Annotated in this window: 54 protein-coding genes and 1 other annotated feature (1 of these 55 running past the window's edge); of the genes, 3 read left to right on the top strand and 51 right to left on the bottom strand. The window is 39.1% G+C overall.

Going from position 1 to position 57,671, the window contains the following annotated elements:
• A protein-coding gene (smc, locus tag AC1FXP_RS07420) for a chromosome segregation protein SMC (RefSeq protein WP_480059906.1) crosses the window boundary here: on the bottom strand, positions 1 to 1,891 show its 5' portion. It extends 1,679 nt beyond the left edge of the window; the window shows 1,891 of its 3,570 coding nt (coding positions 1–1,891); it begins with the start codon at positions 1,889 to 1,891; its stop codon lies off the left edge, out of view.
• Positions 1,892 to 2,025: 134 nt separating this feature from the next.
• On the opposite strand from smc, the gene AC1FXP_RS07415 reads away from it, so the two are divergent.
• Positions 2,026 to 2,247 (top strand): DUF1128 domain-containing protein, encoded by a 222-nt coding sequence (locus AC1FXP_RS07415; RefSeq protein WP_034629709.1) that lies wholly within the window; start codon positions 2,026 to 2,028, stop codon positions 2,245 to 2,247.
• 80 nt (positions 2,248 to 2,327) lie between these two features.
• Here the strand turns inward: AC1FXP_RS07415 and rnc are convergent, their stop codons facing one another.
• From rnc to AC1FXP_RS07355, 12 genes are all read right to left on the bottom strand, one after another.
• Positions 2,328 to 3,050, bottom strand: a complete 723-nt coding sequence (gene rnc, locus AC1FXP_RS07410; RefSeq protein ID WP_480060238.1) for a ribonuclease III — start codon at positions 3,048 to 3,050, stop codon at positions 2,328 to 2,330.
• 192 nt (positions 3,051 to 3,242) lie between these two features.
• Positions 3,243 to 3,476: an acyl carrier protein gene (gene acpP / locus AC1FXP_RS07405; protein WP_034629715.1), complete on the bottom strand. Its 234-nt coding sequence runs from the start codon at positions 3,474 to 3,476 to the stop codon at positions 3,243 to 3,245.
• 253 nt (positions 3,477 to 3,729) lie between these two features.
• The gene (gene fabG, locus AC1FXP_RS07400) at positions 3,730 to 4,470 is read right to left on the bottom strand and encodes a 3-oxoacyl-[acyl-carrier-protein] reductase (protein ID WP_480060236.1); all 741 of its coding nucleotides are present in this window, start codon (positions 4,468 to 4,470) and stop codon (positions 3,730 to 3,732) included.
• Complete coding sequence (gene fabD, locus AC1FXP_RS07395; protein WP_480059904.1) at positions 4,470 to 5,420, bottom strand: ACP S-malonyltransferase; 951 nt, start codon at positions 5,418 to 5,420, stop codon at positions 4,470 to 4,472. Before fabD ends, fabG begins: the two co-directional genes overlap by 1 nt.
• 14 nt (positions 5,421 to 5,434) lie before the next feature.
• Positions 5,435 to 6,430, bottom strand: a complete 996-nt coding sequence (plsX, locus tag AC1FXP_RS07390; RefSeq protein ID WP_480059902.1) for a phosphate acyltransferase PlsX — start codon at positions 6,428 to 6,430, stop codon at positions 5,435 to 5,437.
• Positions 6,430 to 7,008, bottom strand: coding sequence for a transcription factor FapR (gene fapR, locus AC1FXP_RS07385; RefSeq protein ID WP_480059900.1), 579 nt, complete (start codon positions 7,006 to 7,008; stop codon positions 6,430 to 6,432). Before fapR ends, plsX begins: the two co-directional genes overlap by 1 nt.
• A gap of 84 nt (positions 7,009 to 7,092) precedes the next feature.
• A complete protein-coding gene (gene recG, locus AC1FXP_RS07380; RefSeq protein ID WP_480059898.1) occupies positions 7,093 to 9,141 on the bottom strand; it encodes an ATP-dependent DNA helicase RecG in 2,049 nt (682 codons plus the stop codon).
• Positions 9,138 to 10,025 (bottom strand): L-serine ammonia-lyase, iron-sulfur-dependent, subunit alpha, encoded by an 888-nt coding sequence (gene sdaAA / locus AC1FXP_RS07375; protein WP_480059896.1) that lies wholly within the window; start codon positions 10,023 to 10,025, stop codon positions 9,138 to 9,140. Before sdaAA ends, recG begins: the two co-directional genes overlap by 4 nt.
• Before the next feature lie 41 nt (positions 10,026 to 10,066).
• Positions 10,067 to 10,729, bottom strand: a complete 663-nt coding sequence (gene sdaAB, locus AC1FXP_RS07370; protein ID WP_480059894.1) for an L-serine ammonia-lyase, iron-sulfur-dependent subunit beta — start codon at positions 10,727 to 10,729, stop codon at positions 10,067 to 10,069.
• 169 nt (positions 10,730 to 10,898) lie between these two features.
• Positions 10,899 to 11,753, bottom strand: a complete 855-nt coding sequence (locus AC1FXP_RS07365) for a DegV family protein (protein ID WP_480059892.1) — start codon at positions 11,751 to 11,753, stop codon at positions 10,899 to 10,901.
• A 24-nt stretch (positions 11,754 to 11,777) separates the two neighbouring features.
• The gene (locus AC1FXP_RS07360) at positions 11,778 to 13,433 is read right to left on the bottom strand and encodes a DAK2 domain-containing protein (protein WP_480060234.1); all 1,656 of its coding nucleotides are present in this window, start codon (positions 13,431 to 13,433) and stop codon (positions 11,778 to 11,780) included.
• Positions 13,434 to 13,494: 61 nt separating this feature from the next.
• On the bottom strand, positions 13,495 to 13,857 hold the full coding sequence (locus AC1FXP_RS07355; protein WP_480059890.1) for an Asp23/Gls24 family envelope stress response protein: 363 nt from the start codon (positions 13,855 to 13,857) through the stop codon (positions 13,495 to 13,497).
• Positions 13,858 to 14,077: 220 nt separating this feature from the next.
• Here AC1FXP_RS07355 and rpmB point away from each other — a divergent pair, with 220 nt between their 5' ends.
• Complete coding sequence (gene rpmB, locus AC1FXP_RS07350; protein WP_250095351.1) at positions 14,078 to 14,266, top strand: 50S ribosomal protein L28; 189 nt, start codon at positions 14,078 to 14,080, stop codon at positions 14,264 to 14,266.
• 59 nt (positions 14,267 to 14,325) lie between these two features.
• Here rpmB and spoVM read toward each other — a convergent pair whose 3' ends face one another.
• From spoVM to AC1FXP_RS07275, 15 genes are all read right to left on the bottom strand, one after another.
• Positions 14,326 to 14,406 (bottom strand): stage V sporulation protein SpoVM, encoded by an 81-nt coding sequence (gene spoVM, locus AC1FXP_RS07345; RefSeq protein WP_034629734.1) that lies wholly within the window; start codon positions 14,404 to 14,406, stop codon positions 14,326 to 14,328.
• Between the two features lie 524 nt (positions 14,407 to 14,930).
• The gene (gene rpe, locus AC1FXP_RS07340) at positions 14,931 to 15,575 is read right to left on the bottom strand and encodes a ribulose-phosphate 3-epimerase (protein WP_480059888.1); all 645 of its coding nucleotides are present in this window, start codon (positions 15,573 to 15,575) and stop codon (positions 14,931 to 14,933) included.
• Positions 15,575 to 16,459, bottom strand: a complete 885-nt coding sequence (rsgA, locus tag AC1FXP_RS07335; RefSeq protein ID WP_480059886.1) for a ribosome small subunit-dependent GTPase A — start codon at positions 16,457 to 16,459, stop codon at positions 15,575 to 15,577. Before rsgA ends, rpe begins: the two co-directional genes overlap by 1 nt.
• Before the next feature lie 70 nt (positions 16,460 to 16,529).
• Positions 16,530 to 18,530, bottom strand: a complete 2,001-nt coding sequence (gene pknB / locus AC1FXP_RS07330) for a Stk1 family PASTA domain-containing Ser/Thr kinase (protein WP_480059884.1) — start codon at positions 18,528 to 18,530, stop codon at positions 16,530 to 16,532.
• Positions 18,527 to 19,285, bottom strand: a complete 759-nt coding sequence (locus tag AC1FXP_RS07325; RefSeq protein ID WP_480059882.1) for a Stp1/IreP family PP2C-type Ser/Thr phosphatase — start codon at positions 19,283 to 19,285, stop codon at positions 18,527 to 18,529. The genes pknB and AC1FXP_RS07325 overlap by 4 nt, the downstream gene beginning before the upstream one ends.
• 9 nt (positions 19,286 to 19,294) lie before the next feature.
• On the bottom strand, positions 19,295 to 20,383 hold the full coding sequence (gene rlmN / locus AC1FXP_RS07320; protein WP_480059880.1) for a dual-specificity RNA methyltransferase RlmN: 1,089 nt from the start codon (positions 20,381 to 20,383) through the stop codon (positions 19,295 to 19,297).
• A 24-nt stretch (positions 20,384 to 20,407) separates the two neighbouring features.
• Positions 20,408 to 21,745, bottom strand: coding sequence for a 16S rRNA (cytosine(967)-C(5))-methyltransferase RsmB (gene rsmB, locus AC1FXP_RS07315; protein ID WP_480059878.1), 1,338 nt, complete (start codon positions 21,743 to 21,745; stop codon positions 20,408 to 20,410).
• Complete coding sequence (fmt, locus tag AC1FXP_RS07310) at positions 21,738 to 22,688, bottom strand: methionyl-tRNA formyltransferase (protein ID WP_480059876.1); 951 nt, start codon at positions 22,686 to 22,688, stop codon at positions 21,738 to 21,740. The genes rsmB and fmt overlap by 8 nt, the downstream gene beginning before the upstream one ends.
• Before the next feature lie 256 nt (positions 22,689 to 22,944).
• Positions 22,945 to 25,341 carry a primosomal protein N' gene (priA, locus tag AC1FXP_RS07305; RefSeq protein ID WP_480059874.1) on the bottom strand — a complete coding sequence of 799 codons (2,397 nt, stop codon included), beginning with the start codon at positions 25,339 to 25,341 and terminating at the stop codon, positions 22,945 to 22,947.
• Positions 25,338 to 26,549, bottom strand: a complete 1,212-nt coding sequence (coaBC, locus tag AC1FXP_RS07300) for a bifunctional phosphopantothenoylcysteine decarboxylase/phosphopantothenate--cysteine ligase CoaBC (RefSeq protein ID WP_480060232.1) — start codon at positions 26,547 to 26,549, stop codon at positions 25,338 to 25,340. The genes priA and coaBC overlap by 4 nt, the downstream gene beginning before the upstream one ends.
• 136 nt (positions 26,550 to 26,685) lie before the next feature.
• A complete protein-coding gene (rpoZ, locus tag AC1FXP_RS07295; protein ID WP_480059872.1) occupies positions 26,686 to 26,907 on the bottom strand; it encodes a DNA-directed RNA polymerase subunit omega in 222 nt (73 codons plus the stop codon).
• Positions 26,907 to 27,521, bottom strand: coding sequence for a guanylate kinase (gene gmk / locus AC1FXP_RS07290; protein ID WP_480059870.1), 615 nt, complete (start codon positions 27,519 to 27,521; stop codon positions 26,907 to 26,909). The genes rpoZ and gmk overlap by 1 nt, the downstream gene beginning before the upstream one ends.
• 56 nt (positions 27,522 to 27,577) lie before the next feature.
• Entirely contained in the window at positions 27,578 to 27,838 is a 261-nt protein-coding gene (gene remA, locus AC1FXP_RS07285; protein WP_034629754.1) for an extracellular matrix/biofilm regulator RemA, read from the bottom strand.
• Between the two features lie 96 nt (positions 27,839 to 27,934).
• A complete protein-coding gene (locus AC1FXP_RS07280) occupies positions 27,935 to 28,816 on the bottom strand; it encodes a YicC/YloC family endoribonuclease (RefSeq protein ID WP_480059868.1) in 882 nt (293 codons plus the stop codon).
• A 127-nt stretch (positions 28,817 to 28,943) separates the two neighbouring features.
• On the bottom strand, positions 28,944 to 31,649 hold the full coding sequence (locus AC1FXP_RS07275) for a calcium-translocating P-type ATPase, SERCA-type (RefSeq protein ID WP_480059866.1): 2,706 nt from the start codon (positions 31,647 to 31,649) through the stop codon (positions 28,944 to 28,946).
• A 201-nt stretch (positions 31,650 to 31,850) separates the two neighbouring features.
• On the opposite strand from AC1FXP_RS07275, the gene AC1FXP_RS07270 reads away from it, so the two are divergent.
• Positions 31,851 to 33,563 (top strand): Rqc2 family fibronectin-binding protein, encoded by a 1,713-nt coding sequence (locus AC1FXP_RS07270; protein WP_480059864.1) that lies wholly within the window; start codon positions 31,851 to 31,853, stop codon positions 33,561 to 33,563.
• A gap of 77 nt (positions 33,564 to 33,640) precedes the next feature.
• On the opposite strand, the gene AC1FXP_RS07265 is transcribed toward AC1FXP_RS07270, so the two are convergent.
• From AC1FXP_RS07265 to sigG, 23 genes are all read right to left on the bottom strand, one after another.
• A complete protein-coding gene (locus AC1FXP_RS07265; protein ID WP_480059862.1) occupies positions 33,641 to 34,291 on the bottom strand; it encodes a class I SAM-dependent methyltransferase in 651 nt (216 codons plus the stop codon).
• Between the two features lie 350 nt (positions 34,292 to 34,641).
• Complete coding sequence (gene pyrE / locus AC1FXP_RS07260; protein WP_480059860.1) at positions 34,642 to 35,271, bottom strand: orotate phosphoribosyltransferase; 630 nt, start codon at positions 35,269 to 35,271, stop codon at positions 34,642 to 34,644.
• Positions 35,272 to 35,273: 2 nt separating this feature from the next.
• A complete protein-coding gene (pyrF, locus tag AC1FXP_RS07255) occupies positions 35,274 to 35,981 on the bottom strand; it encodes an orotidine-5'-phosphate decarboxylase (protein ID WP_480059858.1) in 708 nt (235 codons plus the stop codon).
• Positions 35,963 to 36,892, bottom strand: coding sequence for a dihydroorotate dehydrogenase (locus AC1FXP_RS07250; protein WP_480059856.1), 930 nt, complete (start codon positions 36,890 to 36,892; stop codon positions 35,963 to 35,965). The genes pyrF and AC1FXP_RS07250 overlap by 19 nt, the downstream gene beginning before the upstream one ends.
• Positions 36,889 to 37,668 carry a dihydroorotate dehydrogenase electron transfer subunit gene (locus tag AC1FXP_RS07245; protein ID WP_480059854.1) on the bottom strand — a complete coding sequence of 260 codons (780 nt, stop codon included), beginning with the start codon at positions 37,666 to 37,668 and terminating at the stop codon, positions 36,889 to 36,891. Before AC1FXP_RS07245 ends, AC1FXP_RS07250 begins: the two co-directional genes overlap by 4 nt.
• 15 nt (positions 37,669 to 37,683) lie before the next feature.
• Entirely contained in the window at positions 37,684 to 40,875 is a 3,192-nt protein-coding gene (carB, locus tag AC1FXP_RS07240) for a carbamoyl-phosphate synthase large subunit (protein WP_480059852.1), read from the bottom strand.
• 18 nt (positions 40,876 to 40,893) lie between these two features.
• Positions 40,894 to 41,982 carry a carbamoyl phosphate synthase small subunit gene (locus AC1FXP_RS07235; protein WP_480059850.1) on the bottom strand — a complete coding sequence of 363 codons (1,089 nt, stop codon included), beginning with the start codon at positions 41,980 to 41,982 and terminating at the stop codon, positions 40,894 to 40,896.
• Positions 41,979 to 43,259, bottom strand: a complete 1,281-nt coding sequence (locus tag AC1FXP_RS07230) for a dihydroorotase (protein ID WP_480059848.1) — start codon at positions 43,257 to 43,259, stop codon at positions 41,979 to 41,981. Before AC1FXP_RS07230 ends, AC1FXP_RS07235 begins: the two co-directional genes overlap by 4 nt.
• 13 nt (positions 43,260 to 43,272) lie before the next feature.
• Positions 43,273 to 44,184 carry an aspartate carbamoyltransferase catalytic subunit gene (locus tag AC1FXP_RS07225; protein ID WP_480060230.1) on the bottom strand — a complete coding sequence of 304 codons (912 nt, stop codon included), beginning with the start codon at positions 44,182 to 44,184 and terminating at the stop codon, positions 43,273 to 43,275.
• Between the two features lie 164 nt (positions 44,185 to 44,348).
• The gene (locus tag AC1FXP_RS07220; protein ID WP_480059846.1) at positions 44,349 to 45,644 is read right to left on the bottom strand and encodes a solute carrier family 23 protein; all 1,296 of its coding nucleotides are present in this window, start codon (positions 45,642 to 45,644) and stop codon (positions 44,349 to 44,351) included.
• 121 nt (positions 45,645 to 45,765) lie between these two features.
• On the bottom strand, positions 45,766 to 46,317 hold the full coding sequence (gene pyrR / locus AC1FXP_RS07215; RefSeq protein ID WP_480059844.1) for a bifunctional pyr operon transcriptional regulator/uracil phosphoribosyltransferase PyrR: 552 nt from the start codon (positions 46,315 to 46,317) through the stop codon (positions 45,766 to 45,768).
• A gap of 205 nt (positions 46,318 to 46,522) precedes the next feature.
• Positions 46,523 to 47,437, bottom strand: a complete 915-nt coding sequence (locus AC1FXP_RS07210) for an RluA family pseudouridine synthase (RefSeq protein ID WP_480059842.1) — start codon at positions 47,435 to 47,437, stop codon at positions 46,523 to 46,525.
• The gene (gene lspA / locus AC1FXP_RS07205; RefSeq protein ID WP_480060229.1) at positions 47,437 to 47,901 is read right to left on the bottom strand and encodes a signal peptidase II; all 465 of its coding nucleotides are present in this window, start codon (positions 47,899 to 47,901) and stop codon (positions 47,437 to 47,439) included. Before lspA ends, AC1FXP_RS07210 begins: the two co-directional genes overlap by 1 nt.
• Positions 47,902 to 47,972: 71 nt before the next feature.
• Positions 47,973 to 48,623: a TraR/DksA C4-type zinc finger protein gene (locus AC1FXP_RS07200; RefSeq protein WP_480059840.1), complete on the bottom strand. Its 651-nt coding sequence runs from the start codon at positions 48,621 to 48,623 to the stop codon at positions 47,973 to 47,975.
• A gap of 294 nt (positions 48,624 to 48,917) precedes the next feature.
• Complete coding sequence (gene ileS / locus AC1FXP_RS07195; RefSeq protein ID WP_480059838.1) at positions 48,918 to 51,680, bottom strand: isoleucine--tRNA ligase; 2,763 nt, start codon at positions 51,678 to 51,680, stop codon at positions 48,918 to 48,920.
• Positions 51,681 to 51,741: 61 nt separating this feature from the next.
• Positions 51,742 to 51,961: a binding site (T-box leader), on the bottom strand.
• Positions 51,962 to 52,057: 96 nt separating this feature from the next.
• The gene (locus AC1FXP_RS07190; protein ID WP_480059836.1) at positions 52,058 to 52,546 is read right to left on the bottom strand and encodes a DivIVA domain-containing protein; all 489 of its coding nucleotides are present in this window, start codon (positions 52,544 to 52,546) and stop codon (positions 52,058 to 52,060) included.
• Between the two features lie 139 nt (positions 52,547 to 52,685).
• On the bottom strand, positions 52,686 to 53,456 hold the full coding sequence (locus AC1FXP_RS07185) for a YlmH family RNA-binding protein (RefSeq protein WP_480060227.1): 771 nt from the start codon (positions 53,454 to 53,456) through the stop codon (positions 52,686 to 52,688).
• 25 nt (positions 53,457 to 53,481) lie between these two features.
• Positions 53,482 to 53,739: a YggT family protein gene (locus tag AC1FXP_RS07180; protein WP_250095303.1), complete on the bottom strand. Its 258-nt coding sequence runs from the start codon at positions 53,737 to 53,739 to the stop codon at positions 53,482 to 53,484.
• Positions 53,740 to 53,764: 25 nt separating this feature from the next.
• Entirely contained in the window at positions 53,765 to 54,223 is a 459-nt protein-coding gene (locus AC1FXP_RS07175) for a cell division protein SepF (protein WP_480059833.1), read from the bottom strand.
• 22 nt (positions 54,224 to 54,245) lie between these two features.
• The gene (locus AC1FXP_RS07170; protein WP_480059831.1) at positions 54,246 to 54,926 is read right to left on the bottom strand and encodes a YggS family pyridoxal phosphate-dependent enzyme; all 681 of its coding nucleotides are present in this window, start codon (positions 54,924 to 54,926) and stop codon (positions 54,246 to 54,248) included.
• A gap of 5 nt (positions 54,927 to 54,931) precedes the next feature.
• Positions 54,932 to 55,759: a peptidoglycan editing factor PgeF gene (gene pgeF / locus AC1FXP_RS07165; protein ID WP_480059829.1), complete on the bottom strand. Its 828-nt coding sequence runs from the start codon at positions 55,757 to 55,759 to the stop codon at positions 54,932 to 54,934.
• A gap of 121 nt (positions 55,760 to 55,880) precedes the next feature.
• Positions 55,881 to 56,174: a YlmC/YmxH family sporulation protein gene (locus AC1FXP_RS07160; RefSeq protein WP_332632188.1), complete on the bottom strand. Its 294-nt coding sequence runs from the start codon at positions 56,172 to 56,174 to the stop codon at positions 55,881 to 55,883.
• A 202-nt stretch (positions 56,175 to 56,376) separates the two neighbouring features.
• A complete protein-coding gene (gene sigG, locus AC1FXP_RS07155; protein WP_034633586.1) occupies positions 56,377 to 57,162 on the bottom strand; it encodes an RNA polymerase sporulation sigma factor SigG in 786 nt (261 codons plus the stop codon).
• Positions 57,163 to 57,671: the final 509 nt, after the last annotated feature.

Raw genomic sequence — 57,671 nt, 5'->3', positions numbered from 1 at the left:
GAGTACTCGCGATAATTACGTTCCCAAGTAAATTAGAAATAACTGATTCATACGTCTTTTCATAGGAAAGCAGCGAGGCTGCAACGCCAACAAATGCAGAATGTTTAACCAGTTGATCTAGTTGAAATTCAGCGATTGCTTTTGGCTTAATTACGGGTAAAGGCAAAAAGGTTGCTCGACCAATTCTGTTTTGTTTTAAAAATTGAATTGCCAGCCTTGCATCTCCCTCAGACTCCATGACAATATGCTGAGAAGCACCTCCTAATGCAATTTCAATGGCCGTTTCATACTCCTTTGGAACTTGGATCAGTTCTGCTACAGCACCTACCACTCCTTTTAACTTATCGCCTCTTGCTTTCAATACTTCTTTGACACCATGAAAGAAACCTGAAAAATCAGCTTGCATTTCTTCCAATACATCGGCTCGAGATTGGATTTTCTGTGTCATTTGATACGTTTCATATAACTGTGTTTCTTTCTTCTGATATCGCTCTTTCTCTTGTTCATAGGTCCTTATCAAATTACGATATTCCTCACCTATTTTTTCAAGAGCGCTTTCTTCCATGGAAGCCCCTTCCTTAGCCGATTCAAGCTTAGTCAAAAGTTCCTCTCGCGTTGATAGTAAATCTTCATTTTCTACTAATAGCCGCTCCTGCCTTGTCTCTTGCTTTTGTAATTGTTCTTCTAAATAACGCCTTTCATTACGAATGCTCGCCTGTTCATTTAAAACTTCAATATAATCTGCCTTAAGTTGATCAATCTCTTCTTCTACATCAGTCACCGAACGTTCGACAACTAGTTGTTTTTTTTCAACCGCCTCTTTTAAGTCAGATAACTTCTGTCCTGCATCCTTGAGAGCAACCTGTTCACTTTGCCACTCAACAAGGAGCTTTTCTAACTGTGATGTTTTATCATCGATCGAACGTTTAAGCTGCTCTTTGTTTTGAGAAGCATTTTTTTTTCGTTCTTTTAACACCTCTCGTTTCCCTTCACTCTTCTCAAGCTCTTCACTTGCGTAGAGTAATTCCTCTTGCAACTTTGTAAATTGAGATGATAACCGACTCGTTTTCTCACGCAACGAAATTCGTAATTGTTCCATCTCTTCAAGCTTTTTTTGGCGTTCCTCATATGTTAGTAAAAGGTTTTGGAGCTTTTCTTTCTCAAACGTCCAAGTTTCATGCAATTCATTTATTTCATGTACTAATAAAGCAATATCCACTTCTTTTAATTCATCGCGTTTATGTAAATAATCTTTAGCAATGGACGCTTGAATTTCTAATGGCTCTACTTGCCCTTCTAATTCATGCAAAATATCTTCTACTCTGTATAGATTTTCCTGTGTTTCGTGCAAACGCTTTTCAGCTTTCACTTTTCTTGTTTTATATTTTAATACACCTGCTGCTTCTTCAAAAATCACACGGCGATCTTCAGCTTTATTGCTTAAAATCTCTTCCACTTTTCCTTGACCTATAATCGAGTAAGCTTCTCTCCCTAAACCTGAATCAAGAAATAAATCAATGATATCTTTAAGTCGGCAAGCTTGCTTATTAATCAAGTATTCACTTTCACCTGAACGATAAACTCTCCTCGTTACACTAACTTCGCTATAATCTATTGAAAGATGCTGATCTTCATTATCTAAAATAAGACTAACTTCTGCGTAATTTAATGGCTTCCTACTATCACTACCAGCAAAAATAATATCTTCCATTTTTGACCCGCGTAATGATTTCGCAGACTGTTCACCTAGCACCCACCGGATGCTATCTGAAATGTTACTTTTCCCACTTCCATTTGGTCCAACCACTGCTGTAACCCCTGGTACAAAATCAATATTGATTTTTTCAGCAAAAGATTTGAACCCTACGACTTCAAGTCGCTTGAGGAACATATTCCTTCCCCCTTACTTTAATTAACAACAACCTATTTTACCACAGCCTGCGCCTTTATTACAGATGGACAGGACAAACGCGTAAGTCTATGATACGATACATACATAACCAATCATAGGGGTGAAATAAGTAAATGAATTTAGATGTAAATACACGTGATAATATTGAATTCATGATTGAAGAAATTAAGAACAAGTTACAAATTGTAAACGCAGCTGCCTTAAATTCAAAAAGTTTTGATACAGAACAGTATGAAGAACTTCGCGATATTTATGAAATGATCCAAAAGAAATCATCTTTCTCTGTTAGTGAGCTTGATGCAATTGTCACTGAATTAGGAAAGCTACGTAAATAAACAGTGTTATGATAAATTTTAGAGCATCTCTATCTACAAAAAAATGTCCTCTCGATTATGTTTCATGAGAGGACATTTTTTTATTTTAGCTTATCTTGCTCACTTAACTTCATTAAAGCCTGTTGAGCAGCATGTTGTTCGGCTTCTTTCTTTGAACGTCCTGTTCCAATGCCAAGAGCAGATTCATTCAATTGCACTTCTGAGACAAACTCTCGATTATGTGCAGGCCCTCGTTCCTGTACGATGATGTATTGGATTTGTCCCAGGTTATCTCGTTGAATGAACTCTTGAAGCTGACTTTTGAAATCCATCATATGAGAAAAAGCACCATCATTTATTTTTGGATACATCGTATCATTCAAAAATTTGAAAACTGAATCCAATCCTTGATCAAGATAAAGAGCACCTATAAATGCTTCAAAGACATCTGCTAATAAAGCAGGTCTAGCGCGTCCACCTGTCATTTCTTCGCCCTTGCCAAGCAAAACGATCTCGCCAAAGTGTAACTCTTGAGCAAATTGTGCAAGGGAAGGTTCACAGACAATAGATGCACGTAATTTCGTCATGTCTCCTTCACTCATCGTCTTGAATTTCTTGAATAAAAACTGCGACACAGAAAGTTCAAGGACGGCATCTCCAAGAAATTCCAATCGTTCGTTATCTTGAAAAGAATAGATTCGGTGCTCATTCACATAGGATGAATGGGTGAAAGCTTGAATAAGTAGCTTTTTGTTTTCAAAAGTCAACTCAGTTCGTTGCATTAAATCATCAAACTTTTTTTTCTGTTCTTCAGTAAGAATCATCTTTCGATTTCCCCGTCTTCGATCATTTGAATAATGGGACTTCGACTTTCGGTGATATTTCGAAGATTGTGGCATAGCTACCTCCAACATCATTAATTAGCCACCAACGATTGACTATATGAGACAATTCATTGGCCATGAAATAAATTGAAAGGCAAGTCCCACATGGCAAATCATATGGGACTTCCCTTCTTACTGACGGCTGTTTATGTAATCAACTACATCAGCTACAGTTGAAATTTTCTCCGCTTCCTCATCAGAGATTTCTAGATCAAACTCATCTTCAAGTTCCATAACTAGTTCAACTACATCTAATGAATCAGCCCCTAAATCATCCTTAAAAGAAGCTTCAAGTTTCACTTCCGCTTCTTCCACACCTAAACGGTCAACAACGATTTTCGTAACACGTGATAATGTATCTGCCATGTTTCGTTCACCTCCTCTCAAAAATTAACCTAACTTAAATGTTTAAGCTAGTGTTGAAGGCTAGGAAAAGTTTACCGATGAACTCCCTTTCTGTCAACCTGAATTTTATTAGTTATTAAGAAATAGGGAGAGTACTCTTGCCTTGAGTTTTTTCAAGGGGAAAACTGTCCTTACCCGTAATAGTGCGCTACGGCGGCTTGGTCATTGCTTCGAGTTTACATAAAAAGGGAAGATCACCCTTTTTATGTAAACTCTACATCACCATTCCTCCATCTACATGGAGGGTTTGGCCTGTCATGTAGTCGGCGTCTGGGCTTGCTAGGAACCGAATGACGTTGGCAATGTTTTCTGGTTTCCCTAAAGTTGCAAGTGGGATTTGTGAAAGAAGTTGCCCTTTCATGTCATCGCCAAGCTCGTCTGTCATATCTGTTTCAATAAAACCAGGTGCGACTGCGTTCACATGAATGTTACGGTTGGCTAGTTCTCTTGCCATTGTTTTTGTAAGACCAATGACACCAGCTTTGGCTGCCACATAATTGGCTTGTCCTGCATTTCCAAGAACTCCGACAACTGATGATACATTAATAATACGACCATAGCGCTGTTTCATCATTTGTCTTGTAACAGCCTTTCCACAATTAAAGACACCTTTTAAGTTCGTATTTATAACCGCATCCCATTCGTCTTCTTTCATTCTCATGATCAAATTATCTTTTGTAATCCCTGCATTGTTAACGAGAATATCAACACGCCCAAATGCATCAACCGTTTCTTTCACCATTGCTTGCACTTGTTCGGCATTGGCAACATCAGCTTGAACAGCAAGTGCGTCCACTCCCAAGGCTTTTATTTCAGCAACGACTTGCTCAGCTCGTTCCTGACTACCTGCATAATTGACAACTACATTAGCCCCATTGCGACCTAATTCAATAGCTGTCGCTCGTCCGATTCCACGAGAAGCTCCCGTAACGATAGCCGTTTTCCCTTGTAACATCATTCTGTCACTCCTTCTAACATTTCTTTCACTTTTAACACGCCTTCTCGGTTACTCACGGCAACCACCTTGGCTCTTCTTTCTACTTTGCGGACAAGACCTGATAAGACATTACCAGATCCCACTTCTACAAACAAATCTACTCCTTCTGCAAGAAGCGTCCGTATTGTATCTTCCCAAAGGACTGGTGAATACACTTGTTCAATTAAATTTTCTCTTATTTGCGACGCATCTTGCACTCCTTTTGCTGATACATTTGCAATAACAGGAATGGAAGCGTCTATAACCTTTAGTTGTCCAAGAGTCGTTTGTAATTTCTCAGCTGCTGGCTTCATTAAACTCGAATGAAACGGCCCACTTACTTGAAGTGGAATCACTCTTTTTGCTCCAGCTTCTTTTGCTTTCTCTGAAGCAAGCTCTACTCCTTTCGCTGATCCTGAAATGACAATTTGACCTGGACAGTTTAAGTTTGCAAGTTCAGCAGTTTCTGATGTTTCAAGGCTTACACTAGAGCAAACTTCACCAAGAACGCTACTTTCCAATCCAAGAACTGCAGCCATAGCTCCTTCTCCGAAAGGAACAGCTTCCTCCATAAATAAACCACGACTCCTTACAGCAAATACAGCATCTTCAAATGACATCGCACCAGCTGCAACCAATGCACTATATTCACCTAAACTATGCCCCGCTACAAAATCAGGTTTAATGTTTTCTTGATGTAAGAGCTCAAGTACCGCTGTACTCATTGTTACTAATGCTGGCTGCGTATTCTCCGTACGTTTTAACGTTTCTTCAGGCCCATTAAGCATGATTTCGGATAATGAGTATCCTAATTTTTGATCAGCACGTTCAAATATCGCTTTACTTACTTGTTCCTCATTAATTAATTCTTGCCCCATTCCAACAGCTTGAGACCCTTGTCCCGGAAATAAAAAAGCTATTTTTGGCACAGGTCATCCCTCCTCTATACTTTCTCTTCTACTTTGGCTACTTCATTTTTAATAATTGTAACGACTTGATGCTCCACCATCTCTTTAGCCTGCCTAATAGCATGAAAGACAGCTGTAGCGTCAGATGAACCGTGAGCTTTAATGACAGGAGCCCTAAGACCATATAATCCAGCACCACCATATTCTGAATAACTTAATTGACTCTTTATCCCTTTAAGACTTGACTTTAGGACCCCTGCTGCAAGCTTGTTAACAAATGAACTCGTTAACTCTTTCTTCAACAAAGAAAACAAAGTTCCTGCAGTTCCTTCAACCGATTTTAGAACAAGGTTCCCCGAGAAACCGTCGCATACGACAACATCCGCTACCCCCGACAATAAATCGCGCGCCTCAACGTTTCCAACAAAATTTATGTCACTTGATTTTAGAAGAGGAAAAGCTGCTTTTGTAAGTTCGTTTCCTTTCCCATCTTCGGTACCGACATTTAATAAACCTACACGAGGATTGTTCACATTACGCACCATTTCCATGTAGGTCTTGCCAATAATTGCATATTGTTGAAGATGCTCCGGCTTTGCATCCATGTTTGCACCTACGTCTAACAATAAGAAACCTTTTCCATCTAATGTTGGTAGCATAGGGGACAATGCAGGGCGACCAATTCCTTTAATCCGACCAACATGCAGCAAGCCTGCTGTCATTAATGCTCCTGTATTTCCTGCAGAAATACAAGCATCGGCACGTCCTTCTTTTACTTCCCTTACGGATAAAACCATCGAAGAATCTTTTTTTCTTCGAACGGCCGTCGTGGGCTGATCTGTATCTTCAATTTTTTCCATTGTATGTAAAATGGTGATTTGCTTGCCATTTGTTATATGCTTTTTTATTTCTTCTTCATTCCCTACTAACGTAATGTTTAGTTCAGGGAACGACTGAATAGCATTTTGAGCAGCTTCAACCTGAGCTTTGGGCGAATGATCTCCTCCCATAGCATCGATAGATATATTCATTAGGACTCTCTCCTTCTCGACTCTCTTTCATTTGTCCGAAACATGACGAACTCTCCTGAAAAAACGAGCTCCTGTTCAACATAACTTCGTACGTCAACAGTCGTTCTTTCTTTTTCAGTACCAGTTACCTTCGCTTTAGCGATCACTCTTTCTCCCGCTTGTACTTGTCTAGTAAATCGAATCGTAGCCTTCCTGGTAAGGGCCATTTCATCATTTATAATAGCTACAGCTAGCGAATTAGCCTGGGCAAATAAGTGGTGTCCTCGCGCAATACCTGATCTCGCAAAAACATGTTCTTTTCGGACATCTAATATCGATATCGCACGTTCATCAAGCTGAAGATCCACAATTTCTCCAATTACTTCCTCAGGAGAAAGAGCTTTTACATCATCAAGTTGTTTTTTTGCGACACCTTTAATTCTTTCACGCAATTCAGGAATTGCTAATTCTAATCGATCAAGGCGGATTGTTTGAATACTTACAGAAAATCGATCAGCAAGATCTTCATCGGTCATAAAAGGATTTTCTTCTAATGTCTCTTTCAAGAGTTCCTGTCTTTCCTTTTTTTTTCGTTTCATGGCTTACACCGCCCACTTTTGCTCATTGAATATATGACTAGGTCCTAAGAGTAGTATATAATTGCTTTTCACTGATTTCAATAGTCAATCAATTTTTTGACCATTTAACACACCTTGTTCTTCAATATAATGTCGCAAGCCTTGATAGCATTTGTTTACCCAAAACTCATTAGAATGAATCAATTTTACTGCATCTTGTCTTGCCACCTCTAACGCCCTGTAATCATGTACAACATCTGCCACCTTGAAATCCGGTAACCCACTTTGCTTTGAACCAAAAAAATCTCCAGGTCCTCTAAGCTCCAAATCACGTTCAGAAAGGACAAACCCATCGTTCGTTTCGGTCATAATTTTCATTCTTTCTTTACCAACTTCCGATTTAGGATCTGCTAATAAAATACAATACGATTGAGCCTCACCACGACCGACCCTTCCTCTTAATTGATGTAGCTGAGCTAAACCAAACCTCTCAGCATCATAAATAACCATAACCGTTGCATTAGGAACATTAACCCCAACCTCTACAACCGTTGTTGATACTAATATTTGTGTTTCATTTTTACTAAACGATTCCATGACAGCGTCTTTTTCTGTAGGATGTAAACGACCATGCATCAAACCAACCTTCCACTTTCCTTTATAATGCTGCTCAAGAATCATATGAACATCAATCGCATTTTGTACATCAAGCTTTTCAGACTCCTCAATTAGAGGACAGATAACATAAGCTTGCCTACCCGCCTTGAGTTCTTTTTCAATAAAGCCAAGGACTCGTTCAAGCATATCCGGTTTTGCCCAATACGTCTCAATTTGCTTCCGGCCAGCTGGCATCTCATCAATAATTGACACGTCCATATCTCCAAACACTGAAATGGCTAATGTACGAGGTATTGGAGTTGCCGTCATAAAAAGGACATCAGGATTTTCTCCCTTATCACGCAAAACTCGCCGCTGTTCCACTCCAAATCGATGTTGTTCATCTGTAATAACCAATCCTAAATTATTAAATTTAACATCGTCTTGAATTAACGCATGTGTACCGACAACTAGTGATAACTCACCGCTTTCTAGCATCGCCAGGCGCTCAGTCCTCATCTTCCCTTTTACTGATCCTGACAAGAGCTCCACCTGAATTTCAAATGGTTCTAACAAAGCTTTTAGTGATTGAACATGCTGCTCAGCTAGAATTTCTGTTGGTACCATTAATGCCGCTTGATAGCCTGCTCGAATAACTGCATACATACATACTGCCGCAACAACCGTTTTCCCTGAACCAACATCCCCTTGCAACAAGCGATTCATCCGATAGCTTGATTGAATATCTTGTGTTATTTCATCAACAACACGTTTTTGAGCACCTGTCAGCGGAAATGGCAACCGCTTAATAAACTGGTCAATTTCCACCTTAGGAATCAAAAGGGCACGCCCATTTGTTCGATCTCTATTAGCCTTGCGAAAAGCTTGCATTTTTAACTGGAATAACAGAAATTCCTCATAGACCATTCTTCTCCTTGCGTGTTTCATTGATTCGGTATTTGGGGGAAAATGCAACCTAGAAAGAGCTTCTTTCTTAGTTGGTAGCTTATAAGTTTGTAATAGTTCCGGTGGCAGAATATCATAAATATCTCCACCAAATTGATTCATTGCTTGGTAAATAAACTTGCGAAGTGCTTTTGTCGTTAATTTTCCTGAAACTGAATAAATAGGAGAAATTGTCTGTTCTCGTTCTTCACGTCCTCTATTCATTTCACTACCCGTGATTGTCATCCGGTGCTGATCCCACTTCCCCGTAATTGTTAATTCCGAACCAACTGCGATCTGATTTTTTAAAAAGGCACGGTTAAAAAACGTTACCGTAATGAGGATCTGATTAACTAGAAATCGGAAAGATAAACGGTTTTTCTTCTTTCCAAAATACCTAACTGATGGTTCACTTTGAACAATTCCATTTACAGTCACTCGCTCTTCATGCTTCACATCATGTAGATCTTTTAATTGATAGTCTTCATAACGAAACGGGAAGTGTTCCAATAAATCACCAACTGTAAAAATTCGTAATCCTTGTAATTGTTTAGCTGTCTCTTCACCAATTCCATTTACATCTATAACAGGTCTGTTCATTGCTTCGTTCATTTTTTATCTAGCGACACCCCGTATATCTTTGCCTCAAGTTCACGTCCTGTCGGTGTCGCTGCTAACCCTCCTTGTGCCGTTTCTCGTAATGCTTCAGGCATCGTCTGACCTATTTTATACATAGCGTCAATTACTTCATCACAAGGAATTCGGCTTGTAATTCCAGCAAGAGCCATATCAGCAGCAACAACTGCAATAGAAGCACCAATAGCATTTCGCTTCACACATGGAACTTCAACAAGTCCTGCAACAGGATCACAGACTAACCCCAACATATTTTTCAATGCTATTGCCATTGCTTCTGCAGACTGACTCGGTGTTCCTCCTGCTAACTCTACTAATGCAGCAGCTGCCATCCCTGTAGCTGAACCGACTTCAGCCTGACACCCTCCAGCTGCACCTGAGATCGATGCATTATTTGCAACGACAAAACCAAATGCCCCAGCTACAAATAAGTAGTTGACCATTTGTTCGTCGGTCGGTTCTAATTTCTTTGTCATCCCAAATAAAACACCCGGAACTACTCCCGCTGAACCTGCAGTAGGAGTGGCACAAATCGTCCCCATCGCAGCATTTACTTCGTTTGTTGCTACTGCTTTACTAACCGCATCTAATACTGTCTCGCTTGATAAATATTGTCCCTTTTTAATGTAATCTTGAAGAAGAACAGCATCTCCCCCCGTTAATCCTGAGACGGAACGGACCTTTTCTGTAATCCCACGCTCGACAGCTTCTTTCATGACATTTAGATTTTTTAGCATTTGGTCTTTTATTTCTTCGCGTGTTCGACCTGTTACTTCCATCTCTTGTTCAATCATTATTTCTGAAATAGATTTACTCGTTGATTCTGCTAACTCAACTAATTCAGCTACATTTCTAAACATGAGAAGCCACCTCCAAATTCATTGTTTTCCTATTAATCATGTTAATCATGAATTTTCGTTACCTTCATGATATTCGGTAATTTTTCTAACTCTACTAGTAGCAAATCTTCAACGTTTTGATCTACTTCAATAACCATTAATGCTTCTTTCCCTCGTTCTTTTCGTGAAACTTCCATATGACCAATATTTATTTCATATTTCGCAAGAACATTTGAAACACTAGCAATAACACCATACCGATCGTTGTGTACAACTAGAATCGCTGGATGATTCCCTGATAACCGAAGGACAAAACCGTTTAATTCAATAATTTCTATTTTCCCACCACCAATTGAGATTCCAACAAGCTCTATCTTGTCTTCCCCTTTAGTCAGAACAACTCTTGCTGTATTGGGGTGATCCGTAATGGCCTCTTCTTCATGAAAATTCACTTGAATGTTTTCTTCTTTTCCAATTGTCAAAGCTTGTGTAATTCGAGAATCAAAAGTATCAAAATTTAAAATCCCACCTACGATAGCAACATCTGTACCGTGTCCTCTATAAGTCTTAGCAAACGATCCATAAAAATAAATATCTGCCTGATCAGGCTTTTGTCCAAATAATGTCCGTGCTACCCTGCCAATCCTAGCCGCCCCCGCTGTATGCGAGCTAGAAGGTCCAATCATCACAGGCCCGATAATATCAAAGACTGTACGATATTTCATATGACAACCTCCTGTTATCGCATTTCACTATAAAAAATAAAAAGGTGACCCAAGCAGAGTCCACGACTAGCGAAAACAATAAAAACAACAAAAATACGTCGCATTTCGTCATCTATTGCGCACTAGAGGTCAGACATCTTTACATGAGCCACCCTCATATTATCAGTTATCAAGCTTTTGTCATAACAATTGAAACCGCCCCTGGCCCAACATGTGATCCTATTACGGCTCCAATTGATGTGATAACATCACTTTCTACTTCAAACTCAGATTTAATTCTTTCAATCATTTCCTCAGCTAGTGTATCGTTAACTGCATGAGAAATCCCAACATGAACAGGGTCAGATCCGTATCTATCTTTCAAAATCTCAACAATTCGGTTCAAAGCCTTCTTTTGCCCACGTGCTTTCTCGAACGGATACACTTCCCCTTCATCTGTTAAAGATAAGATTGGTTTAATTTTCAGCATAGAACCTAGCACAGCTGATGCTTTGCCGATTCGTCCATTTTTTTGTAAATAATCGAGAGTATCTACCATAAAAAATAAACTCGTATCACGCAATAATTCATCTAATCTTTCTTGACATTGCTCTAACGAATGTCCGTCTTTTGCCAATTTAGCAATCTCTACGACAATAATTCCAATTGCGTAAGATGCACGCTTTGAGTCAATAATATGAATTGGCTCATCCTCTCCCATCGACTGCTTTGCAATAGTTGCTGCTTGATACGTCCCACTCATTTTGGAGGATATGTGAATAGAAATAATCTTACTTTCGCCATCATTTAAAAGCGAACGGTACACTTCCTCAAACTGATAAGGTGTAGGTTGAGACGTTGATGGAATCGTATTAGACGCTTTTACCTTTTTATAAAATTCATCCGCTGTAAGGGTTACTCCATCTTCATATGATTCCGTTTCAGAGAAGATTACATTTAACGGAACTACTGTAATACCTAATTTCTCAGCCAAATCTGCTGGTATATCTGCCGTACTATCTGTTACAATTTTAACATTCGGCACACGAAACCCTCCTTTACTCTACCTTTACTCAACTGAGATAATATATGAGTAAAGGGGTTGATTACCTAAGTGAACATCCACTTCTACATCCGGAAATTCTGCTTCTATAAATTGTGCAAGTGTATTTGTTTGCTCATCGGTTGCATCTTCACCTTGCAAAATTGTAACAATTTCGCTTTCATCGTCGATCATTTGTTTAAATAATTGGTTTGTAACCTCAATGATATTTGGACCAGAACTTACGATTTTCTTCTCAGCAATACCCATGAAATCATCTTTTTTAATATCAATACCGTCAATGTTCGTATCTCGTACAGCAAATGTCACTTGACCTGACTTAACGGTTGATAACGCATCTTTCATCATACCTGCATTTACATCTAAGCCTTTGGTAGGGTTGAATGCTAATAGAGCTGCAAGACCTTGAGGTACTGTTTTCGAAGGAACAACAACAGCCTTCTCACCAACGACTTTAGCTGCTTGTTCCGCGGCCATGATAATATTTCCGTTATTTGGTAAGATAATCACTTTTTCTGCATGAACTTCTTCAATGGCATTAACAATATCCTCCGTACTAGGGTTCATTGTTTGCCCACCCTCAATGACAACCCCTGCACCTAAGCCTTTAAAGAGGTTTGCAATTCCATCTCCCATTGCGACCGTTACAATACCAAATTCACTTTTTTCTTTTTTCTTATTAGGTAGATCAGCACTAGATTCTTGACCATACGCTTCTTTCGTTTCGTCTAAAAGGTGAGTATGTTGTTCACGCATGTTTTCAATTTTTATATTAATTAATTCTCCATACCTTTGTGCTTTTGTTAATACTTCACCTGGCTGCTCAGCGTGGATATGTACTTTGATTAAATCGTCATCTGAAACAACAAGAAGCGAATCACCGAGCTCGCTTAACTCTTCTCTAAATTCTGTTTCAACAAATGGGTTTTTCCTTGTTTTTTCTGCCTGAATTCGAACCATCACTTCCGTACAAAACCCAAACTCAATATCCTCAGTTGCCATATGACTTTGAGCATTGTGATGTTCAATTTTCACAAGATTATCCATTAAAATTTCTTCTGTAGTTGATACCTCAGAAAGCTCTTCTCCTTTTAAAACCGCTAAGAAGCCTTCGTAAATGTAAACCAACCCTTGCCCACCTGAATCAACAACACCAACTTCTTTTAAAACGGGTAGTAAATCCGGTGTGCGTTTCAATGAGGCTTTCGCTTCTTTCACTGTTTCTTCCATGACAAAAACGACATCATCATGTTTTTCAGCAGTTTTTACTGCATGTTTCGCAGCATCCTTTGCAACAGTTAAGATCGTTCCTTCAACAGGTTTCATAACTGCTTTATATGCGGTTTCAACTCCACTTTCAAACGCTTCAGCTAAATCATTTGCTGTAAACTTAGCTTTGCCTTCAACCTGTTTAGAAAACCCTCTAAATAATTGCGAAAGAATAACACCCGAATTTCCTCTTGCCCCCATTAATAATCCTTTTGCAAATGCAGCTGCTACTTTACTCGAGTCATTTTGAATATTTTGTTTTACTTCTTTTACTCCTGAAGTTATGGATAGATTCATATTTGTACCTGTATCGCCATCTGGAACAGGAAATACATTTAATGCATCCACCACTTTCACATGTCTCGATAAATTAGCTGCACCTTCAATATACATGTAGGCAAGCTTCGTACCATCAATTTGTTTTGCCACGAACTTTTTCCTCCTAACTAAGCGCTTACGGGTTCGTGACGCGGACACCTTGAACAAAGATGTTCACGGAATCAACATCAAGCCCTAACATTTGTTCTAGTTGATATTTAACTTTTGTTTGTACGTTATAAGCCACCTCAGAAATTTTCGTTCCATAGCTGACAATGATGTACATATCAATATGAATTTGCTCTTCGTCTTCACGAATGACGACACCCCGACGAAAATTTTCTTTACCTAGTAGATCGGTAAGACCATCTTTCAGTTGCTTTTGAGAAGCCATTCCAACGATTCCATAACAATCAATAGCTGCTCCACCAGCTATTGTTGCAACAACATCCTTTGAAATATCTACAACACCTAGTTGAGTTTTCATTTCAATTGACATTCCCATTCCTCCCTCTCGAAGACAAACTTGATTCACTAAAGTCATTTTACTATAATATACCTCAATTTAAAAGCGTATTCGAACCTAAGCACTTTTCACAAGTGTCAAGCAAGATTACTTGATAAAGTTTCTAGGAAGCTATTGCATTATACCAAGGGCTGTGCTACTATATTCAAGTATGATTTCAAGTGTCTGTATTGGAAATAAGGAGGTGCATATCATGGCACGTAAATGTTATATTACAGGTAGACAAGCTCGCACGGGAAACAAACGCTCTCACGCACTTAATAAAACGAAGCGCCGTTGGGGTGCAAACGTTCAAAAGGTACGTATTTTAGTAGACGGTAAACCAAAACGTGTGTACGTTTCTACTCGCGCACTTAAGTCTGGTAAAGTAGAACGCGTATAAGTTGTGAATTTCATTCACAACTCTAACAAAAAAGCACCGATATACGGTGCTTTTTTGTTTTACCCTTTTTTTAATGAGTTCAATACTGCCTTGACAAACCCACCTAAAAACTTAGGTAGCTTGATCGTGTAGAATTTCATAGCTCCTCCTCCTCAACGTGAATAGCCACCACGGGGATAATGTTAAAGAAACTTGACTCACGACCTAGGACGTGAAGCAAAGTGCCCCTATCCATCAAGCCATTTTGTTTAGACAAGAATCAATGATAAGGATAAAAATAATTGCTCCCTTTAAACTTATATATCTAGATACGACAAACTATTCCTATTTTTTTATGATGTCATACCTCCGTGATACTCTTGCTTGAGCAAATTATCCTTGTCTCTTTATCATTATGCATATGCCCTATACCTCAATATATGTCTGTTGAAAAAGAATGTTCATCTTCATAAAAAATAATCAAACGTGTCCATAATGGAGCGTCTAAAACAAGACGATGTCCACTTCTTTTCAAGAAGCTTAGCAATTTAGCATAGACGTTACTATTTAGTCAATGTACTAAATATGCCAGCTTATCCTTTTTCAATAATCTTCTTTATTCACTTTACTCATCTGCTCAAAAAAAAGAAACAACATGCTCTACTTTTTGAGCATGTTGCTTTTCTTACCCTCTAATTTCAGATATTGCTAAAGCACGGTTTTCTTGATTATAAATGGCTGATCCTGCAACTAATACATTCGCTCCTGCTTCAACACATTTCCTTGCTGTTTTCGGATTTACTCCTCCATCAACTTCAATTTCAACAAGTAAGCCTCGGCTTTGAACCATTTGAGAAACCTTTTCAATCTTTGTTAAAACAGAATCTATAAATCTTTGTCCCCCAAACCCTGGGTTAACCGTCATCAATAGAACTAAATCAACTTCATCTAATATTGGTTCAATTAGTTCTACAGGAGTTGCAGGATTTAATACGACCCCAGCTTTCACACCTTGTTCCTTTATTAGATGAATCGTTCTATGTAAATGTGGGGTTGCCTCAACATGAACGGAAATGATATCAGCACCCGCTTTTGCAAACTGCGGGATATAGGCATCAGGATTTTCAATCATTAAATGAACATCTAACGGTAAATTGGTAATAGGACGAATCGCCTCAACAACAAGTGGACCAATTGTAATATTCGGAACAAAGTGTCCATCCATAACATCAACATGAATATAATCTGCTCCAGCTTGCTCGACATCTTTTATATCTTCAGCTAAGTTAGCAAAATTAGCTGATAAGATTGAAGGTGCAATCTTAATCATCAGTCATATCTCCTTTTCTGGCTTTTAATCTCATCTAAAAACTGCAAATAATGTTTCATTCTTGTCGAACTAATTTCCCCTTGGTCGTAAGCTGCTTTAACAGCACACTTCGGTTCAGATGTATGAGTACAGCCTCTAAATTTACAATTTGCAGAGCGTTCCTCCATCTCAGGGAAGCAATTTGATAAATCCTCTGCTTCTAGATCAATAAAATCAAGCGAACTAAATCCTGGTGTGTCAGCAACCAACCCACCACCTATTGAAAGCAATTCAACATGTCTTGTCGTATGCTTACCCCTTCCAAGGTGGGAAGAAATTTCATTTGTTTCAATATTCAATTCCGGCTTTAAACTATTTAACAGCGAAGATTTTCCTACACCTGATTGCCCTGCTACCACACTTACCCGCCCATTAAGATACGGAAGAATTTTTTCTATTCCGTTATTATGCAAAGTAGATGTCAATAAGACAGTATAGCCAATTTCTTCGTACTCTTTTTTGAATGCTTCGATTTCTGTTAGAGATGGATCATCAAGGAGATCTACTTTACTAATAATGATAACTGGAATTAAATTGTTCGCTTCAATATGTACAAGAAAACGGTCTAGAAGCAATGGACTAAAGTCAGGTTCTAACGCAGAAAAAACAAGTAATGCTTGATCAACATTGGCAATAGGGGGACGAACTAGTTCATTTTTGCGCTCAAACACATCAAGAATGTAACCGTCTGTAACATTCTCTGCTTCAAACTCAACTTGATCTCCGACTAAAGGTTTAATTTGACGTTTACGAAAATTTCCCCTTCCACGACATTGAAAAACACCGCCTTCAGATTGAACATAATAAAAACCACTTAATGCTTTAACAATCATTCCAGTTGCCATGCAGAACCTCCTAATTTAATAACCAATGACAAGAGGCAAGGTATGTTCATACCCCTTGTCATTTCTTAATTTAACGCCTACGAAACTCATAAGGACCTAAATCTTTTTCAAGCTTCCCATCAATATAAATTTCAATATATCCATTTTGTGACGGGGATGTCACTAGCGGAATTGAATAAAGTTTAGTATCAGTAATTGTTTCATCTTCAAACACTCTTTCTTGCCCTTCTGTAGTATGGTCACGATAAACAATTCGAATATCAAATGATTCTCCCGCCTCACGCTCCTCAGTAGACATTTGAATTTCTTGACGAACTTCGTAATTATATACCGGTTCTTCTTCTGGCTCAGGTTCAGGCTCTGGCCCCCTCGATATCGTAAGATTTACTGTTTGACCTTTTGTTAACTCCGTATTAGGAGCAGGTGATTGTCTTAGAACCCTGCCAGATTCGATTGTATTTGAATGTTCATAAGTTAGATTATGATTAAGACCAGCTTCAGTTAAATAGCTAACCGCTTCAGACTCGCTTACATTCTCAAGATCTCGCAAGCGAATGGGTTGTGTAACACTATACGTTAGATGAATCCTTGTTTCATCAACAATGACGAGGGTTCCTGGTTCAGGGGCCTGTACGGTCACATATCCAGGAGAGTGTTGATCTGTTTCTTGCTCGGTTGTTTCAACCGTAAATCCTTGCCCTCTTAATTGACTTGCAGCCTGATTAATATGCATGCCAATAACATCATCTAGTTCAACTTCTTCCCTACCTTGACTCACAAAAAGCCGTACGGTAGAACCTTCTTTTACCATTGATCCTGGAACTGGATTTTGTCTAATAACATGATCCACTGCGATTTCATCATCTTTCATTTCCTCCCTTACAACAAGAAGCTTCAAGGACGTCAATTCCTCTTCTGCTTCATCGAAAGGAAGTTCTAACACACTTGGAACTTCAACTTCTCCGACTTGAAAAATAGTTGGTAATAACGCAAAGGCTGCAATCGCTCCACCGAGCATTAGTAAGGCGGTAACAATTAAAATAGTAAGCCATTTTTTCCCTTTCTTCTTCTTCGGTTTTGGTTTTGGTTTTGGTTCCTTTTTGATAGGTTCTACTGGCTTACTATGTGTTTTTGTTGGAGGAACTTCAACTGTCTTATCAAGATCCGTCGATTCATGATCACGAATAATCGGGATAGCTTTTGTTGCTTCCTCATCCTCGTCCTCAACTACAAAAACTGCTTCATTCACTCTTTCAGGAGCTAATACAGTAAGGACATCTTCTTCCATTTCTTGAACCGTAGCATATCGCTTAAGAGGATCCTTAACCGTTGCCCTGCGTATGACATTTTCAATACTTTGCGGGAGCGATGGAACTTTTTCCTTTGCCGACGGGACTTCATTTTGTAAATGTTTAATCGCAATTGAGACAGCTGTATCCCCTTGAAAAGGTAGTTCTCCAGTTACCATCTCATATAAAACAATACCTAATGAATAAATATCTGATTTATATGTGACATGGCCACCACGAGCCTGTTCTGGTGAAAGATAATGTACAGATCCCATAACTGAATTCGTATGGGTAATCGTCGCAGCAGAAATAGCACGAGCAATTCCAAAATCTGTCACCTTTACAACGCCATCATTACTTATTAGAATATTATGCGGCTTAATGTCGCGGTGAATAAGGTGGTTTGCATGAGAATGCTCGAGTGCTGAAAGCATCTGTTCCATATAGTCGACTGCTTCTTCAACAGGGATCGGTCCACGTGATTGAATTAGTTCCTTTAACGTTGGACCTTCAACATATTCCATAACTATGTAATACGTATTGCCTTCCTCCCCAACATCATAAATATTTACAATGTTAGGATGTGCTAAACTGGTAGCCGATTGTGCCTCACGTCTAAAACGCTGGATAAATTGCTCATCATCAGAAAATTGAGGTTGTAATACCTTCACAGCAACATGGCGATCAAGAATGACATCGAGCGCTTTATAAACATTTGCCATTCCTCCGCCACCAATTGTCTCGAGAATTTGATAGCGACCACTTATGCGCTGTCCAATCATTGCTGTTTGCTCCGCTCGTCCGATTTGTCTTTAATATCGATAATTGCCACTGTTATGTTATCTTCCCCACCGCGCTCATTTGCAAGGTTTATTAATTTATCTGCTTTTGATGGCAATTCATCAAATCCTTCAAGGTGCGCTTTCAATTCATCATTACTAACTTTATTCGTTAATCCATCTGAACACAACAAGATCTGTTGATCTTCCTCAACCTGCAACGTTGTCACATCAATTTTTATTTCGCTTTCTGTTCCCAAAGCACGCAAGAGAACATTTCTTCGTGGATGATGTTCTGCTTCTTCTTCTGAAATTTGCCCATTCCTAACAAGTTCCTGCACAAGAGAATGATCTGACGTTTTTAATTGAAACCCAAATTCATTATAAACATAGGCACGACTATCGCCAATGTGAGCAATTGAAATAAACTCTTCCATACATAATGCAACAACGAGAGTCGTTCCCATTCCACGGCACTCTGGGTGTTCCTCAGCGTGCGAGTATAGTTGTTCATTAATACGTTCAAACTGCTCGATTAACCATTTCTCTGCATCTACAACAGTAGGAATTTCTTTAACTCCCCCCCACACATCACGTAAATAACTGGTAGTCATCGTACTTGCTACATCGCCAGCACGATGTCCCCCCATTCCATCAGCCACTACAGCAAGGACACCTATCTCATTTTTAAATACTCCACCACTGTCCTCATTATGTGCACGAACTTTTCCTACATCTGTTCGAAAAGTAAACTCCATCTCCTAGATTCACCTCGTCTCCTCTTTTCGCTCCTTTGCTCGAAGCTGACCACAAGCTGCATCAATATCATGACCTTGCTCTCTTCTGATCGTTACATTTACACCACGATTTTTTAACACTTTTTCAAATGCAAAGATTTGATCTCTTGGTGTGCGAACATAATCGCGTTCTAATACGTAGTTTACAGGAATTAGATTCACATGGCATTTAATCCCCTTAATTAAATCAGCGAGAAGCTCTGCATGCTCTTCTTGATCATTCACGCCTCCAAACAATCCATACTCAAACGTGACACGTCTGCCAGTCGTTTCAATATAGTAACGAATCGAATCCATTAGTTTTTCAAGCGGCCATGCTCTATTAACTGGCATTAGCTTACTACGAATTTCTGTTGTTGGGGCATGTAGGGAGATAGCAAAATTTATTTGCATTTTCTCATCGGCAAATTTATAAATTTTCGGAACGACACCACTTGTTGAAACGGTAATATGACGTGCACCGATGTTTAATCCTTTTTCATGATTTATTGTTTTTAAGAAAGGAACTAGCTCATCGTAGTTATCAAATGGCTCACCAATTCCCATAATAACAACTGAGCTTACTCGCTCCTCCACTTCATCCATAGCCCTTTGAGATTCTAATACTTGTGCTACAATTTCCCCTGCTTCCAAATTTCTCTTTAAACCACCAAGAGTCGATGCACAGAACGTACAACCTAGTCTACATCCCACTTGTGTCGTTACACAAACACTATTTCCATAGTCATGTCGCATAACAACAGTTTCAATGGAATAGCCATCATGCAATTCAAATAAAAATTTCACTGTTCCGTCAGATGACACCTGTCTTGTCACAATTTTCAATGTCGTGATTGTAAAGGAATTTGCTAGCTTTTCACGCAAATCCTTTGACAGGTTCGACATCTCCTCAAAACTCGTCACACGCTTTTGATATAACCATTCAAAAATTTGTGTAGCACGAAATTTTGGCTCATCTTGCTCCTTAAGCCAGTCTTGTAAATCTTCAAATTTAAGTGAATAAACGGACCGAAGCTGTCCACTTTCTGGTACTTTGACTGTTTTTTTTAATTCTTCCATCGTCGCACACCTTTCGCCTGTTAATTATTGTTTGATAAGACTTGCAATAAAAAAGCCGTCTGTTTTAAAATCTTGAGGAAGAATGGTAACCATCCCTTCTGCATATCGGCCTAGCGCTTTCTCAGGAAGTCTATCTTTTAACGTTTTATCTAGTTGAAATTCTGGATGCTCAGCTAAGAAATTCGCGACACTTTCTTCATTCTCATCTTTGTCTACTGTACAAGTACTATAAATAAGTGTTCCACCTTGTTTTACAAACGGGGCTACAGCTTGTAAAATCTCTTGCTGAATATTCATTATCGCCTTAATATCTTTTTCTCTTTTCGACCATTTAATATCAGGCTTTCTTCTAATAACTCCAAAACCACTACAAGGTGCATCGACTAACACCCGATCAAATGGTCCCTTCACCTTTTCGTGAATTTTTCTTGCATCCATTGCTTCAGCCAGAATACATGATAAACCAAGTCTTTTTGTTTGATCATGGATTAGCTTCACTTTGTGGTCATGTAAATCAAATGACAAAACCGTTCCAGTGTCGTCCATTTGTTCCGCAATGTGAGTTGATTTCCCTCCAGGTGCAGCACACGTATCTGCTACCGTCATTCCAGGTTTTGCCCCCACAGCTCGTCCAACTAGCATCGAACTTTCATCTTGCGCTGTGACATAGCCTTGTTTATACGTATTCGTTTGAAAAACGTTTCCTTTTTCTACAATGATTGCATCAGGTGATAAGTCCCCTTGCTTAACTTGTAATCCTTCTTTCTCTAAAAGCAAGATAGCCTCTTCTACCGTCGCTTTTACTTGATTCACTCGAACCGTTACACGTGGGGGTTCTAAGCTTGATTGACACATTGCCCTTGTTTCGTCTAACCCATATTGAGCAACCCAACGCTTTACTAACCAAACTGGGTAGCTATATTCAAGAGCAACTCTTTCTGTCTCATCTTTTATTTGTGTTAGCGAAGGGAGTCCTTCTCTTTGAATAGAACGGAGCACACCATTTACCATCCCACTTATTCCTTTATGTCCACGTTTTTTGGCGATGGCTACAGCTTCATGGATAACCGCTCGCTCTGGAACACGATCTAAATAGGCCAATTGATAAACGGATAAACGTAATAATACCTTAACCCAGTCCTGCAGGGAAGCGACTCCTTTCTTTACAAATGACTGTAAATAATAATCGAGCGTATCTCTTCGCTGGATCGTCCCATACACAATTTCTGTCAATAAACCGACATCTCTTGGATCTAATTTTGTTCGATTGACAGTTTGGTTTAAGAGGAGGTTGCTATAAGCTTGATTTTTCTCAATTTGAAGCAAAATTTCTAAGGCTACCTCACGTACTGGTTTACTCATTTGATTCTCCTAGCTTCATTCCATTTTTTAAATGGGCACCTGCACCCCGAATAAAAGAGGTCGCATCCATTTTCTTTTTACCTGAAGGTTGAAGTTCTGTAATTTTTATTGCCATGTTTGATCCTGTTGTCACAATGATTCCATCTTGTTCAATACGTTCAATCGTTCCAGGTGGGACTGATTGGTTTGACTGTACTTTCTCACCCCACCATACTTTTAACGGCTTGCCATCTAAAATTGTATACGCAACAGGCCATGGATGTAATCCTCTTATTTGATTATATAAGTCTTCCCCTGAACGACTCCAGTTAAGCAATTCCATCTCACGTGAAATGTTTCTTGCAAAAGTGACATCAGTTTCATCTTGTGTTTTAGCAGTCAGATTACCTTTAATGAGTTCCGGGATCGTTTCAATTAATAATTTGGCACCAGCTATGCTTAACTTATCATGCATTGTCCCTACATGGTCTTTTTCTTCAATGGGGACACGCACTTGTGAAATCATATCACCTGCGTCTAATTTCTCAACCATATACATAATTGTTACACCGGATTCTTTCTGACCATCTATAATTGCTTGATGAATAGGAGCACCGCCACGGTATTTTGGAAGAAGAGAAGCATGAACGTTAATGCAGCCATGTTTTGGATAATCTAGAAGTTCTTTCGGCAAGATCTGTCCAAATGCTGCTGTGACAATCAAATCTGGTTCATATGAAAATACTTTTTCTAACTCACTTTTTTCACGAATTTTTTCTGGTTGCAGCACATCTATATGATGCTTCTCAGCTTCTATTTTAACAGGGGGTGGAGTCAAGATACGTTTTCTACCTACAGGACGATCTGGTTGTGTAACGACAGCAGCAATATCGTATCCTTCATTTATTAAGTTTCTTAAAACGGGGACGGAAAAGTCAGGTGTTCCCATAAAAACAATTTTCATTTAATCGACCGCCTTTCATGCAGTCACTATTCTTTCGGTGATAGTACCTGCTTGCGTAATTATGTATAGAATTTGGCATTGCCCACTTTTATAGTAGTTTATTTTTTACTTCTTGCCATTACGTATTTGCGATGGCTTCTCTCGCCGTGCGCCTTTTAGGAGAAAACCGCTCCTTAAAGGCTTAAAACATTACGGCGGCATCGCTCATCGCTTCGAGTTTAAACCAAAAGGGAAAGGCACCCTTTTGGTTTAAACTCTATGTAAACATATAAGGATGCATATCTATTGAGACTTGTAGTTGTCCTTGGTTAATATCGCGTATGAAATGTTGTTGTATTTCACGTAATGTTTCGAGTAACCTCGGCTCGTTTCTGTATTTTATCATGCATTGATAACGATATCTATCTTTTATGCGTGCGAGTGGAGATGCGACCGGACCTAGAACGGTCGTTGTTTCTTGAAGCTCTCTCTTCAGAAAGGAGGCAATTTTTTCAGAAACAGTTATAACTTTTGTTAATTCAGGATGAGAAATATTAATTAAAACCATAAAGACATACGGTGGATATAAACCTGTCTTCCGTTGCGACATTTCCATTTGAAAGAAATGTTCATAATCATGGCTTTTTACAAGTTCAATACTATAGTGATCCGGTGTATATGATTGGATAATCACCTTTCCTTCAAGTTCATGTCTGCCCGCTCGACCACTTACTTGTTCCATTAACTGAAACGTACGCTCAGCTGATCTGAAATCTGGAATGTGGAGCATCGAGTCTGCTGCTAGCACACCAACAAGAGTAATTTTAGGAAAATCTAGTCCTTTAGCAATCATTTGTGTTCCAAGCAAAATATCTGCTTCCCCACGTCCAAACGCAGAAAGAAGTCTTTCGTGAGATCCTTTCCTTCTTGTTGTATCAATATCCATACGAATGACTTTTGCTGTTGGTAACACACGGGTCAGTTCTTCTTCAACCTTTTGCGTTCCCGACCCAAAAAAGCGAATATGATCACTTCCACAAGATTCACATGTGTTTGGCATCTTTTCTTCATGCCCACAATAATGACATTTTAATGAATGATGAGTACGATGATAGGTAAGAGAAATGTCACAATGTTCACATGTTGCTACATATCCGCAGTCTCGACACATTACAAATGTTGAATACCCTCTTCGGTTTAAAAAAAGGACAGACTGTTCTCCTTTTTCCATCCTATCTTTTAACATTTCTAATAACGTAAAAGAAAACATGGAGCGGTTCCCATTTCTTAACTCTTCACGCATATCAACCACTTCTACAGCTGGCATTGCCCGTTGATTCACTCTTGTCGTTAATGGTAGCAACTGATACACTTGTTTCTTCGCCCGGGCGTATGATTCAAGTGAAGGTGTGGCACTTCCTAAGATAACTGGGCACTGGTGATAGTCACCTCGAAAAATTGCTACATCTCTAGCATGATACTTTGGGTTTTCTTCTTGCTTGTAACTCGTTTCATGCTCTTCATCAATAATGATTATTCCAACATTTGTAAATGGGGCAAAAATTGCCGACCTGGCGCCAACAACAACCTCGACTTCTTTTCTTAATATCTTTCTCCATTCATCGTACTTCTCTCCCATTGATAGTCCTGAATGAAGTACTGCTACTCTCGAACCAAACCTTCCTTTAAACCTTTGAACCATTTGCGGTGTTAATGAAATTTCAGGTACAAGAACAATAGCCTCTCTCTCCATCTGAAGAGCCTTGTCAATGGCTTGTAAGTAAACTTCCGTTTTGCCGCTTCCTGTTACACCGTGCAGCAAAAACGTGTCATGTTCCTTACTCTCAAGAGAGTTCAAAATTGGTGTGATTACTTCTTGTTGCTGTGCAGTAAGAGAAAGAGGCGTTGTGCGCTCATAGTGAAACCCAGCTAACGGATCCCGATAAACTTCCTGTGCAAACTCTTGAATATATCCTTTTTTCACTAACGTCGTTACAACTTGCCTAGTGGTTTCCAATCTTTTTAATAGAGCTTGTACAGAAATCGGCTCATTTATCTCTTTTAAAAAAGTAATGATTTCTCTTTGCTTTTGCGCTCGAGCTGGAATTTCCTCTAGTTGATCACTAATATCTGCTAGTTTGATATAGCGTTCTGTCTTCTTTTTCCCTTTTTCTTCTACTTGATAACAGACTTCAAGAACTCCATCTTTGACCAGTTCTTGGACAACTTTTAAATTTTGTTTTTCATTTATAACATCCGACCATAAAGTCCTGTCTCCCGATTGAAAGAACTTCTGCAAAGAAGCAGGTAATTGATTGTTATCCGATAGTAACACAATTTCTTTTTTTATCTTTGTCCGCATAGCAGCTGGAATCATTAGTTGATAGGCAGATAACTTAAAGCTCAGCGTCTGCTCCGATAACCACTCTCCAAGTTGAAGCAATTCTTTCGTTAAAACAGGAACAAGATCTAATACATCTTCAATTGGTTTTATTTTATCTAGAGCCGATTCTTGCTCTAGGTCAATGACAAAACCTTGAATCTTTCTAGGTCCAAAAGGTACAACAACTCTAATCCCTGGTTGTATGACATTTTCCCACTCTTTCGGAATCTCATAATCAAACAAACGGTCCGTTTGGGAAGTTGGAACATCGACAATCACTTTCGCAATCATAAACGATGATGCCTTTTCATATAGGAAATGATGTCAGAAATAATGTATTGAGCAACTTCTCTTTTCGCTAAGACAGGATACTCCTTTTTATCTCCATCATGCGTAAAGATTGTAACAGCATTCGTATCCCCTTTAAAGCCGGCCCCTTCTTGCAGGATATTATTTGCAATGATTAAATCGAGATTCTTTGAATGCAATTTTTTCATAGCGTATTCTTCAACATGCTCCGATTCAGCAGCAAACCCAACAAGAATTTGGTCTATTTTGTGTTCACCTAAGGTTTGTAATATATCCGTCGTTCTCTCCATCTCAATGAACCACGTTCCTGGCTGCTTTTTTCGTTTTTGCTCGAACGTATCTTTTGGTCTGTAATCTGCAACAGCAGCAGACTTGATCACGATATCCGCTTTTTCATAATATCGCATGGAAGCCTCAAACATTTCTTTCGCCGAGACAACATGAATGACTTCCATCCCTTCTGGCGGCTTGATTTGCGTAGGACCGGAGATTAATACAACTCTAGCTCCTTGCATACGAGCTGCCTCAGCAATAGCATAACCCATTTTTCCTGATGAGTGATTTGTGAAATAGCGGACAGGATCGATCCTCTCTTGAGTCGGTCCTGCTGTTATGACAACCGTCTTCCCCTTAAGTTGTCCATCTCCGGTTACAAAGTGACGCTCAAGAATAGTAAGTAGATCTTCTGGTTCAGCCATTCTCCCCTTTCCAGTCCACCCACAAGCTAGATAGCCTTCCGCTCCATCTATGAAACGGTATCCATCTTGTGATAATGTGGATACATTACGTTGAACAGCTGCTTTGTTATACATATTGACATTCATTGCAGGTGCAAGATAAATTGGAGCCGTTGTCGCAAGCAAAGTTGTTGTTAACATATCATCAGCTAGTCCATTTGCAAGCTTAGCTAGTACATTCGCTGTAGTAGGGGCGACCAAAACAACGTCTGCCCAATCAGCCACATCAATATGAGCAATTTTAGTTGGATCAGGTTCAATAAATGTACTATCATAAACCGGTTGACGTGAAAGGGCCTGAAACGTTAAGGGGGTCACAAACTCCTTTGCTGATTCAGTCATAATCACTTTCACGTTTGCTCCGGCTTGTACTAGCTTACTTGTTAGAGCTGCAGCTTTAAATGCTGCAATCCCTCCGCATACTCCAAGGATAATATTTTTTCCTTTTAGCATTGTTTTCACCCACTCCCAAGTCTTTTTCCACTCATAGAAAAAAGGCTGACTCAAAAGGTCAAACCCCTAAAACAAAAATTAATACCATGCTTCGTTGGGGTTTGAAGCTAATGAATTGAGTCAGCCTCTAGCTTTCTTATTCCTCATCGTCTAACGGGTTAATTCGTTTAAAATGTAAGTGATCATCAATAATTTCTTCGAGTGCAACCCCAACCGGCTTATGAGAAACAGGTCGATTAATCATAGGACCACGCGATAAATCTTCACGAATTTCACGTGCTCGTTTCGCCGATACCGTAACGAGTGTGTACTTTGAATCTAGTTTTGTTAAAAGCGAATCAATCGAAGGATATAGCATTAGTTTACCTCCACCAGTTCTTTATATTTTTCTATTAATCGTTCACGTTTACAGTGCTCTGCTGTTACAATCGATTTTATCCGCTCAACAGCAAGGTGAACTTGATCATTTTCTACAACATAATCATACTTTTTCATCATTTCAATCTCGTCTTTTGCTACGGTCATCCGTTTGTCAATAATATCTTCTGTTTCCGTACCACGTCCAACAATCCGACTTCTTAGCTCTGCTAAACTTGGTGGCATTAAGAAAATGAACACACCTTCTGGAAAACGTTCGCGTACTTTAAGAGCACCTTGTACTTCAATCTCAAGAATAATATCTTGCCCACTATTAATTGTTTCTCTTACATATTCAATTGGTGTACCGTAATAGTTCCCTACATACTCTGCCCACTCTAACAACTGATCTTGTTCAATCATTTTTTCAAATTGCTCTCTCGTTTTAAAAAAATAATTGACCCCATCCCGCTCTCCCTCTCTTGGAGAACGAGTCGTAGCAGAGACAGAATACTGAACGGATGTATTTTCTTGACGTAACGCCGAACACACTGTCCCTTTACCAACACCTGCCGGCCCCGATAATACAAGTAATAGACCTTTATCTTTCTTCATGGAAACCTCCTACACACTTCATGCATTCATGCTTATGTATCCTAACATATTCTTGATTAGTCTTCACCTGTATCGTCTTTGCTAGTCAACCTTTGTGCTACTGTTTCAGGTTGAACCGCACTTAAGATCACGTGATCACTATCAGCAATAATAACTGCTCGCGTCCTGCGACCATATGTTGCATCAATTAACATATTACGATCTCTTGCATCTTGAATAATTCGTTTAATTGGTGCTGACTCTGGACTTACGATGGAAATAATTCGATTTGCTGAAACAATATTTCCAAATCCGATGTTAATTAATTTAATGTTCATTTCTTTTACCCCCACTTTAGGAGAGCCGCATCCACTCTCAACATTGTTATCCAAACTAATCTAACTATATACGAAACTCTTTGCGAATTCTAGCTCCTATTCAACATTTTGTACTTGTTCTTTTAATTTTTCAAGGAACCCCTTCATCTCAACAACATGTTGTCTAATGAAGGAATCAGACGCCTTCGATCCAATTGTATTTACTTCTCTATACATTTCTTGTAATAAGAAGTCAAGCCTTCTTCCAATAGCGTCATCGTGATTCAAGTAATGTTTATACTGGTTTACATGCGCCCTCATGCGAACCAACTCTTCACTTATGTCCATTTTTTCAGTAAGAATAGCTATTTCAGTTAGAATTCTTACATCATCAATTTCTGAATCCCCATCTGTATAAGCCCTAATTCTTCCTTCCACTTTTTCACGGTAACGATCAATTAACGTAGGGACTAATCGTTCTATGTCATTACAGCACTCCAATAATTTTTGCAGCCATTGCTTCATATCCTGCTTTAAATATTGCCCCTCTGCTTCTCTCATCGAATTAAAGGATAAAAGAGCTTCTATTACACCTTGTTGAATTGATTCTTCTTCTTCATTCCAATTGCCACTGCTAACCTCTTCCACTTGAGCAATGTGACGATCTAGCAATATGCTACTTACATCAAGAGGTGAATCAGAGCCTAGCTTTTCTTTTATCACATCTGCAGCTTGTTTATATTGGTCTAGCAATTGTTCGTCCAACGTTAACACACGCTTAGTACTCGCTGCTTCTTCTACATGAATCGTAATATCAATTTTCCCACGTTGTACAATGTCTTTTACTTGCTTTCGTATCTTATCTTCCATAAATAAAAGAGCGTGGGGTACCTTGACTTGTAATTCTAAAAAACGATGGTTTACAGCTTTCGCTTCAATCGTTACTTCACCATTGTCACACTTCACAATGGCTGAACCAAACCCTGTCATACTTTTCATATTTATCACATCCAACTTTTATTTTACAGAAAAACATTATGCTCAACAAGTAAAACCAATAAGAGAGGTTAACGACGAAGCAATTTGGACTTAGTCCAACAGCTCTTCATTCATTAACCTCTCGAACTTATTTTCGTTTCATGAGTTGAAAGCCCCCAAGTACAACAGTCGGAATCGATGCCATACCTAGAACTAATAACCACTCATGACCTGTTAATGCTACAGTATGGAAGACAGTTTGTAACGGTGGATAATAAATAACTGCTAGCATTAATATCGTTGAGATAATAACAGCACCAACTAAATAGCGATTTTCAAATGGATTACGGTGGTATACTGAATACTCACTACGACAATCGAATACGTGAATCAGTTGTGCCATAACTAGAGTAACAAACGCTACAGTTTGCGCCCTCGTTAAATCACTTGGATCTGCTTGTAGCGTAAGCCAAAACGCAACAAGAGTAACGACCCCAATCATAAATCCTCGACTTAAAATCTTCCAAGTCAATCCGCGAGCGAATACCCCCTCATTTGGATTTCTTGGAGCACGTTTCATAACATCCCCTTCGGCTTGGTCCATCCCTAAAGCCATAGCAGGCAGTCCATCTGTAACTAGGTTAATCCAAAGAATTTGAATGGCTACAAGTGGAAGCGGCATGCCTAACATCATTGCAAACAACATGACCAAAATTTCCCCGACATTTGAGGCCATCATATATCGAATAAATTTTCGAATATTTTCGTAAATGTTTCGTCCTTCTTTAATCGCAGCTTTAATTGTAGCAAAATTATCGTCACTTAATATTAAAGAGGATGCCTCTTTTGCCACATCGGTTCCAGTAATCCCCATTGCAATCCCAATGTTTGCAGCCTTAATAGCAGGTGCATCATTCACGCCATCCCCTGTCATCGCAACAATATGACCTTTTGCTTGTAGAGCTTTAACAATTTTCAATTTATGTTCTGGCGAAACACGTGCATAGACATCAACATCATCTACGATCTCTTCTAATTCGGCTACACTAAGCTTTGAAAGCATTTGACCGTCTAGTACTTTTCCCTTTTTAGATAAGATCCCTAATTGTGCTGCTATTGCTGATGCAGTTACTTTATGATCGCCAGTGATCATAACGGTTTTAATCCCCGCTTGGCGGCATTCAGCAATGGAGTCCTTTACTTCTGGTCTTGGAGGGTCAATCATTCCTTGTAAACCAATGAATGTTAACCCACGTTCTGCTTCAAATGGTTGCTTGCACGTTTCTGTTGCCCCTAACGGACGATAAGCAATCGCAATCGTTCGAAGGGCATTACCTGCTAATTGTTCAACAGCTCCTTCAACCTCTAATTTTCGCTTAGAAGTAAGAGCTTCTTCATTAGCCCCATAAGCTATCTTTGTACATTGACCTAAAACAACATCTGGGGCACCCTTCGTAATCACAAAGGACCTTCCTTTTGCATCTTTGACAATGACAGACATCATTTTTCTTGCTGAGTCAAAAGGAAATTCTAGAACTCTTGAAAAGTGCTTTTCTAACCCTTGTTTTGAATAGCCAGCCTTCATAGCAGCAACGACAAGAGCCCCTTCTGTTGGATCTCCATCCATCACATACTCTGTAACTTGTTTTCTAAGCATTCCTTGCTTAACTGTCTTCTCTAACAAATTAGCATTATTGCATAACCATCCATAGCTTAATAGTTGTTGAAGTTTCCTTTCTTTACTAGGATCAATCTTCTTCCCATTTTGACTAAACGTTCCATGTGGTTCATACCCGCCACCAGCAATGTTCCATAGTTTTCCTTCACTCCATGCATGGGTGACCGTCATTTTATTTTGCGTAAGTGTCCCTGTCTTATCTGAACAAATAACTGAAGCACACCCCAACGTTTCAACCGCAGGCAGCTTTCGAACGATTGCTTTTCTTTTTATCATTCGTTGAACCCCAAGTGCTAATGCAACGGTAACAATCGCAGGAAGCCCTTCTGGGATCGCAGCAACTGCTAATGATACCCCTGATAAGATCATCGTATAGACGTCATGTCCTTGCAAAACCCCGATAATCACAACAAGTGCAGTTAACACAAGTGCAACAGCAATTAATATTTTACCTAATTGCTCTAATCGACGTTGAAGAGGTGTAATCAGTGTTGTTGTTGATTGAAGTAAGTGGGCTATTTTCCCCATTTCAGTCTTCATTCCTGTCCCAACTACAACTCCAATGCCACTTCCTTGTGTGACAAGCGTACCCATAAATGCCATATTTGATTGATCACCAAGTTCAATTTCTGAACCTTCCAATGAATGGTGCTGTTTCTGAACAGGAACTGACTCTCCTGTTAAAGAAGACTCTTCAATTCGTAATCCATTCGTTTGTAATAGTCGTAAATCTGCTCCAATTCGGTCACCACTAGAAACCTTCACGATATCACCAGGGACGACTTGTGCAGATAAGACCTTTTTCCATTCCCCTTTTCTAAGGACCTGCATTTGCGGTGCTGACAATTCCTTTAATGCATCAAGTGATTTCTCTGCTTTCCTCTCTTGAACAAACCCTAATATTCCATTTAATAATACAATGATCATAATTGTGATGGCATCAATGTATTCTCCAAGCATACCAGAGATAAAGGTAGCAGCTAAAAGAACGAGGACCATGAAATCTTTAAATTGTCCAAGAAAGACAAATAAAGCAGATGTCCTCTTTCCTTCATCAAGTTTATTGGGGCCATATTTCTTCAACCGCTTTTCTACTTCTTTTTCCGTTAATCCCTTTTCAAGATCCGTTCCGACAGATGAGGTTACTTCATGCTCCTCTAACTTGTACCATTTCATCTCGACACACCCCACATGATATTCTCTTTTCCCATATATTTGTTTAAGGCTTATCCAAATTGTTTATACAAGCCATCATATTCAGTGAACCAGGAAAACATGCTATACTCATAAGAGCATTCTAAAAAAAACAACAATTGTTGCTGCAGTTTGAATAACAGCTCTAGCAAGTACGATACGCAGGAAAGGAATGATCGAGCCATGTCATTTGATGGATTTATGACAAGGGCGATGACACACGAGCTTGAAGCGTTGTTAACGTCAGGAAGAATATCAAAAATTTATCAACCATATAAAACAGAATTAGTATTTACAATTCGAGCAAAAGGCAAGAACCACCAGTTACTCCTATCAGCAAATGCAAGTTTTGCAAGAATTCACATCACAAAAGAAAAGTATGATAATCCTTCTACACCACCGATGTTCTGTATGTTGCTCAGAAAGCATTTAGAAGGAAGTATCATTGAAAAGATTGAACAACTTCAGATGGAACGTGTCATTATTTTTCATATTAAAAATAAAGATGAACTCGGTGATGAAACTTTTAAGAAGCTGTATGTTGAAATTATGGGACGTCACAGTAATATTAGCTTAGTTGACAGAAAAACAGGCGTAATCCTCGACAGCATTAAACACATTAGCCCTGCTCAAAGCAGCTATCGTACGGTTATGCCAGGACAAGTTTACAAATTGCCTCCTGAGCAACATAAATCCAATCCGTTTGAATTAGATGATGACGGATTGTTAAAATTGATTGATTTCAATGCAGGGAAGATTGATAAACAATTAGTTGGCCAAATTGCTGGCCTCTCTCCACAACTAGCTAGTGAGATTACGTTTCAATCAGGCTCTTTTGTTAACAGGAATACACTACCACCTGCTTATTCAGCGATAATAAATCGGTTACGAGAACACAAGTATCATCCTGAAATGCTTATTACAGCAGATGGAAAAGAATCGTTTTCAATCATCCCTCTAGAACATTTAAAAGGTGAACGAAAACCTTTTAAATCTGTTAGCGAATTGCTTGATCGATTCTATTATGGAAAAGCAGAACGAGATCGCGTCAAACAACAAGCACATGATTTAGAGCGTTTTTTAAGAAATGAATGGCAAAAGAACAAAAAGAAAATAAAGAAACTAGAACAAACGTTACACCAAGCAGAACGAGCTAAAGAATACCAAAAACTCGGTGAGCTTTTAACGGCTAATTTACATATGGTAAAGCGCGGAGATACCCAAGTGGAAGTGATTGATTATTATGATGAAGAAGGTGGTACAGCCCTTATTAAGCTTGATCCACAAAAAAGCCCATCTGATAATGCACAAGCCTATTTCAAAAAGTACAACAAAGCAAAAAATTCAGTAGCTGTAGTAGAAGAACAAATACTAAAAGCTAAAGAAGAAGTTCAATACTTTGACCAACTAATTCAACAAATGGAAAGTGCAGCTCCTAAAGATATCGAAGAAATTCGAGAAGAGTTAATTGAAGAAGGCTATATTCGTAAACGAGTGAAGCAGCAAAAGAAAAAGAAAGACAAAAAGCCACAGCTTGAGCAATATATCTCAACGAGTGGAGTTGAATTTTTTGTTGGTAAGAATAATAAGCAAAACGATTATGTAACAAATAAATTTGCAAGGCAAGATGAAATTTGGCTGCATACAAAGGATATTCCTGGGTCCCATGTTGTCATTAGAAGCACAGACCCTGATGATGACACATTACTTGAAGCTGCTACAGTGGCCGCTTTTTATAGCAAAGCGAAACAATCAAGTTCTGTCCCCGTAGATTACACGAAAATCCGCCATGTAAAAAAACCAAATGGAGCTAAGCCAGGCTACGTCATTTACGACAATCAGACGACCATTTTCGTTACTCCTAATGAGGATGTAGTGCGTTCATTAAGAAAATAATAAAGTAAGCGAGGTTGCTTGGTTAGCCTCGCTTTTTTATCATGAGACTACATCATCATCCCCATCAGGAAAAATACCTACTTCAGAGCCACTGTAATCGTTGCTAACCCATCCAATACATGAGCATGGCGAATGTTCCTCATTCCAAGTGCCATCAATAACTGGTCAAGTTCAATGTCAGAGTAACGATGTCTTTTTGTTGAAACATTTGACCACGCCAGAAGTGACTCACGTTCGAATCCGCTCATATCATTCATATTTGCATAATACCGAGCCGTATCAGGTGACATCTTATTGGATGGATTTAACATTGCGACAACACCATCAGGTTTAACGACTCGGATCATCTCAGCAAGTCCTTTATCTGGTTCTGGAAGCAAAAACATTACACAAGTGGATAAAGCCACATCTATTTGATTGTCTTGTAAAGGAAGGTTGTAAGCATCACCAACAAGTAATCTCGCTTTCGCTTCACCATCTTCTAATAGAGAACGACTTTTCTCCACCATTTCATGTGACAAATCAACCCCTATAAGTTCACGAGCATTTTCTTTCCCGCGCTCTAGCAACCTTCCTGTTCCACAGCCAATATCCAATATCGTTTTATCATTCCAACTTCCTGAAAGATCTTTTAATTGGTCATGAACCGAGGTAAGCCATTTCGTTTGAGCCATTTTATCAAAAAATTCAACTAGATCATCGAAATCTGTTCCACTCATTTTTCTCATGTATGTCACCCTTTCTTTCACATCATCGTATCACAGCCGCTTTAAAAGGCAATCACACCTTTTAAAACAGGTTACTATAGAAGGAACAGCATGCTTTCGGTGGCTTCGCTCGCCGTGAGCTTCCCTGCGAAATTCGCTCAAAAGGCTTAAAACATAACGGCGGCTTCGCTCATCGCAAAGAAGGAACTGAAAAAGGGATAGTTCGCCCTTTTTGGATCAAAGTTGCGATGGCTTCTCTCGCCGTGCGCTTTTTGAGAAATTCGCTCAAAAAGCTTAAAACATTACGGCGGCTTCGCTCATCGCAAAGAAGGAACTGAAAAAGGGATAGTTCGCCCTTTTTCAGTTCCTTCTTATACTTGTTCTGTCATCCAGTTTTGTGAAGTTGGATCCTTGCGCCATTCGTTTAAACGCTGTTCTTGCTCTGCAGTAATTGTGCCTTGTTTCTTTGCTACTGTAAGTAATGTTGAATAAGATGTTAACACATGTGTAGGGAGATTAGCCTCTTTCAATGCATCATATGCCTTTTGGAATTCATATGTAAAGATAGCTACTATCGCCACTACCTCAGCTCCGGATGCGCGCAGTGCCTCTGCAGCTTGAATAACACTACCTCCTGTTGAGATTAAATCTTCAACAAGGACGACTTTTTGACCTTTTTCAATTTTGCCTTCAATTTGATTTTGCTTGCCGTGCCCTTTGGCACTTCCTCTAACATAAATCATCGGTAAATCTAATTTATCAGCTAATAAGGCTGCATGTGGAATTCCTGCTGTTGCTGTCCCAGCAATCACATCTACTTCAATTCCTTCTAGAAGATTTGCGAATCCAGAAATAATATCTTTGCGTACAGCTGGATAAGAAAGTGTTAAACGGTTGTCACAGTAAATAGGTGACTTCATTCCTGAAGTCCATGTGAATGGATCATTTGGGCGCAGGTGAACAGCACCAATGTCTAATAAATGTTTGGCAATTTCTTTCATATTTAGCCCTCCCAGTCTTTTTTCATTTGATGATAAACGCTAAAAGGATCTTTGGCACTTGTGATGCTTCTTCCAACAACAATTCCCCAGCTTCCTAGCTCTCTTGCTTCCTCTGGGGTGACAACACGTTTTTGATCCCCAACTGCATCCTCCACTCGGCGAATCCCCGGACACACTGTATAAAAATTTGAACCACAAGCATCATGAATAAGAGGGACTTCTTTTGCTGAACAGACAACCCCATCCACTCCACTTTCTTTTGCAAACGTAGCGTACGTTTTAACAACTTCGTTTAATGGTCGTTGAATTAGCAATTCACTGTGCATCGTTTCTTCATCAGTACTTGTTAATTGAGTGACGGCAATTAACGTGGGGCGATTTTGCCCCGCTTGTGTTCCTTGCTCCAAGCCTTCACGAGCCGCACTCATCATTTTTTTTCCGCCTGCAGCATGGACATTAACGATGTCTATATCTAAACTAGCGAGCTCTTTCATCGTTCTTTGAACCGTATTAGGGATATCGTGCAATTTTAAATCAAGAAAAATGTGATGACCACTTTCATTTAATTCATGAATCACTTGTCTTCCTTCTCGATAAAATAGTTCCATGCCTACCTTCACATACAGAGATTCCCCATTAAATTGATCTAGTAGTGATTTACGCTTTTTTGCATCATCTAAATCTAAGGCAATTATGAGTGGACGTTGCATTTTTTCCAACTCCCTCCTATTAGATCTTGCACATGGTCAACTTCTAAATCATCAAGAAGCGCTGGAAGTTCTTCAATGATTGTCGGACAAACATATGGATCAGTAAAATTCGCTGTTCCAACTGCTACAGCGCTAGCACCAGCAAGCATAAATTCAACAACATCTTCTGCTGTATAAATTCCTCCCATTCCAATAATAGGAATGTCAACAACTTGGCTCACTTGATGAATCATACGGATCGCTACAGGTTTAATAGCTGGACCTGATAAACCACCGTAACCATTAGCTAAGATAGGCTTTCTTCTTACTAAGTCAATCCGCATGCCAAGAAGCGTATTAATCATTGAAAGTCCATCTGCCCCTGCCTTTTCAACAGCTTTAGCTATTTCAACGATATCTGCAACATTCGGAGATAATTTCACATACACAGGAACATCTGAAACATTTTTTACTTCTCTTGTTAATTCCGCAGCCACTTCTGGAATCGTTCCAAAAGCAATCCCACCTTGCTTCACATTCGGACAGGAAATATTCAATTCAATCGCATGAACATTTTCTGCTTTAGAAAGCTTTGCTGTTGTTTCAACATAATCAGCAATTTCAGTGCCAGCAACATTAGCCACAATCGGTACATCATATTTATTTAACCAAGGCAACTCATTTGTTAATACGCCATCTAATCCAGGATTTTGTAAGCCAATTGCATTAAGCATACCTGCTGATGTTTCCGCAACTCTAGGCGTTGGATTCCCAAAACGTGGCTTATCTGTCGTCGCTTTTATCGCAATAGCTCCTAAAACGTCAAGATCATAATAATTTGCATACTCTTTCCCGAATCCAAAGCACCCTGATGCTGGCATGATTGGATTTTTCATCGAAAGTCCAGGTAATTCCACTTTTAATCTGTTCATAGTACAACCTCCCCGACCGGAAAGACTGGACCATCTGTACAGACTTTACGGTAACTAGTTCCAGACTCGTCCCCTACTACATGACAAACACATGCAAAACATGCTCCAACACCACAGCCCATTCGCTCCTCAAGCGAGATGTACAAGCGCTTATCGCTATAGATTCTTGATAGTGCCGCTAGCATTGGTGTTGGTCCACATGAATACATCGTATCAAACGATAAGTTTTTCTCATTTATTACATCAGTTACATAACCGATTGAGCCATATGTTCCGTCTGCTGTTACAACATACGTATCACCAAGCTTAGAAAACTCTTCTTCATAGAAGACGTTTTCTGAGCTTTGGAAACCTAATACGTGAATCACATTGACTCCTCGTTTTTTTAATTGCTTTGACAAATAATAGAGAGGAGGAACCCCAATGCCACCACCGACAAGAAGAGCTGTTTCTCCTTGTTCAGTTGCATCTAATGGAAACCCATTTCCGAGTGGACCTAGCACATCAATTTTTTCACCTTCTTGCTTAAGGGATAATCTCTTTGTTCCTTTTCCCTCCGAACGATAAAGCATTGTGACTGTTTCGTTATCAACGTCTACGTCACAAATACTAATCGGACGTCTCAAAAGTAAATCGTCACTCGTGTCAACCCGCAAGTGTAAAAATTGTCCAGGTTCTGTCATTTGTTTGGCTAAGCTTCCAGAACATATTAATTCCATTATGTTTGAAGCGATCTCTCTTTGACTTTTAATCGTTAAATTTTCTTTTTTTATCATGGGTCCCTCCACTTTCTACATTTGCATTTGTGGCATACTTTCAGAAGAAAACGTAATTGACTCAAGTACTCTTAAGAGAGCCTCACCCGTATCAATTGAAGTTAAGCAGACAACACCGTTTTCAACCGCTTCGCGACGAATTCGGAAGCCATCACGCGCTGGCTGTTTTCCTCTTGTTAACGTATTGATAACAAATTGAGCTTGTCCTTCACGGATTACATCTAGAAGGTTTGGTTTTTCTTCAGCAATTTTATTTACAACTGTAACAGGGATGTTCGCCTCTTGAATAAAGCTTGCTGTACCTGCAGTTGCTAAAATATCAAACCCGATTTGATGGAAGCGTTCGACTAAACTTAAGGCTTCTTCTTTATCCTTATCAGCAACCGTAAAGAGTACTGATCCGTGTGTTGGAATACTCATTCCTGATGCGATCAAACCTTTATAGAGAGCTTTTTCAAGCGTTGTATCTCGTCCCATTACTTCACCTGTTGATTTCATCTCAGGTCCTAGCGTAATATCTACGCGGCGAAGTTTCGCAAATGAGAATACTGGAACTTTAACGGAAACTTCTTTTGCTTCAGTCTGATAGCCAGTTTCGTACCCTAATTCAGGAAGTTTCTTGCCCAGCATAACTTTTGTTGCAAGATTTGCCATAGGTACTCCTGTAATTTTACTTAAAAACGGTACAGTACGGCTTGAACGTGGATTTACCTCTAATACGTAAACCTCATCCTTATGCCAAACAAATTGAATGTTCAAAAGACCAACAATGTTTAATCCTCTAGCAATCGCAATCGTACGATCAATCAGCTTCTGCTTTAAGTCCTCTGGCACTGTTTGCGGTGGATACACTGCAATCGAATCACCAGAGTGAACACCTGCACGCTCAATATGTTCCATAATTCCAGGGATAAAGACATTCTCCCCGTCGGAAATCGCATCAACTTCAAGTTCCTTACCTGTTAAGTAACGGTCAACAAGAACCGGATGTTTCGGATTCACACTTACTGCTGTTTTCATATAGTTAAGAAGCTCTTCTTCTTTATAGACAATTTCCATTGCTCGTCCACCGAGAACATAAGAAGGACGAACAAGTACAGGATATCCAATTTCATTTGCAATCGCTACAGCACCTTCCACTGACGTTGCCGTGCGCCCGAGCGGCTGTGGAATATCTAACGATAAAAGAGTTTGTTCAAATTTATCACGATCTTCTGCACGGTCCATGCTCTCTAGTGATGTACCAATAATCGGAACTCCTCTTGCTTCTAATTCTGCCGCTAGATTAATCGCCGTTTGTCCACCAAATTGAACAATGACTCCTTCAGGTTGCTCTTGCTCGTACACATGCATAACATCTTCAACTGTTAAAGGCTCAAAGTAAAGCTTATCTGATGTACTGAAGTCAGTTGAAACTGTCTCTGGGTTATTGTTAATAATAATCGCTTCATATCCAGCTTCTTTAATTGCCCAAACCGTATGAACAGTCGCATAATCAAACTCAATCCCTTGTCCAATTCGAATTGGACCTGAGCCTAAAACGAGAATGCTCTTTTTATCTGTTTGAAGTGCCTCATTTTCATCTTCATAAGTGCCGTAAAAATATGGTGTTTCTGATTCAAACTCAGCCGCACACGTATCAACCATTTTATAGACAGGACGAATGTTTTGCTCCATGCGAAAAGTGTATATATCACGCTCTTCCTTATTCCAAAGTCTTGCAATTGCGATATCAGAAAAACCGCGCTCTTTTGCTTGCTGCAACATCTCAACATCATCCGGAGACTCAGTTAGTTTATTTTCAAGTGCAACAATTCTTGAAAGCTTTTGCATAAAGAAACGATCAATCTTAGTTAGCTCGCATAGTGACTGAATAGAATGACCTCGTCTAAGCAACTCAGCTAAAACAAAGAGTCGCTCATCATCTGTTTTATCTAAACGTTTTACTAATACATCCGTATCTGTATTTGCAATTTTTGTATCATAAATATGATCATATCCTGCTTCCAATGAACGGACAGCCTTGAGTAGTGACTCTTCCAAGTTACGACCAATTGCCATAACTTCACCCGTTGCTTTCATTTGCGTTCCTAATGTACGATTGGCAGCATCAAATTTATCAAATGGCCAACGTGGAATTTTAGAGACTACATAATCAAGTGCGGGTTCAAAGCTTGCATATGTTTTACCTGTAATTGGATTCATCAATTCATCTAAGCTATAGCCAACAGCAATCTTTGCTGCCATTTTAGCAATTGGATAACCAGTTGCTTTTGATGCAAGTGCTGATGACCGACTAACACGTGGGTTTACTTCAATAATGTAATACTGATCGCTATAAGGATCGTGTGCAAATTGAACGTTACATCCACCTTCAATCCCTAGGGCACGAATGATCTTTAACGATGAATTACGTAAACGCTGATAATCTCGGTCTGTTAACGTTTGACTTGGTGCGACAACGATGGAATCACCTGTGTGAATGCCTACTGGATCAATATTTTCCATGTTACAAACAACAATCGCTTGATCTTTTGCATCGCGCATCACTTCATATTCAACTTCTTTAAAACCAGCAATGCTTTTCTCAATTAAACATTGTGTAACAGGGCTATATTTTAGACCGCTTGTAACGATCTCACGTAATTGTTCTTCATTATGAACAATTCCTCCACCAGTTCCACCTAATGTGTATGCAGGACGAACGATAATTGGATAGCCTACTTGGTCCACAAACTTATATGCTTCTTCTAATGTATGGACAATATCACTCTCTGGGACTGGTTCATGTAATTCATTCATTAGTGATCTAAATAAATCACGGTCCTCAGCTCTCTTAATTGCATCTAAATCAGTACCTAATAGTTCGATATTGTATGCTTTTAATATTCCAGACTCATCAAGTTCCATGGCCATATTAAGCCCAGTTTGACCTCCAAGAGTTGCTACAATACCATCAGGACGTTCTTTACGGATAATACGACTAACAAATTCTAATGTAATTGGCTCGATATATACACGGTCAGCCATTGTTGTATCTGTCATGATTGTTGCAGGATTGGAATTAATTAAGATGACTTCGTATCCTTCTTCTTTCAATGCTTGACACGCTTGTGTACCAGCATAATCAAACTCAGCAGCTTGTCCAATCACAATTGGACCAGAACCTATTACTAAAATCTTATTTATATCGTTACGTCTTCCCATTTTTTCGTCTCCCCTCAATTAGACAAGTACAGTTGTTTTCTTTTCGGCTTCCATCATCGTTACGAACTGGTTAAATAAGTCATTCGCATCATGTGGGCCTGGTGATGCCTCTGGGTGATACTGCACGCTAAATGCTGCGTGATCAAGATGCCTAACCCCTTCAACCGTTCCGTCATTTACAGCGATGTGAGTTAATTCAAGCCCTGTTCCTTCTAATGACTCAAGATCGACTGTATATCCGTGGTTTTGTGCTGTAATATCAATTTTTCCAGTTGAAAGTTCACGCACTGGTGTGTTGGACCCACGGTGACCAAAACGTAATTTACTAGTTGTTGCACCACAAGCAAGAGAAAGAAGTTGATGTCCAAGACAGATACCAAAGATCGGCACTTGTCCAAGGATTTCTTTAATCATTTCGATTGCTTCAGGAACATCAACAGGATCTCCAGGTCCATTACTTAACATGATTCCATCTGGACGTAATCGTAGAATTTCCTCTGCACTTGTATTATAAGGAACAACAACAACGTCACATTGTCTTGCTATTAACTCTCGTAAAATACCGTGCTTCATTCCAAAATCAACAAGAACCACTTTGTTCCCTCTGCCTGGTGCATGATATGGAGATTTCGTGGAAACCTGTTCAACCTGATTTCGAACGAAAGTCGTTTGCTTTAACTCTTCAATAACTTCATTTACATCAACATCCAATGAGCAAATTCGCCCACGAAGAGTCCCATGTTCCCTAATTAAACGAGTTAACTTACGAGTATCAATGCCTGCAAGGCCAGGAATATCCTTTGCACGAAGCAAAGTGTCTAATGATTCCTCTTCACGCCAGTGACTTGGCTCCGGCTCATATTCCTTTACAATGAATCCATTAATAGCTGGCGTCACTGATTCAAAATCATCACGATTAATTCCGTAATTTCCTATCAATGGATACGTCATCGTGACAATTTGACCGCAATAAGAAGGGTCAGATAAAATTTCTTGATACCCTGTCATTCCTGTATTAAAAACAACTTCACCGCTCATTACTTTATCTGATCCAAATCCTTCTCCAACGAAAATATTCCCATCTTCTAAAATCAGTTGACGCTTCATACTGTCACCTTTCCTTTCTCAAATACAAGCTTTCCATCAACAAAAGTATATTCCGGCCACCCAACACAAGCCCAGCCATGAAACGGTGTATTTTTCCCTTTAGATAAAAATGCTTCTTTATCAATTGTTCGTTCTTCCTCAAGATCTATAACGGTAACATCAGCAACTACACCTTCTTTTAGTAACCCTGATTCCAAATCAAATGTACTTGCTGGTTTTACAGTTAACCAATCTACCAGCTGTTTTAATGTTGCTCTTTCCGTTCTTACAATGTGTGTGTATAGCAGTGGGAAGGCCGTTTCTAAACCAACAATTCCAAATGGAGATCGTTCCATGCCAACTGCCTTTTCTTCCTCTGTATGTGGTGCATGGTCTGTAGCAATAAAGTCAATCGTCCCATCCAAAAGTCCTTCCCAAAGAGCTTGTTGATCTTCTTTTGCTCGTAATGGAGGATTCATTTTAAAGTTTGTGTCTAAACCAGGAATATCATCTTCACAAAGTAAAATGTGGTGAGGAGATACTTCTGCTGTGACGTTAATTCCAGCTTTTTTTGCATCTCTAATTACTCGAACGGATTCTTTTGTACTAACATGACATACGTGATAGTGACAATTGGCAGCTTCAGCTAATAACACATCACGAGCAATATGGACTGATTCGCACACAGATGGAATACCCGGTACGTTATGTTCAGCTGAAAACTTCCCTTCATGAACACATCCACCATGAATCAATGTATTTTCCTCACAATGTGCAACAATAGCCATATTCATTTCTGCCGCTTTTTTCATCGCTTGAAGCATCATGTCTGCAGATTGGACGCCCACACCGTCGTCAGTAAAAGCAAAAGCACCAGCTTCTTTTAATGCTTTAAAATCTGTTAATTCTTTCCCTAATTGTCTAGTCGTAATCGACGCATAAGGCAAAACACGAACATGCCCTGTCGATTGAATTCTTTCTTGCAACCATTCCATTTGTTCTTTCGTATCTGGAACTGGTCTTGTGTTTGGCATTGCTGCAATGGTCGTAAAACCACCAGCAGCTGCTGATTTCGTTCCAGTTTCAATCGTTTCCTTCTTCTCTCCGCCTGGTTCACGTAAGTGAACATGAACATCGACAAGACCAGGAGCAACCAGTTTCCCTTCTACATTTATTACCGTTACGTCCTCAGTTGATGGTTTTTTAAACTGAATACGTCCGTTTACCATGTATACATCCTTTACTTCTAACGTTCCATTTTCAGCTAAAATCATGCCACCTTCAAGTTTAATTGTCATGTTATTTTCCCCCTTAAAATTGGTTAAGTGCCCGCTTAACAACAGCCTTTCTTACTGCAACACCATTTTTCATTTGTTTAAATATTCTTGATTTCTTACATTCAACAAGTTCACTTGCAAGTTCAACACCACGATTTACTGGTGCAGGGTGTAAAATAATCGCACTTTCCTTCATTTGCTTCTCTCTATCAATGGTTAAGCCAAACTGTTGATGATAGCTCTCTTTCGTAAATTCCATCTTTCCGTCATGACGCTCGTGCTGAATTCGAAGAAGCATAACAACATCAGCTTTGGGTAATTCATCGCCTAAATTTACATATTGATAAGACTGTTCATACCCTGCCATCCATTCTTTAGGTCCAGCTATTTTTACAGTTGCGCCTAATCTAGTTAAAACATCCGCATTCGAACGCGCTACTCGGCTATGACGTAAGTCTCCAGCTATAATAATATTTAGTCCAGAGAATGTGGAGAATTCTTGTTGGATCGTTAATAAGTCAAGTAAGGATTGCGTTGGATGATGGCCACTTCCATCTCCCCCATTGATGATTGGAATCGAAATCTGTTCACGAATATGTCGGTAATAGTCATTCTCAGGATGTCGAATGACTAGAGCATTCGCCCCGATCGCTTCAAAAGTTTTCACCGTATCAAGTAACGACTCACCCTTTTGGACACTTGAGCTTTCTTCTGAGAAAGACAACACATGAAGACCTAACGATTTTTCAGCGACTTCGAAGCTATAACGAGTTCTTGTACTTGGTTCAAAGAAAAGATTCGCAATAAATAATTCTTTATTAGGGCGCCACTCTTTCCCATTTGCAAACTGCGCTGCCTCCTCAAGAATATTGGCAATTTCGACTGTTGACATCATTTCTAAAGTAAGTAGTTCGCCTCTAGTTGCTTTTTGATCTGTCATTGTCATCATAATATCCATCCTCCTCTAAAGTATGTATGTGTTACACAGTCATAAAAAATACCCTTCGAGAGGGCTCAAAGGGTATAAGGAAGCTGAGATGGTAGACCAACTCATTCAACCAACCCCCTTTGAAGTCTCTCTGTACCTCGATTAAAGGGAACTATCTATAATTATTCTGATTCAAACATAGCTTTCTTACCATAACTAACTTCTTTCTCAGGTAAAACGATGTGCAAGATGATTCCAATGATTGTAGCCAGTGCCATTCCTGCAATCTCTATATTATCTCTCACTTGAATGAATGCTCCGCCAATTCCAATTACTAAGATGACCGAAGAAATAATCAAGTTACGTTTTAATCCAATATTGATTTCATTATCAATTAACATTCGCAGTCCCGATGAAGCGATAACCCCAAACAATAGAATGGAAACACCACCCATGACTGCTGTTGGTATAGTAGAAATAAGTGCGGCAAATTTCCCTACAAACGAGAATGCTACTGCTAACACAGCTGCCCCCGCAATAACAAACACACTAAAAACACGAGTGATTGCAAGAACTCCTATATTTTCTCCATAGGTTGTATTTGGTGGGCCACCCAAGAACGAAGCGATGACTGTTGCTACCCCATCCCCTAAAATCGAGCGATGTAAACCTGGCTTCTTGATAAAATCTTGGCCAACTACTTTGCTTAAAACCATTTGGTCACCGATATGTTCAGCAATTGTTACAACTGCAATAGGAACCATAATAAAGGCGATTTCCCAGGAAAATACTGGAACATACGTAACGAAGGGTACCAATACGTCTGGTGCTGCAAACCAACTTGCATCAAGTACAGGCTGAAAGTCTACGAGCCCAAAGAATAATGCTGATATATACCCTCCAATAATCCCAAACATAATAGGTACTAAGCTAAAAAAACCTTTAAAGAACATTGATGCTAATACGGTAATAGTTAAAGTAATAAGAGCAACTATAAAATGTGTAGTTGAGTATTCACCTGATACTGGTTCATTCATAGCCATATCAATTGCTACACCAGCTAAACCTAACCCAATCACCATGATAACTGGCCCAACGACAATCGGTGGTAGGAAACGCATAATTGAGTTGACACCATATGTTTTTATCACTAGTGCAATCAATCCATAGACAAGACCAGCTAAGAAACTTCCGACCATTGCTCCTTCAGGTCCATTTAATGTTGATGCTGCAATGATGGGAGCGATGAAAGCGAATGATGACCCTAAGTAGGCTGGAACCTGCCCCCGTGTAACAAGGAGATATGCTAACGTTCCTAATCCACTGGAAAGTAGGGCAACTGCAGGACTTAGCCCTACTAAATATGGAACTAGAATCGTCGCTCCAAACATTGCAAACAAATGCTGTAAACTTAATACAATCCACTTATCAATTCTTGGCACTTCTTTGATGCCGACTTCTTTTGTGCTTGATGCCATATAAAATCCTCCTAAAACTTAGACAAAAACCTCTTTGTTTGTACACAAAGAGGTTCAAAATTCCATTCACACAATTGGTGAACAGGATGTTTGACCCTCTTCTTAGCCTCTCAGGACTAATTTAAAGAGGTAATTTATTGTTTTGTTCTATCGTCACTTCGTCGGTTGAATCTACTTCACTTAAGTTTGCAACGATTTTCTCACTTTTAGATGTAGGGACATTTTTTCCGACATAATCAGGTCGTATTGGTAATTCACGGTGTCCACGATCGATCAGAACAGCTAATTGAATTTGCTCTGGTCTTCCGATATCAATTAATGCATCTAGTGCTGCACGAACTGTTCTTCCTGTATAGAGTACATCATCGACCAAGATAACTTTTCGATTGCTAATATCAACAGGAATATCAGTCCCTTGAAGGATTGGTTCTTCCGTCCGAGTTTTCACTGTTAAATCATCTCGGTACAAAGTAATGTCAATTTCTCCTACTGGAATTTTCTCACCTTCGATTGTCTCAATGCGTTCTGCTAATCGCTTCGCTAGATAGATCCCACGTGTTTTGATTCCAACAAGGATACAATTTTCAATACCTTTATTGTGCTCAATTATTTCATGTGCAATACGAGTCGTTGCTCGCCTAATTGCTTGATCATCTAAGATGACTCTTGACATATGCTCACCTCCATAATTACCTTAGAAACGAAAAACCTCTCATGCCGTATTATGACATGAGAGGTTTTTGAATAAATAGATACAGAGGTGGTATATACACCTGTATCTACATTTCCGTTTCCTTCTCAGCCTCACGGGACTAAGTTAAAGGACTATTAAATTCTTATTTTAGTATGGCTTAGAATTAAATAGATGTCAACAACTTTTACTTGCTGCGTAGTTGCTGTAATAGTTTTTCCATATCTTCTGGTAGCGGTGCTTCAAAAACCATTTCTTTTCCTGTTTTTGGATGGTCAAAGCCAAGGACAGCAGCATGAAGTGCTTGTCCATCAATATCAAGTGTTTTCTTCTTAGGTCCATATTTAGGATCACCAGCTAATGGAAAACCGATGTACTTCATATGCACACGAATTTGATGAGTTCTTCCTGTTTCTAATTCGCATTGAACATATGTGTACTTATTAAATGTTTCAAGTACAGTAAAATGCGTAACAGCATCACGGCTATTTTCTTCTGTAACCGTCATACTTTGACGATCTTTTTTGTCGCGGCCAATTGGTGCATCTACCGTTCCGTGTTGGTGTGGGATAATACCATGAACGATCGCTTTATACAATCTGCGAGTTGTTTTTGCTTTTAATTGTTCAACAAGCGATTCATGTGCTTTGTCATTTTTGGCTACCATAATTAAGCCAGAAGTGTCCTTATCAATGCGGTGAACAATTCCTGGTCTTATCACACCATTGATCCCAGATAAATCTTTACAATGATGCATTAGAGCATTTACTAACGTACCTGAGTAATGACCAGGAGCTGGATGCACGACCATTCCTCTTGGCTTATTTATAACGATGACGTCGGCATCTTCATAAATAACATCAAGAGGAATATCTTCTGCTTCAACTTGCAATTCTTCTGCTTCTGGTACGGCAAGTGTAATCACATCACCTTCACTTACCTTATAATTGCTCTTTATTTTCTCATTGTTCACTTTCACATGTTCATCTTTTATCCAAATCTGGACTTGTGTTCTTGACCAAGCGTTATCCATCATTGTTAAAAACTTATCTAAGCGCTCAGTTGCTTGCTCCTCTGTTACTGTCCAACTATATTGTTCCATTAATTACTCTCCTTCTTTTGACGTTCATCCATTATCATTTTCACAAATAAAAGCCCCACTCCAATACATAAAGCGGCATCAGCTACATTAAAAATTGCAAAGTTATAACCAAAAATATATGTATCAATAAAATCAACTACTTCTCCACGAAAAAGTCGATCAATAAAATTCCCAACTGCTCCACCAAGAACTAGTGCCAACGCGAGTCCAAATAAACGACTGTTCTTTGCTTCTTTTTGCATATAATAAACAATTCCAACAATTACAACAGTTGTAATAATATAAAAAAACCACATTTGTCCTTGAAGGATTCCAAAAGCCGCCCCTTTATTTCGATGAGATGTAAAATAAAGAACTTGTTCAATTATTGTTATTCTTTCCCCAATGGCCATATGGCTATCAACAATCCATTTTGTTATTTGATCCAATATCAAAACAACAAGTGCAATAAGATAATACTTCAACATAATCCCCCGTTCTGTCCACGTCTTTCTATACGTTAAGCATTATAGCACAAAAAGAGGGGGATGACCCCCTACTTTCCGTTCAAGTATTGATCATAGTGGACATTACGTTGGAAGACAACATCTTCATCACCTGTGTAACCGTCAATTCCTGTTGATAAAAATCCCTCAATCTCTTCAACATAGCCGATAAGTTCACCATTTTCATCTAGCGAAGAATCTTCAAACGTCATTGAATTTTCATTAAACTGTGCAACTGATTGATAAGAATCCTCTGCGTCAAATTCAGTCTCATGATCATCTTGATCAAAATTATATTTTTCAAAACCATCTAGAACATCTTCTTCAGGTGGCCTGTCATCAGTGATTCGATTATCGACTGCTTCGACGACCGCTCTAGCAGCTGGATTAGCTTCAAGTCGTTCATAAGGAATTACTTTACCAGTTACCTCACAAATTCCAAATGTGCCGGTATTAAATTTTGATAATGCATGTTCGATTTCTTCATGCTCTCTTTCAAGCTGCTCTAATAGTGCAAAATCCTTTTCTCTTTCGTATAAGTCTGTAGCCGTATCAGCTGGATGATTATCGTACTGTGACAACTCCCCAGTTGAAAACGATAAAGTTCTTGATTGCTCTTCTTGAAAATGCTCCTTAATTCGTTCCTCTACTTGAGCTTTTCTTTCAACTAGTTGCTGTTTTATTTTTGTATAATCTGCCATTTTCATCTCCCCCATAACAAATCGCGCTTTGACTGGCGCTCATTATTATTGTGACCAACAGATGGAGATATAGCCAACACAACATTTGTCAAAGAGAGGACTGAAAAAGGTCGGTTTTACTTTTTCAGTCCTCTCTTTGCAATTGCAATATTTATAAAAAGCCATCTATGAGTGAGTTTCTCATAGATGGCGCACAACGTGTGGAGCCATTGCTATTTGCAATGTAATAAAAAAGATCTTTTTTGACCTTATAGGAACCCCTCTGTTATGGAAATTGAGTTAGATATATCTATATTATTGATTCACGTAATACTTTTTCACTGTTTCAGCACATGAAGTACAAAGTCCCAAATGCTCTTGATCATTTCCAACTGTTTCTGAAACAACCCAACAACGTTCACAAGTATCGCCTTTTGCTTGATCGACTACAATCGCTAATTGATCAAACACAACTGCATCACTTGGTGCATCATTTACTTCTCCTGCTAATGTAACACCAGAAACAATAAATAATTTTTCAAGCTGAGAAATGTCTTTTAATAACGTTCTTACTTCTCCACTTGTATATAATGTAATCGCTGCTGTTAACGATTTACCTATTTTCTTTTCGTTTCTTGCTTGTTCAAGCGCTTTTAACACGTCATCTCTTACGTTCATGAAATGATTCCACTTTGTCTTTAACGCTTCAACATCACCAAATGATGTTACAGAAGGCATATCAGTAAGCTGAACACTCTCTTCCCTTACTGCAGGAATATGCTCCCACACTTCATCTGCCGTATGACTCAAGATTGGTGATACAAGCTTTGTTAAACTAATTAGCACTTCATACATAACCGTTTGAATAGCTCGGCGTGATGGGTGATCAGCGTGTTCAATATATAGAGTATCTTTAGCTAAATCCATATAGAATGAACTTAATTCAATTGTACAGAAATTATGGATTGTATGATACACCGTTGAGAATTGGTATTGGTCATATGCTTGCTCAACCTTTTCAATAACTTCATTTAATTTAACAAGCATAAACAGGTCGACGTCCTTCAAGTCTTTTACATAGTTAGTTGCTGGGTCAAAATCATGTAAGTTACCTAACAAAAAGCGAAACGTATTACGAATTTTACGATAGGATTCAGATACTTGCTTTAAGATCTTATCTGAAACACGAACATCGGCTTGGTAATCAACTGATGCTACCCACAACCTTAAAATATCCGCTCCTAATTGCTTCATAACATCATTCGGAATAACGACATTCCCAATGGATTTACTCATCTTTCGACCTTCTCCATCAAGCGCAAAACCATGACTTAGTACACCTTTATATGGTGCTTTTCCTGTGATTGCAACGCTTGTAGAAAGAGAAGAGTTAAACCAACCACGATATTGGTCAGAACCTTCAAGATATAGGTCAGCAGGACGTTCGAGTTCTTCACGCTCTTCCAATACAGCTTGATGAGAAGAACCTGAGTCAAACCAAACATCCATAATATCCATCTCACGCGTGAATGTCCCATTAGGACTATGTTCAGATGTGAACCCTTCAGGTAGTAATTGATCTGTGTCCCACTCAAACCAAATATTAGATCCATGTTCACGGAACAAGTTCGAAACATGATCAATTGTTTCATCTGTAATAATTGGCTCTCCGTTTTCTCCATAAAATACTGGAATCGGAACCCCCCAAGCACGTTGACGAGAAATACACCAATCGCCACGGTCACGCACCATGTTAAATAATCGAGTTTCTCCCCATTTTGGCATCCATTCAACTTCTTCAATGGCTTTTAATAAATCATTTCGGAAATTTTCAATAGATGCAAACCACTGAGCAGTCGCACGATAAATAACTGGTTTCTTTGTGCGCCAGTCATGGGCATATGAATGAGTAATAAACGTTAACTTTAATAACGCACCTAACTCATCAAGCTTTTCTGTAATAGGTTTATTTGCCGCATCATAAAAGAGTCCTTCAAAACCAGGGGCTTCTTCTGTCATATTTCCTTTATCATCAACAGGGCATAAGACATCTAATCCGTACTTTTGTCCCACAATGAAATCCTCTTCCCCGTGACCTGGTGCTGTGTGGACACAACCTGTACCCGCATCTAATGTTACATGCTCTCCACACATAACTAATGAATCGCGACCATAAATTGGGTGCTCTGCTTTCACATATTCAAGTTCAGAACCTTTTAATACCTTTAATACTTCAACATTTTCCCATTCAAACTCTTTTTGAAGCGATTCAAGAAGTCCCGCTGCAACAACATATTTCTTTTCATCAACCGCAACGACGTTATAATCAAGGTCTGGATGAACTGAAATTCCTAAGTTTGCTGGGATCGTCCATGGTGTAGTTGTCCAGATGATAATAGATTCATCTCCCGATAGAACACCATTTCCTTCTTTCACTTTAAATGCTACGTAAATAGAAGGAGAACGTTTATCCTGATACTCAATTTCCGCTTCTGCTAATGCAGACTCAGAAGATGGAGACCAATATACAGGCTTCTTCCCTTTATAAATATGACCCTTCTTCGCCATTTCTCCAAATACTTTAATTTGTTGAGCCTCATATGCTTTGTCAAGAGTTACATATGGATTCCACCAGTCTCCACGAACACCTAAACGAATAAATTGTTCACGTTGACGCTCAATTTGTTTTCTTGCATATTCTTCACAAAGCTTACGGAATTCAGCAACACTCATTGACTTACGGTTTACTTTCCCGCTTTTTGTAAGTGCTGTTTCAATCGGTAAACCATGTGTATCCCAACCTGGAACATATGGAGCATGATAACCACTCATTGATTTATAACGAACAATGATATCTTTTAAAATTTTATTTAACGCGTGTCCCATATGGATGTCACCATTTGCATATGGTGGGCCATCATGCAATACAAATAATGGACGCCCTTCAGTCTTCTCTTGGACCTTTTTATAAATATCCATTTCATTCCATTTTTCTTGTCTTTCAGGTTCCCGATTTGGTAAATTTCCTCGCATCGGAAATGCCGTTTTTGGCATCAATAGCGTTTCTTTGTAATCCATTGACTTTCCTCCTAATTTAAACTACAAAATTGTTAGACAATACAAAAAACTCCTCATCCCAAAAAGGGACGAGAAGTTAACCCGTGGTACCACCCTGTTAGAAAGTTGTATAACTTTCCACTCATTCATTCGTAACGGGAATCACTCGTTGCATCCTACTTTTCACATTTCAGTGCAAAACTCAAGGGTGATTTTCCAATGTGAACGTCTTCAGGCTCCCACCATCCCTGAATCGCTAAGCACGTTTAAGACATTGTACTCGTCCCTATCATTGTCTTTATCAACATTCATTTAATGATTAACATTATATGATAGCCTTTTAATAAGTGCAAGGTTCTAGTTAGAAAAGCCGCGCATGTAGTGTTTTCTTACTCGAATCACGTACGCTCTGCATACGCTTCCTCTTCTTCTGTAACCTCATCCCAATCGTCAGACTGCAACATTTCAAGTTGAGCTTCAATAAGCATTTTAAATCTCATCTTGTATACAGATGCTTGCTTTTTCAATTCCTCCATGTCCATCATCACTTTTCTTGACTTAGCAAGAGAGTCATTAATAATTCGATCAGCATTCTTTTCTGCTTCTTTTACGATAAGTTGAGCCTCTTTTTGAGCATTTCGCCTAACTTCTTCTGCTGCTTCCTGAGCTACTAAAATCGATTTATTTAGCGTTTCTTCAATATTTTTAAAATGGTCCAATTTTTCATCAAGATCTGTAACTCGTTCAAATAGCTCCTTCTTTTCGCGAAGGACTGCTTCGTAATCTTTAATTACTTGATCTAAAAACTCATTTACTTCATCTTCATCATATCCGCGAAACCCTCTAGTAAATTCTTTATTATGGATGTCCAAAGGGGTTAAAGGCATGTCAGCCACCTCCATGTTGTTAACAATAATTTATTTAATATCAACCTTTTAAAAAATCAGTGCATGTTCCGGCTCGATCTTTATCTACTTTTATTCGACACAAAGGTCAAAATTCCTGCAATTTTTTCAGATAAATCTCTTATTGCTTTCGACCATAACGTAATCGGTATTTTTCTTTCTTCGTCAAACCATCAATCCCGATTACTTTTGATCTTCCAAACCCTCGGACAGATATGTAGTCGCCCACTTCTAATGTAAAATCAACACGATCCACTACTTTCCAATTAACTTTCACCAAACCTTTTTCTATATACGGTGTCACTTTAGATCGTGATAGTTTGTACATTTTGGCTAAAATAACATCAAGTCTCATAGAAGAAGCAGTTGTTACTTCTTCGATCCATTCATCTTTAGGTATAATGTGCTCAGTTAGTGGAATTCGATTCAACCGTACCGGCGCTTTTCCTACTTTTTGAATATTCATCTCAACATAATCTGAGATCTCTGTTGCTACAATAATTTGAGAAACTCCATCTTCATTTATAAAAATATCACCAAATTTTTCGCGCTTAATCCCGACATTCATAAAAGCCCCTAAAATATCACGGTGTTCAATTGTAACAAACTTAGTTGGATAATCAATCGCAAAAAGGGTAACCTGAAAGTCATCTTCAGATGTTTCCAAATATGAAGGCGTCAAACGTAACCGACAGCGCTCTGCATAACGAGAGCCTCCCGAAAAGGAGAGGCTCACATCTTCATCATGTCCTATAATAGTCCGGACAATTTCTTGCTGTCTTGGATCAAGAAAGTCCGTTAAACGATCGAAATGTTTATACTTTACGTCTTCCTGCCATTCCAATACTTGATCTACGAAAGGACGCTCCTCCTCGCGAAAGTGCTGATAAATACTAATGGCTGTTCACTCCTAACTGCTAAATACCAAAAAGGGCACGAACACCACCACTCGCTAAACGAAGAACAATAATAGCTACGATCGGAGATAAGTCAATCATCCCTAGTGGCGGAACAAATTTTCTAAATGGTTCTAAGTACGGCTCAACAATGCGCCCAACAAATTGACCGAGCGAGGACTCACGAGCGTTTGGGAACCATGACATAAGAATATAGCCAATAATAAAGAAAGAATAAATATATAATGCTTGATAAAGTAATAAACCAATTGTTTGCAAAACATTCACCACCTTCTATCTACAACTATTCAAAATGCTCCTGCATCATTTCTGTAATTGTACCTGAAACATCAACGTTATCAGGTGTACATAAAAAGATATTTGAGCCTACCTTTTGAATGTCCCCCCCAATAGCATACACTGTTCCACTTAAAAAATCGACTACTCGTTTTGCCTGATCATGTGAAATTCGTTGTAAGTTAATGATCACAGCTTTGCGATTTTTCAAATGATCTGCAATCTCTTGAGCCTCATCATACGTACGCGGCTCAAGCAGTATCATTTTCGCTCCCTTTTGGACACTTTGTAGACTAACGACATTTTGGGAGGAAGTTACTCCTGTAGGTTGCTTGGTTTGTTGACTCCGAGTTCGACGCTTCGGTTCACTTTCTTCATTACTATATCGTTCATCTACGTACTCCTCAACTTCTTCATATTCATCCTCTAATTCAAAAAAACGCTTAAATTTTGATTTCATCCCCATTATTAATTCTCCTCTCCATAATTTACTCTTTGCCGACAAGTGCTGAACCGATTCGAATGAAAGTCGCTCCTTCTTCAATGGCAACGGTAAAATCATTGGACATCCCCATTGATAGTTCCTTACACGGAGCATGGTCAAGCTCCAATGATTGTACTTCATCACGGATTTTTCTCAGTTTTCTAAAAACAGGTCTCGTTAATTCAGAATCATCATAGAAAGGTGCCATCGTCATTAGACCCACTACTTTAATATGCTTATATTGCTCTAAATCTTTGATAAATGGTATGACTTCATCAGGTGATAGTCCTGATTTCGATTCTTCTCCAGATACATTTACTTGCACAAAACATTTCATGACTTGTCCATCTTCTAATCTCTTGTCCACTTCCTTAGCAAGAGAAAGGCGATCCAAAGAATGGAGATATTCATATTTCCCAATGAGTTGTTTTACTTTCCTTGTTTGTAATGAGCCAATAAAATGCCAAACTCCTCTATCTCCAAGTTCTTCCCATTTTTTCAATGCACCTTCTGTTCGATTTTCACCGATATGTATCAATCCAGCATCCAGTGCTTTGGCTGTAGTTTCTATACTAACGTACTTCGTAACAGCTACAATTTGAACCGAAGAAATATCCCGACCACAGCCATTACATACATCGTTGATCTGTTCTTGCAAGTTACTTAACCTTTCATTTACAGTCATCGTGCTCAATCACCATCCACTCTTATTCCGATATAGCTCATTAATCTACCTGTTTTCCCACCATCTGCACGATGCGAGAACATTCTTTTATCTGAAGCTGTACAAATGGAAGATAAAAGGATTTGATTTTGATTTATTCCAGCTTGTATCAATAATTGCTTATTTACTTCTCTTAAATCAAGGAGATATTTGTTGTTCCCTAAAGTTGTATATGGTTTAAACTGTAAATGCTTTGGCCATATCTTCTCCACTTCTGTTATTACTTTTTGATCAACCTCATAAGCAGTTTTACTTATGCAAGGACCGATGGCAACATGTATATCGTTAACTGGAATGCCTTCTTCAACGTGCCATTTTTCAATCATAACTGAAGCAATATTTTGAACGGTGCCGCGCCACCCAGCATGAGCAAGACCTACTATCTTATTATTAGGTGCAAAAAAATATAGTGGAACACAATCAGCATATAAACTTGTCAACAAGACGTTCTTCTCGTATGTATAAATTCCATCCGTCATCAGAATGGCTGATTCCAGACTTTCACTCCCTCGACCAACATCGCCTTCTGTAATTTTTTTTACAGTTGCTTCATGTACCTGTTCAGTTCCTACCCATCGAGAAAGGGGGATACCCAAATCTTCTGCTAAGAGGTGACGGTTTTGATTTACCGTCAGAGAATCGTCACCAACATGAAACCCTAAATTCAAGCTTGAAAATGGCGATTGACTCTCTCCTCCATTTCTTGTAGAAAAGCCAACAATGAGATGAGGAAAAGCTTGTTGCCAACGTTCAATGGTTACATATCTTTCACTACTCTGAACAAACGGTTCCATCCCAATCTCTCCTCTCCCCGATTTTTAAGGGGAGGCACAGCCTTCCCTTAAAAAAGGAAAAATTATCATAGTTATATTTTAGCATATGAATACACATACAAGAAACGACTTTCTTCTTCAATCACCGCTTTCTCATTGTCGAAGGATGCTCGCGGTTATGTGTAGGCCTCCCATAAGTACTAGGTACTTCAACTAAGATAACATCAGAACCAATTCGGATAATATTTTTCCAAGGTATTACAATTTCTTCCGTTTCTTTTCCAAATAACCCCATCATCTTTCCAGAACTATTAATCACCAAAGCCTCTATTGCACCTGTAGAAAGATTTATTTCTAAATCTGTTAAATGACCTAAGCGTTTTCCATTATCCATATTAACAATATCTTTTACTTGTAGCTCTGATATTTTCATCATATACGGCACCTCTTTTCATAGTAGTCTGTCTTCTACTATATGCTGGGGTGTATATGGTTTATGAACGATTCCAAATACGTAGCCAACGTAAAAAAAGGATGGTCCCTCTTCCCCTTTATTATACATTCCGTTCTTGAAGGCTTGTCCTACTAGAATGGAACCAATAATAATAAAGGGAAAGGAAGGATTCATCCTTTGGTTGTTAAATTTGAGCGTGTTTATTCATTTGTTGAATGGCAGCTTTCTCTAAGCGAGAAACCTGCGCTTGAGAGATTCCAATTTCGTCTGCGACTTCCATTTGGGTTTTTCCTTGGAAAAAGCGCATATTCAAAATCATCTTTTCTCGATCGTTCAATCTAACCATTGCTTCTTTTAAAGCAATTTCTTCTACCCAATTGACATCTTTGTTCCGTTCGTCAGAGATTTGATCCATGACGAAAATCGGATCTCCACCATCATTATAAATTGGTTCAAACAAAGAAACTGGATCTTGAATCGCATCTAACGCAAAAACAACATCCTCTTTTGGTACGTCTAATACCTTAGCAATTTCTTGGACAGTTGGTTCTTTTTCACGTTTCTTTTCTGACATGATTTGATCACGAACCTGTAGCGCTTTATAGGCGATATCTCGCAAAGATCGAGAGACACGGATCGGATTGTTATCACGCAGGTAGCGACGAATTTCACCTATGATCATAGGAACCGCGTATGTAGAGAATTTAACGTTTTGACTTAAATCAAAATTATCAATAGATTTCATTAAACCAATACAACCTACTTGAAAAAGGTCGTCAACGTATTCTCCGCGATTGTTAAAACGTTGGATCACACTTAGTACTAAACGCAAATTTCCATTAACTAATGTTTCACGTGCACTGGTCTCACCATTTTGCAATCGCTGAAATAATTCTCGCATTTCAGTGTTCTTTAGAACAGGTAACTTCGAGGTATCTACACCGCAAATCTCAACTTTATTTCGTGTCAATTCTTTCCCTCCTATACGCGGGAGATGATGTCTAAGAAAAGTATCTCCCCAGAAGGAAAAAATATGCACGAGCGATGTCGAATAAAAACATTTGACATCGCTCGTGCACGTCATGACAATGAAAAATAAATAAAAAAAATTTTTTGAGCAGATTTGTTCATGAAATTTGGAAAATTAGGTCGTATAGGAAGGGGGAAAGTTGGTTACTAGGGACGTGTGCTTTCTACTTTATTGTACGAACATGCTTGCAATGGCTCCACTTACTGCGCGCCTAAAGGAGAAACCCACTCCTTTAGGCTTAAAACATAACGGCGAGGTACTCTTTGACCTAAAGGGGATTGCGCTTTTTCCATAATAGTGCGAACATGCTTGCAATGGCTCCACTCGCTGCGCGCCTAAAGGAGAAACCCACTCCTTTAGGCTTAAAACATAACGGCGAGGTACTCTTTGACCTAAAGGGGATTGCGCTTTTTCCATAATAGTGCGAACATGCTTGCAATGGCTCCACT

The sequence above is a fragment of the Halalkalibacter sp. HAAS-P013 genome, assembly GCF_056619925.1.
Note: the sequence above shows the minus strand (reverse complement) of the source record. Positions and strands in the feature narration are given on the sequence as shown.

What these genes read in the sequence shown, in the direction of transcription:
- AC1FXP_RS07415 (WP_034629709.1), top strand. Translation starts at nt 2,026, where the DNA reads ATGAATTTAGATGTAAATACACGTGATAATATTGAATTCATGATTGAA.
- rnc (WP_480060238.1), bottom strand. Translation starts at nt 3,050, where the DNA reads ATGATTCTTACTGAAGAACAGAAAAAAAAGTTTGATGATTTAATGCAA.
- acpP (WP_034629715.1), bottom strand. Translation starts at nt 3,476, where the DNA reads ATGGCAGATACATTATCACGTGTTACGAAAATCGTTGTTGACCGTTTA.
- fabG (WP_480060236.1), bottom strand. Translation starts at nt 4,470, where the DNA reads ATGTTACAAGGGAAAACGGCTATCGTTACGGGAGCTTCTCGTGGAATC.
- plsX (WP_480059902.1), bottom strand. Translation starts at nt 6,430, where the DNA reads ATGAATATATCTATCGATGCTATGGGAGGAGATCATTCGCCCAAAGCT.
- fapR (WP_480059900.1), bottom strand. Translation starts at nt 7,008, where the DNA reads ATGAAACGAAAAAAAAAGGAAAGACAGGAACTCTTGAAAGAGACATTA.
- recG (WP_480059898.1), bottom strand. Translation starts at nt 9,141, where the DNA reads ATGAACGAAGCAATGAACAGACCTGTTATAGATGTAAATGGAATTGGT.
- sdaAA (WP_480059896.1), bottom strand. Translation starts at nt 10,025, where the DNA reads ATGTTTAGAAATGTAGCTGAATTAGTTGAGTTAGCAGAATCAACGAGT.
- sdaAB (WP_480059894.1), bottom strand. Translation starts at nt 10,729, where the DNA reads ATGAAATATCGTACAGTCTTTGATATTATCGGGCCTGTGATGATTGGA.
- AC1FXP_RS07360 (WP_480060234.1), bottom strand. Translation starts at nt 13,433, where the DNA reads ATGTATATTGAAGGTGCAGCTAATTTATCGAGACATGTGAAAGTGGTG.
- AC1FXP_RS07355 (WP_480059890.1), bottom strand. Translation starts at nt 13,857, where the DNA reads ATGTCAATTGAAATGAAAACTCAACTAGGTGTTGTAGATATTTCAAAG.
- rpmB (WP_250095351.1), top strand. Translation starts at nt 14,078, where the DNA reads ATGGCACGTAAATGTTATATTACAGGTAGACAAGCTCGCACGGGAAAC.
- spoVM (WP_034629734.1), bottom strand. Translation starts at nt 14,406, where the DNA reads ATGAAATTCTACACGATCAAGCTACCTAAGTTTTTAGGTGGGTTTGTC.
- rpe (WP_480059888.1), bottom strand. Translation starts at nt 15,575, where the DNA reads ATGATTAAGATTGCACCTTCAATCTTATCAGCTAATTTTGCTAACTTA.
- rsgA (WP_480059886.1), bottom strand. Translation starts at nt 16,459, where the DNA reads ATGGCAACTGGAATGATTGTTAAAGCATTAAGTGGTTTTTATTATGTT.
- pknB (WP_480059884.1), bottom strand. Translation starts at nt 18,530, where the DNA reads ATGATTGGACAGCGCATAAGTGGTCGCTATCAAATTCTCGAGACAATT.
- AC1FXP_RS07325 (WP_480059882.1), bottom strand. Translation starts at nt 19,285, where the DNA reads ATGGAGTTTACTTTTCGAACAGATGTAGGAAAAGTTCGTGCACATAAT.
- rlmN (WP_480059880.1), bottom strand. Translation starts at nt 20,383, where the DNA reads ATGGAAGAATTAAAAAAAACAGTCAAAGTACCAGAAAGTGGACAGCTT.
- rsmB (WP_480059878.1), bottom strand. Translation starts at nt 21,745, where the DNA reads ATGAGTAAACCAGTACGTGAGGTAGCCTTAGAAATTTTGCTTCAAATT.
- fmt (WP_480059876.1), bottom strand. Translation starts at nt 22,688, where the DNA reads ATGAAAATTGTTTTTATGGGAACACCTGACTTTTCCGTCCCCGTTTTA.
- priA (WP_480059874.1), bottom strand. Translation starts at nt 25,341, where the DNA reads ATGATTGCGAAAGTGATTGTCGATGTTCCAACTTCCCAAACGGACCGT.
- coaBC (WP_480060232.1), bottom strand. Translation starts at nt 26,549, where the DNA reads ATGCTAAAAGGAAAAAATATTATCCTTGGAGTATGCGGAGGGATTGCA.
- rpoZ (WP_480059872.1), bottom strand. Translation starts at nt 26,907, where the DNA reads ATGCTATATCCTTCGATTGATTCGCTTTTAACAAAACTAGATTCAAAG.
- gmk (WP_480059870.1), bottom strand. Translation starts at nt 27,521, where the DNA reads ATGAAGAAAGATAAAGGTCTATTACTTGTATTATCGGGGCCGGCAGGT.
- remA (WP_034629754.1), bottom strand. Translation starts at nt 27,838, where the DNA reads ATGAACATTAAATTAATTAACATCGGATTTGGAAATATTGTTTCAGCA.
- AC1FXP_RS07280 (WP_480059868.1), bottom strand. Translation starts at nt 28,816, where the DNA reads ATGAAAAGTATGACAGGGTTTGGTTCAGCCATTGTGAAGTGTGACAAT.
- AC1FXP_RS07275 (WP_480059866.1), bottom strand. Translation starts at nt 31,649, where the DNA reads ATGAAATGGTACAAGTTAGAGGAGCATGAAGTAACCTCATCTGTCGGA.
- AC1FXP_RS07270 (WP_480059864.1), top strand. Translation starts at nt 31,851, where the DNA reads ATGTCATTTGATGGATTTATGACAAGGGCGATGACACACGAGCTTGAA.
- AC1FXP_RS07265 (WP_480059862.1), bottom strand. Translation starts at nt 34,291, where the DNA reads ATGAGAAAAATGAGTGGAACAGATTTCGATGATCTAGTTGAATTTTTT.
- pyrE (WP_480059860.1), bottom strand. Translation starts at nt 35,271, where the DNA reads ATGAAAGAAATTGCCAAACATTTATTAGACATTGGTGCTGTTCACCTG.
- pyrF (WP_480059858.1), bottom strand. Translation starts at nt 35,981, where the DNA reads ATGCAACGTCCACTCATAATTGCCTTAGATTTAGATGATGCAAAAAAG.
- AC1FXP_RS07250 (WP_480059856.1), bottom strand. Translation starts at nt 36,892, where the DNA reads ATGAACAGATTAAAAGTGGAATTACCTGGACTTTCGATGAAAAATCCA.
- AC1FXP_RS07245 (WP_480059854.1), bottom strand. Translation starts at nt 37,668, where the DNA reads ATGATAAAAAAAGAAAATTTAACGATTAAAAGTCAAAGAGAGATCGCT.
- carB (WP_480059852.1), bottom strand. Translation starts at nt 40,875, where the DNA reads ATGGGAAGACGTAACGATATAAATAAGATTTTAGTAATAGGTTCTGGT.
- AC1FXP_RS07235 (WP_480059850.1), bottom strand. Translation starts at nt 41,982, where the DNA reads ATGAAGCGTCAACTGATTTTAGAAGATGGGAATATTTTCGTTGGAGAA.
- AC1FXP_RS07230 (WP_480059848.1), bottom strand. Translation starts at nt 43,259, where the DNA reads ATGACAATTAAACTTGAAGGTGGCATGATTTTAGCTGAAAATGGAACG.
- AC1FXP_RS07225 (WP_480060230.1), bottom strand. Translation starts at nt 44,184, where the DNA reads ATGACAATGACAGATCAAAAAGCAACTAGAGGCGAACTACTTACTTTA.
- AC1FXP_RS07220 (WP_480059846.1), bottom strand. Translation starts at nt 45,644, where the DNA reads ATGGCATCAAGCACAAAAGAAGTCGGCATCAAAGAAGTGCCAAGAATT.
- pyrR (WP_480059844.1), bottom strand. Translation starts at nt 46,317, where the DNA reads ATGTCAAGAGTCATCTTAGATGATCAAGCAATTAGGCGAGCAACGACT.
- AC1FXP_RS07210 (WP_480059842.1), bottom strand. Translation starts at nt 47,437, where the DNA reads ATGGAACAATATAGTTGGACAGTAACAGAGGAGCAAGCAACTGAGCGC.
- AC1FXP_RS07200 (WP_480059840.1), bottom strand. Translation starts at nt 48,623, where the DNA reads ATGGCAGATTATACAAAAATAAAACAGCAACTAGTTGAAAGAAAAGCT.
- ileS (WP_480059838.1), bottom strand. Translation starts at nt 51,680, where the DNA reads ATGGATTACAAAGAAACGCTATTGATGCCAAAAACGGCATTTCCGATG.
- AC1FXP_RS07190 (WP_480059836.1), bottom strand. Translation starts at nt 52,546, where the DNA reads ATGCCTTTAACCCCTTTGGACATCCATAATAAAGAATTTACTAGAGGG.
- AC1FXP_RS07175 (WP_480059833.1), bottom strand. Translation starts at nt 54,223, where the DNA reads ATGGGGATGAAATCAAAATTTAAGCGTTTTTTTGAATTAGAGGATGAA.
- AC1FXP_RS07170 (WP_480059831.1), bottom strand. Translation starts at nt 54,926, where the DNA reads ATGACTGTAAATGAAAGGTTAAGTAACTTGCAAGAACAGATCAACGAT.
- pgeF (WP_480059829.1), bottom strand. Translation starts at nt 55,759, where the DNA reads ATGGAACCGTTTGTTCAGAGTAGTGAAAGATATGTAACCATTGAACGT.
- AC1FXP_RS07160 (WP_332632188.1), bottom strand. Translation starts at nt 56,174, where the DNA reads ATGATGAAAATATCAGAGCTACAAGTAAAAGATATTGTTAATATGGAT.